The organism is Flaviramulus aquimarinus (assembly GCF_039543205.1).
Lineage (GTDB): Bacteria > Bacteroidota > Bacteroidia > Flavobacteriales > Flavobacteriaceae > Flaviramulus_B > Flaviramulus_B aquimarinus.
Window position 1 is genome coordinate 346,029 of the sequence record NZ_BAABJH010000002.1, and the last position, 57,671, is coordinate 403,699.

The 57,671-nt window shown below is 33.4% G+C and carries 42 protein-coding genes (1 of these 42 only partly in view); 27 read left to right on the forward strand and 15 right to left on the reverse strand.

Annotation, left to right across the window (positions count from 1 at the left end; all coding sequences use genetic code 11):
- Window positions 1-321: 321 nt before the first annotated feature.
- A complete protein-coding gene (gene odhB, locus ABD941_RS09885) occupies window positions 322-1,533 on the reverse strand; it encodes a 2-oxoglutarate dehydrogenase complex dihydrolipoyllysine-residue succinyltransferase (RefSeq protein ID WP_345273969.1) in 1,212 nt (403 codons plus the stop codon).
- 37 nt (window positions 1,534-1,570) lie between these two features.
- A complete protein-coding gene (locus ABD941_RS09890; protein WP_345273970.1) occupies window positions 1,571-4,309 on the reverse strand; it encodes a 2-oxoglutarate dehydrogenase E1 component in 2,739 nt (912 codons plus the stop codon).
- A 157-nt stretch (window positions 4,310-4,466) separates the two neighbouring features.
- Between ABD941_RS09890 and ABD941_RS09895 the strand changes: the two genes are divergently transcribed.
- On the forward strand, window positions 4,467-4,994 hold the full coding sequence (locus ABD941_RS09895) for an alpha-ketoglutarate decarboxylase (RefSeq protein WP_345273971.1): 528 nt from the start codon (window positions 4,467-4,469) through the stop codon (window positions 4,992-4,994).
- Between the two features lies 1 nt (window position 4,995).
- On the opposite strand, the gene ABD941_RS09900 is transcribed toward ABD941_RS09895, so the two are convergent.
- Complete coding sequence (locus tag ABD941_RS09900) at window positions 4,996-5,427, reverse strand: RrF2 family transcriptional regulator (protein WP_345273972.1); 432 nt, start codon at window positions 5,425-5,427, stop codon at window positions 4,996-4,998.
- 116 nt (window positions 5,428-5,543) lie between these two features.
- Here ABD941_RS09900 and ABD941_RS09905 point away from each other — a divergent pair, with 116 nt between their 5' ends.
- The 11 genes from ABD941_RS09905 to ABD941_RS09955 all read left to right on the forward strand — a co-directional run bounded on the left by ABD941_RS09905 (window position 5,544) and on the right by ABD941_RS09955 (window position 16,071).
- Window positions 5,544-6,044 carry a c-type cytochrome gene (locus ABD941_RS09905; protein ID WP_345273973.1) on the forward strand — a complete coding sequence of 167 codons (501 nt, stop codon included), beginning with the start codon at window positions 5,544-5,546 and terminating at the stop codon, window positions 6,042-6,044.
- 6 nt (window positions 6,045-6,050) lie between these two features.
- Window positions 6,051-6,617, forward strand: coding sequence for a fasciclin domain-containing protein (locus ABD941_RS09910; RefSeq protein ID WP_345273974.1), 567 nt, complete (start codon window positions 6,051-6,053; stop codon window positions 6,615-6,617).
- Between the two features lie 26 nt (window positions 6,618-6,643).
- The gene (gene nosZ / locus ABD941_RS09915) at window positions 6,644-8,611 is read left to right on the forward strand and encodes a Sec-dependent nitrous-oxide reductase (RefSeq protein ID WP_345274119.1); all 1,968 of its coding nucleotides are present in this window, start codon (window positions 6,644-6,646) and stop codon (window positions 8,609-8,611) included.
- A gap of 118 nt (window positions 8,612-8,729) precedes the next feature.
- A complete protein-coding gene (locus ABD941_RS09920) occupies window positions 8,730-9,320 on the forward strand; it encodes a hypothetical protein (RefSeq protein WP_345273975.1) in 591 nt (196 codons plus the stop codon).
- A 29-nt stretch (window positions 9,321-9,349) separates the two neighbouring features.
- Window positions 9,350-9,787, forward strand: a complete 438-nt coding sequence (locus tag ABD941_RS09925) for a nitrous oxide reductase accessory protein NosL (protein WP_345273976.1) — start codon at window positions 9,350-9,352, stop codon at window positions 9,785-9,787.
- Window positions 9,788-9,791: 4 nt separating this feature from the next.
- Window positions 9,792-11,027, forward strand: a complete 1,236-nt coding sequence (locus ABD941_RS09930; protein ID WP_345273977.1) for a nitrous oxide reductase family maturation protein NosD — start codon at window positions 9,792-9,794, stop codon at window positions 11,025-11,027.
- Window positions 11,021-11,728, forward strand: a complete 708-nt coding sequence (locus ABD941_RS09935) for an ABC transporter ATP-binding protein (protein WP_345273978.1) — start codon at window positions 11,021-11,023, stop codon at window positions 11,726-11,728. Before ABD941_RS09930 ends, ABD941_RS09935 begins: the two co-directional genes overlap by 7 nt.
- Entirely contained in the window at window positions 11,721-12,503 is a 783-nt protein-coding gene (locus ABD941_RS09940; RefSeq protein ID WP_345273979.1) for an ABC transporter permease, read from the forward strand. Before ABD941_RS09935 ends, ABD941_RS09940 begins: the two co-directional genes overlap by 8 nt.
- Before the next feature lie 61 nt (window positions 12,504-12,564).
- Complete coding sequence (locus ABD941_RS09945) at window positions 12,565-12,963, forward strand: hypothetical protein (RefSeq protein ID WP_345273980.1); 399 nt, start codon at window positions 12,565-12,567, stop codon at window positions 12,961-12,963.
- Between the two features lie 106 nt (window positions 12,964-13,069).
- Window positions 13,070-13,918 (forward strand): hypothetical protein, encoded by an 849-nt coding sequence (locus tag ABD941_RS09950; protein WP_345273981.1) that lies wholly within the window; start codon window positions 13,070-13,072, stop codon window positions 13,916-13,918.
- A 155-nt stretch (window positions 13,919-14,073) separates the two neighbouring features.
- Window positions 14,074-16,071 carry a TonB-dependent receptor plug domain-containing protein gene (locus ABD941_RS09955; RefSeq protein ID WP_345273982.1) on the forward strand — a complete coding sequence of 666 codons (1,998 nt, stop codon included), beginning with the start codon at window positions 14,074-14,076 and terminating at the stop codon, window positions 16,069-16,071.
- Between the two features lie 110 nt (window positions 16,072-16,181).
- Here ABD941_RS09955 and ABD941_RS09960 read toward each other — a convergent pair whose 3' ends face one another.
- The gene (locus ABD941_RS09960; protein WP_345273983.1) at window positions 16,182-16,532 is read right to left on the reverse strand and encodes a hypothetical protein; all 351 of its coding nucleotides are present in this window, start codon (window positions 16,530-16,532) and stop codon (window positions 16,182-16,184) included.
- Entirely contained in the window at window positions 16,532-17,506 is a 975-nt protein-coding gene (locus ABD941_RS09965) for a polyprenyl synthetase family protein (protein ID WP_345273984.1), read from the reverse strand. Before ABD941_RS09965 ends, ABD941_RS09960 begins: the two co-directional genes overlap by 1 nt.
- A gap of 124 nt (window positions 17,507-17,630) precedes the next feature.
- On the opposite strand from ABD941_RS09965, the gene ABD941_RS09970 reads away from it, so the two are divergent.
- The 4 genes from ABD941_RS09970 (at window position 17,631) to ABD941_RS09985 (ending at window position 24,419) form a co-directional block, all read left to right on the forward strand.
- Complete coding sequence (locus tag ABD941_RS09970; RefSeq protein WP_345273985.1) at window positions 17,631-18,236, forward strand: TetR/AcrR family transcriptional regulator; 606 nt, start codon at window positions 17,631-17,633, stop codon at window positions 18,234-18,236.
- Between the two features lie 3 nt (window positions 18,237-18,239).
- On the forward strand, window positions 18,240-19,562 hold the full coding sequence (locus tag ABD941_RS09975; protein WP_345273986.1) for a TolC family protein: 1,323 nt from the start codon (window positions 18,240-18,242) through the stop codon (window positions 19,560-19,562).
- A gap of 14 nt (window positions 19,563-19,576) precedes the next feature.
- A complete protein-coding gene (locus ABD941_RS09980) occupies window positions 19,577-20,746 on the forward strand; it encodes an efflux RND transporter periplasmic adaptor subunit (RefSeq protein WP_345273987.1) in 1,170 nt (389 codons plus the stop codon).
- A gap of 145 nt (window positions 20,747-20,891) precedes the next feature.
- The gene (locus ABD941_RS09985) at window positions 20,892-24,419 is read left to right on the forward strand and encodes an efflux RND transporter permease subunit (protein WP_345273988.1); all 3,528 of its coding nucleotides are present in this window, start codon (window positions 20,892-20,894) and stop codon (window positions 24,417-24,419) included.
- A gap of 146 nt (window positions 24,420-24,565) precedes the next feature.
- Here ABD941_RS09985 and ABD941_RS09990 read toward each other — a convergent pair whose 3' ends face one another.
- The 3 genes from ABD941_RS09990 to ABD941_RS10000 form a co-directional block, all read right to left on the reverse strand.
- A complete protein-coding gene (locus ABD941_RS09990; protein WP_345273989.1) occupies window positions 24,566-27,238 on the reverse strand; it encodes a TonB-dependent receptor in 2,673 nt (890 codons plus the stop codon).
- Between the two features lie 134 nt (window positions 27,239-27,372).
- The gene (locus ABD941_RS09995; RefSeq protein ID WP_345273990.1) at window positions 27,373-28,641 is read right to left on the reverse strand and encodes a pyridoxal phosphate-dependent aminotransferase; all 1,269 of its coding nucleotides are present in this window, start codon (window positions 28,639-28,641) and stop codon (window positions 27,373-27,375) included.
- 68 nt (window positions 28,642-28,709) lie between these two features.
- Window positions 28,710-31,643 carry a TonB-dependent receptor gene (locus ABD941_RS10000; protein ID WP_345273991.1) on the reverse strand — a complete coding sequence of 978 codons (2,934 nt, stop codon included), beginning with the start codon at window positions 31,641-31,643 and terminating at the stop codon, window positions 28,710-28,712.
- 285 nt (window positions 31,644-31,928) lie between these two features.
- Here ABD941_RS10000 and aspS point away from each other — a divergent pair, with 285 nt between their 5' ends.
- The 3 genes from aspS to ABD941_RS10015 are packed head-to-tail and all read left to right on the forward strand — an operon-like array spanning window position 31,929 to window position 35,798.
- Window positions 31,929-33,683 (forward strand): aspartate--tRNA ligase, encoded by a 1,755-nt coding sequence (aspS, locus tag ABD941_RS10005; protein WP_345273992.1) that lies wholly within the window; start codon window positions 31,929-31,931, stop codon window positions 33,681-33,683.
- Between the two features lie 44 nt (window positions 33,684-33,727).
- Window positions 33,728-35,515 (forward strand): chloride channel protein, encoded by a 1,788-nt coding sequence (locus ABD941_RS10010; protein ID WP_345273993.1) that lies wholly within the window; start codon window positions 33,728-33,730, stop codon window positions 35,513-35,515.
- Between the two features lie 46 nt (window positions 35,516-35,561).
- Window positions 35,562-35,798, forward strand: coding sequence for a hypothetical protein (locus ABD941_RS10015; RefSeq protein WP_345273994.1), 237 nt, complete (start codon window positions 35,562-35,564; stop codon window positions 35,796-35,798).
- Window positions 35,799-35,877: 79 nt separating this feature from the next.
- Here the strand turns inward: ABD941_RS10015 and ABD941_RS10020 are convergent, their stop codons facing one another.
- Entirely contained in the window at window positions 35,878-36,327 is a 450-nt protein-coding gene (locus tag ABD941_RS10020; protein ID WP_345273995.1) for a nucleoside deaminase, read from the reverse strand.
- A 65-nt stretch (window positions 36,328-36,392) separates the two neighbouring features.
- Window positions 36,393-39,092: a T9SS-dependent M36 family metallopeptidase gene (locus ABD941_RS10025; protein ID WP_345273996.1), complete on the reverse strand. Its 2,700-nt coding sequence runs from the start codon at window positions 39,090-39,092 to the stop codon at window positions 36,393-36,395.
- 214 nt (window positions 39,093-39,306) lie between these two features.
- Here ABD941_RS10025 and dxs point away from each other — a divergent pair, with 214 nt between their 5' ends.
- A complete protein-coding gene (dxs, locus tag ABD941_RS10030; protein WP_345273997.1) occupies window positions 39,307-41,076 on the forward strand; it encodes a 1-deoxy-D-xylulose-5-phosphate synthase in 1,770 nt (589 codons plus the stop codon).
- Window positions 41,077-41,207: 131 nt separating this feature from the next.
- Window positions 41,208-42,404 (forward strand): serine hydrolase domain-containing protein, encoded by a 1,197-nt coding sequence (locus tag ABD941_RS10035; protein ID WP_345273998.1) that lies wholly within the window; start codon window positions 41,208-41,210, stop codon window positions 42,402-42,404.
- A 72-nt stretch (window positions 42,405-42,476) separates the two neighbouring features.
- Here the strand turns inward: ABD941_RS10035 and dgt are convergent, their stop codons facing one another.
- The gene (gene dgt, locus ABD941_RS10040) at window positions 42,477-43,817 is read right to left on the reverse strand and encodes a dGTP triphosphohydrolase (protein WP_345273999.1); all 1,341 of its coding nucleotides are present in this window, start codon (window positions 43,815-43,817) and stop codon (window positions 42,477-42,479) included.
- 160 nt (window positions 43,818-43,977) lie between these two features.
- On the opposite strand from dgt, the gene ABD941_RS10045 reads away from it, so the two are divergent.
- The 3 genes from ABD941_RS10045 (at window position 43,978) to ABD941_RS10055 (ending at window position 48,778) form a co-directional block, all read left to right on the forward strand.
- Window positions 43,978-44,361, forward strand: coding sequence for a carboxypeptidase-like regulatory domain-containing protein (locus tag ABD941_RS10045; RefSeq protein WP_345274000.1), 384 nt, complete (start codon window positions 43,978-43,980; stop codon window positions 44,359-44,361).
- 322 nt (window positions 44,362-44,683) lie between these two features.
- Complete coding sequence (locus ABD941_RS10050) at window positions 44,684-47,527, forward strand: TonB-dependent receptor (protein WP_345274001.1); 2,844 nt, start codon at window positions 44,684-44,686, stop codon at window positions 47,525-47,527.
- 42 nt (window positions 47,528-47,569) lie between these two features.
- Window positions 47,570-48,778 carry an autotransporter outer membrane beta-barrel domain-containing protein gene (locus ABD941_RS10055; RefSeq protein ID WP_345274002.1) on the forward strand — a complete coding sequence of 403 codons (1,209 nt, stop codon included), beginning with the start codon at window positions 47,570-47,572 and terminating at the stop codon, window positions 48,776-48,778.
- Between the two features lie 80 nt (window positions 48,779-48,858).
- Here ABD941_RS10055 and ABD941_RS10060 read toward each other — a convergent pair whose 3' ends face one another.
- Window positions 48,859-49,173 (reverse strand): toxin-antitoxin system YwqK family antitoxin, encoded by a 315-nt coding sequence (locus ABD941_RS10060; protein ID WP_339894780.1) that lies wholly within the window; start codon window positions 49,171-49,173, stop codon window positions 48,859-48,861.
- 382 nt (window positions 49,174-49,555) lie between these two features.
- Here ABD941_RS10060 and ABD941_RS10065 point away from each other — a divergent pair, with 382 nt between their 5' ends.
- Together ABD941_RS10065 and ABD941_RS10070 are read left to right on the forward strand one after the other, a co-directional pair.
- Window positions 49,556-50,764 carry a porin gene (locus ABD941_RS10065; protein ID WP_345274003.1) on the forward strand — a complete coding sequence of 403 codons (1,209 nt, stop codon included), beginning with the start codon at window positions 49,556-49,558 and terminating at the stop codon, window positions 50,762-50,764.
- Between the two features lie 82 nt (window positions 50,765-50,846).
- Window positions 50,847-53,126, forward strand: coding sequence for an inorganic phosphate transporter (locus ABD941_RS10070; RefSeq protein WP_345274004.1), 2,280 nt, complete (start codon window positions 50,847-50,849; stop codon window positions 53,124-53,126).
- A gap of 64 nt (window positions 53,127-53,190) precedes the next feature.
- Here the strand turns inward: ABD941_RS10070 and chrA are convergent, their stop codons facing one another.
- Entirely contained in the window at window positions 53,191-54,315 is a 1,125-nt protein-coding gene (gene chrA, locus ABD941_RS10075; RefSeq protein ID WP_345274005.1) for a chromate efflux transporter, read from the reverse strand.
- A gap of 229 nt (window positions 54,316-54,544) precedes the next feature.
- Here chrA and ABD941_RS10080 point away from each other — a divergent pair, with 229 nt between their 5' ends.
- Complete coding sequence (locus ABD941_RS10080) at window positions 54,545-55,426, forward strand: OmpA/MotB family protein (RefSeq protein WP_345274006.1); 882 nt, start codon at window positions 54,545-54,547, stop codon at window positions 55,424-55,426.
- 345 nt (window positions 55,427-55,771) lie between these two features.
- Here the strand turns inward: ABD941_RS10080 and ABD941_RS10085 are convergent, their stop codons facing one another.
- Both ABD941_RS10085 and ABD941_RS10090 read right to left on the reverse strand, forming a co-directional pair.
- Entirely contained in the window at window positions 55,772-56,452 is a 681-nt protein-coding gene (locus ABD941_RS10085; RefSeq protein WP_345274007.1) for a hypothetical protein, read from the reverse strand.
- 470 nt (window positions 56,453-56,922) lie between these two features.
- On the reverse strand, window positions 56,923-57,671 hold the 3' end of the coding sequence (locus ABD941_RS10090; RefSeq protein WP_345274008.1) for a ribonucleoside-diphosphate reductase subunit alpha. The gene runs 1,741 nt beyond the window's last position; the window shows 749 of its 2,490 coding nt (coding positions 1,742-2,490); the start codon falls outside the window, past its right edge; it ends in the stop codon at window positions 56,923-56,925.

The window sequence follows — 57,671 nt, forward strand, 5'->3', positions numbered from 1 at the left end:
ATTTTCCCTGCTTACGACCTATCTTTATAAGGCTATTAATTAATTCTTTTTGAGAGAGGAAAGGATTTGTATTAGATACTCTGCACTGTAATGGTGTAGGGTTTTTAATTCGAAAAAAGAAAAACATATTGAACCTAAATAATGGAAGAAAAGAATAATACTCTCATTACGTATTGTTTTATAGGATTAGTCCTTTTAGTTATTATAATTATTTCTATAAATGTACTCGTATGCTTTAGTTAGTTTAATTCCAACCAAAAAGAGGTGTTACAAAATATTTTGTAACACCTCTTTATATTGAACTCATTTAATCTATAAGAATTACAATTCTAAAGCTTTTATAACATCATTATTCATTAACAGCTCAATTGGATTTTCTAAAGCTTCTTTAACTGCTACTAAAAACCCAACGCTTTCTTTTCCATCTATAATCCTATGGTCATACGATAGAGCAACGTACATTATAGGGCGAATTTCTACTTTACCATCAATAGCCACTGGTCGTTCTACAATGTTATGCATTCCTAAAATTCCGCTTTGTGGTGGGTTAATTATTGGTGTTGATAACATACTACCAAAAACACCACCGTTAGATATTGTAAAAGTTCCACCTGTCATTTCATCAACTGTAATTTGTCCATCGCGAGCACGTATGGCTAATCGCTTTACCTCAGACTCTACTCCTCTAAAACTTAAGTTTTCTACATTTCGCATAACTGGGACCATAAGTCCTTTTGGGCCAGATACAGCAATACTAATATCACAAAAATCATAAGAAATCATGTCTTTACCATCTATCATAGAATTAACAGCTGGATATATTTTTAATGCTCTTACTACTGCCAAAGTAAAGAAACTCATAAACCCTAAACCTACTCCATGTTTCGTTTTAAAAGTTTCTTTATATTCCTTACGTAGGGTAAAAATGGGCGACATATCGACTTCATTAAAAGTCGTTAGCATTGCTGTTGTATTTTTTGCTTCTACTAAACGTTCGGCAACTTTACGGCGCAACATTGACATTTTACTCCTAGACGTTCCTCTGCTTCCTCCTGTTGGTGTTCCCATAGAAGGCACAGCTTTAACAGCATCTTCTTTAGTCACTCTTCCATCTTTTCCTGTTCCTGAAATAGCGCTTGCATCCATACCTTTTTCGGCTAAAATCTTTTTTGCAGCTGGACTTGCGCTACCTGTTGCATAGGTTGTAGTTTCTGCAACCTGTGTTTTTGGTACTTCAACTTTTGGCGCTTCTTCTTGCTTTTCAGCTTTCGGCGCATCGCCTCCTTCAGGTTTTGCAGCACTGGTATCGATTAAACAGACTACAGCGCCAACTTCTACGGCATCACCTTCTTCTGCTTTAAGCGTAATTGTTCCGCTTGCTTCTGCTGGAAGTTCTAAAGTCGCTTTATCACTATCTACCTCAGCTATAGCTTGGTCTTTTTCAACATAATCACCATCTTCAACTAACCATGTTGCTATCTCAACTTCTGTAATAGATTCGCCTGGAGAAGGCACTTTCATTTCTAAAATCATTCTTTATAATTTTAATTGTATATGAATTTTATTCTTTTTAATTCCCAAAAACCGCATCAATGACACGACGTTGTCTACGTTTATCTCTAGTACTCGAACCTGGAGCAGGCACTGAACTGTAAGACCTTGAACAAACTTCAAGCTTTACTAAATCCATGCGTTGTGCCATGTGGCTCCATGCACCCATATTTTTAGGCTCTTCTTGTGCCCATATATATTTTTCAACATTTGGATAGCGATTAATAACGGCTTGAATTTTATCTAAATGCAATGGGAATAGTTGCTCAATTCTTACCAGTGCAACATCTTCTCTTTCTAAAGATTCTCTTTCTGATAATAACTCGTAATAGAATTTACCTGTACAGAACACTAATTTTTTTGCGCTTTTTGAAGGTATGGTATCATCTATAACTTCCTGAAATTGACCAGTAGCTAATTCATTTATTGAGGATACTGCTTTTGGATGACGCAATAAGCTTTTTGGTGTGAAAACAATTAAAGGTTTTCTAAAATCACGTTTCATTTGACGACGCAATAAATGGAAAAAATTTGCAGGTGTTGTACAATCTGCAACAATCATATTGTCTTTTCCGCACAATTGTAAATAGCGTTCTATTCTTGCCGATGAATGTTCAGAACCTTGACCTTCATAACCATGAGGCAATAGAACTACAATGCCATTTTGAGCTTTCCACTTATCTTCGGCTGCCGATAAATACTGATCAAATATAATTTGTGCACCATTACTAAAATCTCCAAATTGAGCTTCCCAAATGGTCAGTGTATCTGGGTTTGCCATGGCATAACCATAGTCGAAACCTAGTACGCCGTATTCAGATAAAAAAGAATTATAAATTTCCATTTTACCTTTGTTTTCTGGGTTTGTATTTAATAAATTAATACGTTCCTCTGAAATTTCATCTCTTAAAATAGCATGACGGTGACTAAATGTTCCTCGTTCTACATCTTGTCCTGAGATGCGCACGTTAAAACCTTCTTCCATTAAACTTCCATAAGCCAATGTTTCGGCCATTCCCCAATCTAAGGTATCAGTTTCGAAAGCCATTTTTGCACGTCCAGCCAAAATGCGTTCTGCTTTACGTAAAAACTTAACGCCATCTGGAACTGTCGATACGACCTTAGAAATCCTTTCTAACTTATCTTTTGGATAATTTGTTTTTTCAGTTTCAAGCATTGAACTTATGCCTTGGCGTTCAAAATCCGACCAACGTTCTTGCATAAATTCTCTAACCTTAGAAGATTCTGCTTGTTTTGATTTTGTATACTCGCTTTCAAGGGTTTCTTTAAAATCGGATATGATTTTTTCTAAATATGCTTTATCGATGGTATTTTCAGCAATTAATTTATCGGCGTAAATTTTAAATGGATTAGGGTGCTTTGCTATATTTTTATAAAGCTTAGGCTGGGTAAATCGAGGTTCATCACCTTCATTATGCCCATATTTTCTATATCCTAATAAATCTATATATACATCTTTTTTATAACGCATTCTGTACTCCAATGCCATCTCTACAGCGTGTACCACAGCTTCGGCATCATCAGCATTTACATGTAACACTGGCGACAGTGTAACTTTTGCCACATCTGTACAATACGTACTGGAACGAGCATCTAAATAATTGGTTGTAAACCCAATTTGATTATTAACGACAATATGAACAGTCCCACCTGTTTTATAACCGTTTAATTGGCTCATCTGCGCGACTTCATACACGATACCTTGTCCTGCAATTGCAGCATCACCATGTATAATTATGGGTAATATTTTTGAATCATCACCACCGTAATCCGAATCAATTTTAGCACGTGTTATCCCTTCAGCTACTGGCGCAACAGTTTCTAAATGCGATGGATTAGGCACTAAGTTCATTTTGATATTCTTCCCGTTTTGGTAGGTTTTATCGAGTGTTAGTCCTAAGTGATACTTCACATCGCCATCTATATTTTCATCTTCAAAATCTTTACCATCAAACTCACTAAATAATTCATTTAAAGGCTTTCTAAATATATTAACAAGTGTACTTAAGCGCCCACGGTGTGCCATACCTAAAACACATTCTTTAATACCATGTTTTTCTACAGCATAAAAAAGCACATTACTTACTGCTGGAATTAAAGACTCACCGCCTTCTAACGAAAAACGTTTTTGCCCAACATACTTGGTCTGCAAAAAGTTTTCGAATGTTACGGCTTGGTTTAATTTTGAAAGAATATATTTTTTCTTTTCATCCGAATAATTAGGTTGATTATTATTCTGATTCAATTGGTCTTGCCACCATTTTATAACCTTTGGGTTACGCAAATACATATACTCTACACCAATAGAGCTACAGTAAATCTTCTCTAAGTGTATAATGATTTCGCGAAGGGTTTTAGCTCCAATGCCTAAAATATCGCCGGCATTAAAAACCGTATCTAAATCGTTTGCGTAGAGTCCGAAATTTTCGATTTCTAAAGTGGGTTGGTACGTACGTCGGTCACGAACTGGATTTGTTTTAGTAAACAAATGTCCGCGCATTCGGTAACCATCAATAAGTTTTACAACCTGAAACTCTTTTTGAACATGTTCTGGTATTTGTGCAGAAACACCTTCTATAATTTCTCCATCTAATCCGTAATTTTCGCTACCAAAATCATAGCCTTGGAAAAAGGCTCTCCAACTTGGCTCTACGGCATCAGGGTTTTGTGTATATTGCTCGTATAAATCAGCAAAATAGGCTGTGTGTGCTGCGTTTAAAAATGAAAATTTATCCATTGCTATTTTTAATCCCGTATAGGTTAGTCAAAATATTTTTCAAAAATACAACTTTTACTAAAATTAGATGTTTCTTTAACTATATTTATAGCTAAGAATATGCATTTAATGAATATGCTATAATTCCCTGTTAATTTTTTAAAGATTTCCTATTTTGATGAATCTATTTTTTATAATAAAGAAAAAATTTATTGTTTTAGTTGTATTGCTTTTTAGCTTTCAATATATAAATGCGCAAGACATAAAAAATGATTTTTGGAGCCATGTACGATATGGTGGCAATTTAGGCATTAGTCTTGGAGATGGTTTTTTTAGTGGAACCATTGCCCCTAGTGCCATTTATGAATTTGATAAAAACTTTGCGCTTGGCATAAGCTTTAATGCTACTTTTAATAACCAGAAAAATGTTTATAAATCAACTATTCTAGGAGGAAGCTTAATTGGTTTTTATAATGTTATTAAGGAATTTCAACTTTCGGCAGAATTTGAAGAACTTCATGTTAACAGGAGATATAATGTTAACTTAATGATATCTGATGACACCTATTGGTCGCCAGCTTTATTTTTTGGTGCTGGTTATAGAAATGGTAATGTTACTTTTGGTATGCGATATGATGTATTATATGATAGGGATAAAAGCATTTACTTTGACCCTTGGATGCCCTTTGTTCGGTTTTATTTCTAACTTATAGTGGCAAATACGAATGGCCTTGTTTTACATCTAAAGCCAACTCTTTAACTGTTTTCGTTTTTAAAATTTCTAAGATTTTCTTTCTTGATGGGCTTAATATGTTATGCAACGGACAAGGCTTATCGTTATCACATTTTTCTAAACTTAGCATACATGTGGTAAGTCTTTTTTCACCATCAATACTATTTAAAATACTAAAAACCGTTACGTTTTTATTACGCTCACTTAAATAGAAACCTCCTTTTGGCCCTCTTGTAGAGGATATAATACCTTCCTTAACTAATTCCTGTAATAATTTTGCAATATAAGCTTGCGGAACATTTATAGGTTTGGCAATATCCTTTACCATGATTTTACGGTCTTCACTAGAATTTAAGGCTAAAAACAATACGCCCTTTATAGCATATTTAGATGAATTTGAAAGCATAATCAGAATTAAAAATATCAAACAAATATATAAAAGACATCCTTATCTTAAATATGATTTTTATCATATTATTTAACAAGTGAACCTTATAATTTTGCCACATAAAATCGACATGTATGAAGACAACACTAAAAGTAATGACCATTTTATTTGCTGCCATATTAATAAGCTGTGGTGATAAAGAAGAAAAAAACAAAGCGGGTTTTTCTTATGAAAAGAAAACAGAAACAAAGCAAACCATTAAAAAAACAGAAACTGTTCCTGCTTCAAAAAAAACAGACCTCAATAATAAAGGTGTTGGACCAATAACGTCCATGACCTTAGATACTGAAATAAATCAAACCATGGCAACCCATGGTGCCGATGTTTTTAAAAAATTATGTACGGCTTGCCATAGAGCGGACAAAAAATTTATAGGTCCTTCTCCTATTGGTATACTTGACCGTCGTAGCCCGGAATGGATTATGAATATGATTCTAAATCCAGATGAAATGGTACAAAAAGACCCCTTAGCAAAAGCCTTGCTAATTGAATTTAATGGCTCGCCTATGGCTAATCAGAATTTATCTGAAGAAGATGCTAGAGCTGTGTTAGAATATTTTAGAACTTTAAAATAATAACCAATGAAAACAATTAAACAACTATTTTTTCTTTTTTCACTTGTAGCACTGGTTTGCTCTTGTAAAAATGAAAACAAGAATACCTCAACAACGAGTCTTCCTGAAACTAAAACAGTCGAAAAAACCGGACAAGCCTTTATAACTGATGACGAAGGGACTCCCAATTGTTTACAAATAGCTATTGGCTCTCCTGACCACAAAACACTTGTAGCTGCCGTACAAGCAGCAGGGGTTGAAAATGCCTTGGTTAACGTTGGACCACTCACAGTTTTTGCTCCTACCGATGCTGCTTTTGCAGCTTTACCAGAAGGTACTGTAGAAAATTTAGTGAAACCAGAAAACAAAGCAACATTGGCAAACATATTAAAGTACCATGTTACTCCAGGAAACTTAAGTACTTCTATTTTAACTAAGCTTCCAAAATTAGGACAAGCAAACAACCAATATGTTCAAGTTGAGGTTGTTGATGGCAAACCTGTTATTGGAGGAGCTAACATTATAGCAACTGTTAAAGCTGGTAATGGTATTGTTCATGTTATTGACAAAGTATTATTACCTCCAACCGAATAGAAAACACAAACTAAAATTTAAAAATGATGAAAAAAATATTGAAATCAACCGTTGCACTATTAAGTGTTCTAGTAGCATTTACAAGTTGTAACAATTCGGGTAAATCTGATAAATCTGGTGCACTTGCTGGCAATGTTGCCGAAAAAGTATATGTAGCCCCTGGTGAGCATGATGAATTTTACGCCTTTATTTCTGGTGGGTTTAGCGGACAGTTATCTGTTTATGGATTACCTTCTGGACGTTTATTTAAAGTAATTCCTGTATTCTCTCAAGATGCTGAGAAAGCATACGGTTATAACGAAGAAACAAAACCCATGTTAAACACCTCTCATGGTTTTGTGCCTTGGGACGATGCACACCATCCCGATATTTCACAAACCAATGGTGTTATTGATGGACGTTGGGTATTCATAAACGGTAACAACACCCCGCGTATTGCAAAAATTGATTTATCGACTTTTGAAACTACTGAGATTATTGAAGTTCCTAATAGTGCAGGGAATCACAGTTCTTCATTTGTAACTGAAAACTCAGAGTATGTTGTAGCAGGAACACGTTTTTCTATTCCAATTCCTCAAAAGGATATGCCTATAAAAGACTATAAAGGGAACTTTAAAGGGTCTTTAACTTTTATTTCTGTTAAGCCAGAACATGGTCATATGGATATCAAGTTTCAATTAATCATGCCTGGTTTTGACTATGATTTGGCGCATCCAGGTCGTGGTGCTTCTCATGGTTGGTTCTTCTTTTCAACTTATAATTCAGAAGAAGCTAGCACGCTTATGGAAGTCAACGCATCACAAAATGATAAAGATTTTATTGCAGCTGTAAACTGGAAAAAAATTGAAGAGTACGTAAATAATGGAGGCGGCACTATAATGCCTGCAAACTACGCACATAATGTGTATGACGAAAGCACGCATATGGCAACTTCAACTATGAAAAAAGAAGTGCTAACTGTAAATCCTTTAGATGTTCCTGGAGCTGTATACTTCTTACCAACACCTAAATCGCCTCACGGCTGCGATGTAGACCCTTCTGGTGAATACATTGTTGGTAACGGAAAACTATCTGCTAACTTAACGGTGCACTCATTTACAAAAATGCTAGACGCCATTGAAAACAAAAAATTTGCTGGTGATGCTTATGGAATCCCTATTTTAAATTTTGAAGATGTATTAGCTGGGGTTGTTGAACAACCTGGATTAGGCCCTTTACATACTGAGTTTGATGGAAAAGGGAATGCTTATACAACCTTCTTTATTTCTTCTGAAGTAGTAAAATGGAAATTAGGCACCTGGGAAGTGGTAGACAGACAACCTTGCTATTACTCAGTAGGTCACTTAATGATTCCTGGCGGAAACTCACAAAAACCTTGGGGTAAATATGTTGTGGCTATGAATAAAATTACCAAAGACCGTTATTTACCAACAGGTCCAGAGGTTACACAATCTGCTCAACTCTATGATATTTCAGGCGACAAAATGGAATTACTTTTAGACTTCCCTACGATTGGCGAACCTCACTATGCAGCTGGTTGTCCAGCAGATTTAATTAAACCGCGTTCTAAAAAACTGTTTAAGTTAGAAGACAATAAGCATCCGTATGCCGCTTTAAGTGAAGCAGATACTAAAGTGATCAGAGATGGAAAAACAGTTCATGTATATATGACAACCATTAGAAGTCACTTTGCCCCCGATAATATTGAAGGCATTAAAGTAGGCGATAAAGTGTATTTCCATGTTACAAACTTAGAACAAGATTATGATGTGCCACATGGTGTAAGTATGATTGGAGCAAACACTTCTGAATTATTAATCATGCCAGGGCAAACAGAAACATTTTTATGGGAACCTAAACAAGTTGGTGTATGGCCATTTTATTGTACAGATTTCTGTTCCGCACTACATCAAGAAATGCAAGGCTATGTTCGCGTATCGCATGCAAAATCTAATACACCCCTAAAATGGTCACTTGGAGAAGATATTGAATAATTTTAATGCTTAGGAGAATTTTGTTTTAGTGTTCATTTTCCTAAAAAAGGCGAGGGTTAATCATTTCGCTCTCGCCTTTCCTTTCTAAAACACTATACTAATTGATAAATTTTTGTAGATGAAAAGGTCGAATATCATCATGTTTTTTGCGGCTATACTGCCTTTAGGGTTGTTTTTATTTCCGCTTTGGAAAATCACATTAGAAGCACCTCAATACCCTATACCATTAGGCATGTACATCCATATAAATGATTTTTCTGATGTGCACCCGCATGATATTAAAAACATTAATTTAATGAATCATTATGTGGGCATGAAGTATATTCCTGAAGCCATTCCAGAATTTAGAATTTTTCCTTTAGGAATTATCATTACAACCCTTATTGGTTTAATTATAGCTTTTAAAGGAAACTACAAATGGTTCCTGTTTTGGTTTATTTTAATGGCTGTTTTAAGTGCTGCCGGACTCTATGATTTTTATCTTTGGGAACATAATTATGGCCATGATTTAGACCCTAAAGCCATTATGAAATTTACAAACCCAGATGGGTCAGTAATGGGTTTTCAGCCACCTTTATTTGGAAGTAAGGATATTTTAAATTTCAGAGCGCACTCTTATCCTAGATTTGGAGCACTCTTTTTAGGCTTAGGTATAGCTTGCTCATTAATTGCCTTTTTAATTGGAAGGAAAAACAAAAGCACGTCTTGATTATGTAGTTCATTTAAAACACTAAAAACATGCAAACACTAAAACACTATGCAATAATCGTATTAACGCTAATACTCCTTAGTTGTAATGCATCACCCAAGCCTATAGACTACGGAAATGATGGCTGTTATTTTTGTAAGATGACCATTGTAGACAAAGTCCACGCCGCCGAAATTGTAACTAAAAAAGGAAAAGTCTATAAGTTTGACGCAACGGAATGTATGATTAATTTCTTAAAAGAATTTGAATCCTCAGAAATAAAACTCTATTTATCAAACAATTATACAGAACCCGAAGCTTTAATCGATGCCACCACCGCCACATTTTTAATTAGCGAAAATATTCCAAGCCCAATGGGTGCTTTTTTATCCGCTTTTAAAAACGATGTTGATGCCAAAAAAACACAAGCAGATAAAGGCGGGCATGTATATACTTGGACAGAATTACTAGCACATTTTAAGGACTAGTGTCATGAAAACTTTAATCGCTTTTTTATCAGCCATTTTAATGGTCAATATAACTATGGCCCAAACCATTGAGGTTTGTAGCACTTGTACAATTTCTACATTGAAAGATGCTATTGCCAAAGCCAAATATTTTGATACCATAGTTGTAAAAAAAGGCACTTATAAAGCACATAACATTATAATTGATAAACCCCTATCTATTATTGGTGTAAACTACCCCGTTATTGATGGCGAATTAAAAGGCGAAATCATAACCATTATTTCAGATAATGTAACTGTTGATGGTTTATTTATTATTAATGTAGGTACAAGTTACACCGAAGATTATGCGGCCATTCGGGTTAGAAAAAGCAAAAATTTTGTCATTCAAAATCTAGTACTAGAAAAACTCTTTTTTGGTATTTATATTGAAAAATCAAGCCACGGAAAAATATACCATAATAAAGTTATTGGTGATGCTACAGAAGAATACAACTCAGGAAATGGTATTCAATTATGGTACAGTAACCATATAGAAATAGAACACAATTACGTTGAACATGTTAGAGATGGTATTTATTTAGAATTTTCTGATGACTGTTTAATCAAAAACAATGTCAGTGCAGAAAACTTACGTTATGGCTTACATTTTATGTTTTCTAATGATGATATTTATGAAGATAACACCTTTGAAAATAATGGTGCTGGTGTGGCTGTTATGTTTTCTAAAAAAATAAAAATGCACAATAATATTTTTAGAGAAAATTGGGGTACAGCTTCCTACGGCATGCTTTTAAAAGAAATAAACGATGCCGAAATTATTGGTAATACTTTTGATGAAAATACCATAGGCATTAGTATAGAAGGCTCTAACCGGATTGTTTATAAAAACAACAATTTTACCAATAATGGTTGGGCGGTTAAGGTTCGTGGTGCTTGTTATGCCAATAGTTTTTTAGAAAATAATTTCTTGTACAATTCCTTTGACATTTCATATAACAGCAAAGTGAACGATAATGTTTTTAACAGAAATTATTGGAGCAATTATACAGGTTACGATTTGAATAAAGATGGTGTTGGCGATGTTCCGTACAGACCTGTAAAACTATTTTCATACATCGTAAATCGTACACCAGAAACCATCATTTTATTACGTAGTTTATTTATAGACCTTATTGATTTTTCAGAAAAAGTATCACCTGTTTTTACTCCCGATAATTTATTAGATAATAATCCATTAATAAAAAGGATAATATGGTAAGCATTCAAAATCTACATAAAAAATTTAATAAAAATATGGTTTTAAGGGGTGTTGACCTTGAAATAAATAGAGGTGGCATATTTGCTGTACTTGGTCCTAATGGCTCAGGAAAAACAACATTAATTAAGTCAATTTTAGGAATGGTCATCCCTAATACAGGCAACATTACTGTTCATGGAAAGCCTATTAAAAGTCATTCTGATTACCGACATAAAATTGATTATTTACCTCAAATAGCCAACTTTCCCAGTAATCTTAAAGTCAAAGAACTTATTAAAATGATTAAGGATTTACGAGGCAACACTAATAACGATAAACACTTAATTCATTTATTTAAACTAGAACCTTTTTTAGACAAAAAGCTAGGAAACCTTTCAGGCGGAACAAAACAAAAAGTAAACATTGTTTTAACCTTTATGTTTGATAGCCCACTCATTATTTTAGACGAACCTACAACGGGATTAGACCCCATTTCATTGATTCGCTTAAAAGATTTAATTCAACAAGAAAAAGCAAAAGAAAAAACCATATTGATAACATCTCATATTATGAGTTTTGTTGAAGAAGTATCAGACGAAATTGTGTTTTTGCTAGAAGGCCAAATTTATTTTAAAGGCACAATTTCAGAATTAAAAACCAAGACCAATCAGCCAGATTTCGAACATGCCATTGCGTCTATATTAACCAATAATCATGCTTAAGATCTTAAAATATAGTTTTTATGATTTAATGCGTAGCCGATGGAGTTATGTATACTTCGGCTTCTATTTATTACTTGGTATTGTATTGTTGTTTTTAAACAACGACCTTTCAAAAGCTGTCATAACTTTAATGAATGTTATTATTGTATTAGTCCCTTTAATTGGCACCATTTTTGGCGTTATGTACTACTATAATTCTAAAGAATTTACAGAGTTATTGTTGGCTCAACCATTAAAACGCTCATCTATTTTTTTAGGACAATATTTAGGTGTTGCATTATCCCTATCTATGAGTTTAATTTTAGGATTAGGCATCCCGTTTATATTTTATGGTATATTTAAATCTACAGCCATTTGGGATTTTTCCCTACTCCTAATTACGGGTACTTTCCTGACCTTAATATTTACCGCATTAGCGTTTAACATTGCGCTATCAAACGAAAATAAAATCAAAGGTTTTGGGTATGCTATTTTACTATGGCTATTCCTTGCTATTATTTACGATGGTATTTTTTTAATGATCCTAATCTTATTTGAAGATTACCCATTAGATAAACTATCATTATTAGGAACCATGCTAAACCCCATAGATTTATCACGAACCCTTATTCTTTTGAAGTTAGATATTTCAGCCCTTTTAGGCTATACTGGAGCTGTATTCAAACAATTTTTTGGTACTAATTTTGGACTTATTACATCTTTCTTAGCATTAATCGTTTGGGTGATTTTACCCGTACTAAGAATAATTTTTAAATCAAAAAAGAAAGATTTTTAAATCGAACAAAATAGTGATAATAGTCATATTTTGTTCCACGGACTCTTTATAAATTTGTGCCATGCTTAAAGCAACAACTCGTATAATAACAGCTTTTGTTTTAGTGTTTATATTATTTGCACATAATATAAATACACTTGTTATTATTGGAGATTTTATTGTTAATCAAGACATTATCGCCAAAACCTTGTGTATTCAAAAAGAAGCGCAAAAAGGTTGTAATGGTAAATGCCAGTTACGTAAAGAGCTCACTAAAAACACTCAAGACACCAACAACAAAGACAACCCTTTACAAGAAGGTAAGCGCTTGGCTTTAGACCTGTTTTGTTTATCAACGATATGCAAAATTGAAAATACATTTGTTTCTTCAAGTTTATTGAAATTAAACACAAGTTTTAAAACTCCAAAAATCAATAAAATGTATCTAGATATAGATACGCCTCCACCGAATTTCAGTTAGTTTTTCGATTTATAAAATCACCTAGATTTTAATTCCTTGTCTTGCTTATTCTATTAAGTGAACAGGACGTTTTCACACGTATTTCAAACATTAAAAACTAACAAAAATGAAGTTTAAATATTTATTCGCCACTCTATGCTTTGCATTATTTACAGTATCATGTTCAACAGATGACAATAATGATACCCCAATAACAAATGACGTTGAAGGCCTTTTAAAAGTACAAGACATTGTTAATTCAACACATACTATAGAGTTATTCAACACCATTGGAAATTTTAAAACAGGTTATAATAATGTAATTATTAGAATAAAAGATAACACAACCAATAATTATATAAAAAATGCAACATTATCTTGGATACCAATGATGCAAATGCCATCAATGCAACACTCATGCCCTAAATCTGAAATAACAAAAACGGAAGGTAAAGAAACTATTTATGAGGGCTTTGTTATATATCAAATGACAAATTTAGATGGTTATGGTTGGTCATTAACGGTTAACTATGCTATTGATGGATCAGATTATACAGCATCTGACGATGTCGTTGTTTTACAGTCTGAAAAACATAATACAATTAGTTTTAAAGGAAGTGATGACAACCAGTATATTATTGCTTTGATTGCCCCTAACGACCCAAAAATTGCAATAAACAATTTAAAGTTAGGCCTTTTTAAAATGGAAAATATGATGACTTTTCCTGTTGTTGAAGATTATACAATTGCACTAGATCCAAGAATGCCAAGCATGGGCAATCATAGTTCGCCAAACAACACCGATTTAAGTTATAATAATGAAGACCAGATGTATTATGGTGATTTATCATTAACCATGACAGGCTATTGGGTGCTTAATTTAAAATTAATAAACACTTTAAATGAGGTTATAAAAGGTGAAGATGTTACCGAAACTTACGAAAAAAGCTCATTGTATTTAGAACTTGAATTCTAAATAACTTCTTAAAAAAGCAGACGTATTACAAAGTCTAATACATCTGTTAAAAATCAAGAAAATGAAATACCCGTAACTAATTTTTTAAACCTATAGCGAAATAATTACTAATAGGTGTTACAGATGACCTTTGAAAAACAATCAAATATAAACAGATGAAAACGTTCATAATATATAGTATTAGTTTCCTTTTTAGCGGATTTATATTGGCTCAAGAAAACCTTGTTATTAAAAGAGATACCACTGAATTAGAAGAAGTTATTATTATAAGAAAACGAAAACTAAGTAACTACCGGCAAGAAAAAACATTATCTAGTATAGATGATTATTTAGAAAAATCCAATAAGGTTACGATGATAAAACGTGGCAATTATGCTTGGGAACCTTCTATAAACAATATGAATAGCGACCGATTAAATGTTACTATTGATGGTATGCAAATTTTTGGCGCATGCACAGATAAAATGGACCCGATTACATCGTATGTAGATGTCTCTAATTTAGATAAAGTAAGTATTGGCTCTGGGCAAACAGGTACAGAAAACGGGCATTGTGTTGGCGGCGGTATAGATTTAAAGCTGCCTACGAGCAAATACAATGAATCTGGTTTAAAAACAAGTTTGGATTTAGGCTACGAAACCAATGGTAATTACAGGACAGGAGGTTTAGATATAGAATATTCTAGCAATAGATTTTATATAAATACCGATGGTATTTTTAGAAAATCGAATAATTATAATGCGGGTAACAATCAAGAAATTATATATTCTCAGTTTCAAAAATATAATATTTCATTGCAAACAGGATTTAAACTAAATAAAAATCAATCTATTCATGCAAATATTATTTACGATAAAGCCACAAATGTTGGCTATCCTGCATTACCAATGGATGTTTCGTTAGCCGAAGCTTTAATTACATCAGTTAGCCATAATTACAATAACGATTCAACATTTATAAAAACCTTAAAAACTAAACTTTATTTTAATACCATTACGCATATCATGGATGATTCAAAACGTCCAGATGTACCCATTCGTATGGACATGCCTGGATGGAGTGATACTTATGGGTTTTACAGTAAAGCCACAACACGTATTAACAAACATAAGTTCGCTTTAAACCTTAATGGGTTTTATAACCGCTCGTTAGCAGAAATGACCATGTACCCAAACGATTCTAACCAGCCTGACATGTTCATGTACACATGGCCAGATATTAGAACGCTTTACACTGGGGTTTTTGCCAAAGCTGTTTTTTCTTTAAGTGATACAGAAACGCTTTCAACATCAGTTCGTTTTGGGTATCATAACAATACTATTGCAAAGCTAGTGGGTTTAGAAAGTCTTCAAATTTTCTATCCTGAAATTACTGATTCTAAAAGTAGATTTTTAACCAGCATAGCTTCAGACTATACCTTTAAAAAGAAAACTTACGATGTTAGTTTTGGCTTGGGATATGGAGAAAGAGCACCATCGGTTAGCGAAGGTTATGGGTTTTTCCTTTTCAATAGTTTTGATAATTATGATTACATAGGAAACCCAACATTAAAAAACGAAAAAGTTATTGAAGCCAATATAAAAACCAATTTTCATACGGATACCTTTCATATAGGAATGGAAGCTTCATATTTCCATATTATGGATTATATTATTGGAGATATTGATGCCTCCCTAAGTCCAATGACTATTGGTGCTAATGGTGTTAGAATTTATAAAGCCATATCCAATGCTACTATTTTTGATGTTTATTTGAATTCATCCTATAAATTTTCAAAATCACTTTCCATTAACGGCACCCTTGGATATAATTATGGAAAAGGCAGTAATGATGAAAATTTACCTTTAATAAAACCGATATCTTATTTAGCAGAAGTTAATTATAATGCCAAAAACTTTAATGCTGCTATTCAATTTGAAGGCAACGGAAATCAAAGTCATTACAGTAGTTTTTATGGAGAAGACGAAACACCAGCCTATGGTATTTTAAACTTTAATTTAGGACATATCCTTTATTTAAAAAGTAATCGATTAATCTTTAAATATGGTATTGATAATATTTTAGACGCTAATTATTCAACCTATGCAGACTGGAATAACATCTCACGTCAAGGGCGTAATTTTTATGCAAACGCCTCTTTTGTAATCTTCTAAATGGATACATTTCATGCTCTAACCAAAGCCTAACAAATGTCATTTTTACACCCAAAAGCGATTCAATTAGAAAACGCTTTTAACTAATAAAGCCTTTAGAGGTGTGGTTATTAAGAATATTTATTTCTAAACCACACTTTTTGCCATTCGCGCTTTAAAATTAAAAACGAAACCTCTTCTGATAGTTTCAAGGTATCATTGCCATCTAAAGCTCTAACCTGATTTTCTGAAACATCAATAATATAAAGTAAGTTAAGATAGTCGGTAAACTTTTCTTGAATCAATTTATAAACCGTTTCATGGAGTATCAATTTCAAACTTGATGGTAAAATGTCTTCATGAAAATCTAAATCGATATTAGCCAATAAAAAATCTTTATTAAGCTGAAGGATGAGCTTTCTGTATAAATTTAATTGATTGGCTTGCTCAATTAATGCATCAAAAGTAGTAGGTAACTGCATTAAACCGTTCTGTTCATTAAGTTATTTCCAAAGGTTTTTAATATGTCTTTTTTATCTTCTGAAATATGTAAAGATTCTAAGACCCTAAATGCCTTATTGGTATAATTTTCTATGGCTTCTTTTGTCGCTTGGGCAGAACCAGACGAAACAAAAAACTGTTTGGCCACTTCAATTTTCGTAACAACATCTTCTGGGTTTGAGGCAAATAATTCGCTCAATTCCACCTTATCCGTTTCATTTGAAAACTCCAAAGCTTTTAAATACAGATAGGTTTTTTTATTTTCAATAATATCGCCTCCTACTTGTTTTCCAAACGTTTTTGGGTCTCCAAAAGCATCTAAATAATCATCTTGTAATTGAAATGCGATCCCTAAATTTTTACCAAATTCATAAATACTATGTTGGTCTTTATCAGAAGCATTAGCTACAATAGCACCCATTTTCATGGCAGCCCCAACCAAAACCGCTGTTTTGTATTCAATCATTTTTAAATACTCTGGAATCGTAACATCATTTCTGGTTTCAAAATCCACATCGTACTGTTGCCCTTCACAAACTTCTAAAGCTGTTTTGCTAAACAATTTGGCTAAAGCTTGAAATGTGGCTGCATCATAATACTCAAAGAGTTGATAGGCCATAATTAACATCGCATCACCAGAAAGAATCCCCGTATTAATATCCCATTTTTCATGAACTGTGGTTTGCCCTCGTCGTAAAGGTGCATCATCCATAATATCGTCATGTACCAATGAAAAGTTATGAAACACCTCAATACTTAATGCTGCATTTAATGCGCTTTGGTAATGGCCATTAAAAATATCGGCTGCCATTAATGTTAAAACTGGCCGCAATCTCTTTCCACCTAAACTCAATATATAATCAATGGGTTCGTAAAGGCCTCTTGGCTCATTAAGTATAGCATATTCTTCTAAATATGTTATAAACGCGTCTTGGTATTTTTCTATAGAAAGCATCAAACAAAAATAAAGTAATTCATCATATTAAAAAGAATCAAAGTAAATTAAGTGTTAAAAAAATGTAAAACTTTGGAAACTTTTTTTGTTTTTATAGTTTCCAAAAGTATATTTGCCCCCGAATATGAGAGAAAACATTATACATAAAGCAGCAGAATTATTCTTAACACTTGGTTTTAAAAGTGTTACTATGGATGATATTGCTCAGGAAATGGGAATTTCCAAAAAAACGATTTATGTGCATTTTTCAAATAAAACGAAACTTGTAGAAGCGGTTACGTTTGAACTTTTCGAAACCATTTGCGACGGCATTGATGGGATATGCAATGCATCAAACAATCCTATTGAGGAATTATATGATATTAAAATGTTTGTTATGCAGCATCTTAAAAGTGAAAAATCATCGCCTCAATTTCAGCTTAAAAAATATTACCCTAAGATATATGATATTTTAAAACTTAAACAGTTTGATAAAATGCATGTATCCGTAAAAGAAAGTCTTCAAAAAGGTGTGGATACTGGATTGTTTAGGACTAATATTAATGTGGATTTTATTTCGAGAATGTATTTTAATGGTATGACCGGTATAAAGGACGACTCTATTTTTCCAAAAAAAATATACACTATGGATTACCTTATGGAAAGCTATCTAGAATATCACTTAAGAGCCATTGTTACTGATAAAGGCTTACAAATATTAAATAAATTTATAATATCAAATCAATCATAAAAAATGAAAAACAAACTAATTTTAGTTTTTAGTTTACTGTGCTTTGTAACTATGTTTTCTCAAGAAAGCAAACAAAATTTCACATTACAAGAAGCTATAGATTATGCTTTAGAACATAACAGAACTTCAAAAAATGCATCTCGCGATATTGAAGCTGCCAAAAAACAAAAATGGGAAACCATTGCTACAGGGTTACCACAAATTGATGGTACTATAAGCTATGTGAATAATGTAGAACGTCAATTTCCAGCCATAGATTTTGATGGTGATGGCGCAATTGATATTAGTGCAAAACAAAACATTACACCTACCGTAACATTAAACCAACTTCTTTTTGACGGATCTTATTTGGTAGGATTGCAATCTGCCAAGGTTTTTCTGGAAATCTCGAAAAACGCTAAAGAAAAAACCGATTTAGAAACTCGAAAAGCAACTATTAATGCTTATGGCAATGTATTGTTAGCAGAAGAAAGTATTAAGATTTTACAACGAAACATTACTGTACTTGAAAAAAACCTTAACGAAATTACCAAGATTTACGAAAATGGTTTAGAAGAAGAAGAAAGTGTAGAACAACTTCAAATTACATTGTCTGGCTTAAAAAGTAATCTGAGCAATACAACACGTTTAAAGGACTTATCCTATCAAATGTTAAATATTATCTTGGGTTTAGACATTAACAATCCTACTATTTTAACCGATACGCTTAAAACATTAGCTGTTGAAAACATGAAATTAAACTTGTTAGATACGGATAACAATGTAGAAAATACCATAGATTATAAAATTGCAAACAATAATAAAGTATCTAAAGAATTATTGGTAAAGCTCGAACAAAGTAGAGCCTTACCTACTTTAAATGGTTTTTTAACGGCTTCTTATATAGGAAACAACAGTAAATTTAGGTTTTTAGACAATAGTCAATTTTGGGCAGGAACGGCTGCTTTTGGTCTAAATTTAGATATTCCCATATTTGGTTCTGGTTTAAAAAGTGCCCGGACGCAACGTGCAAAGATTGATCTACAAAAGGCGGAAGATGATTTGACCGAAACCGAACAAAAACTAAAATTGCAAATAGCCTCAGCTAAAAGTGATTTTAAATTTGCTATTGAAGACTATGAGAACAAACAGCAAAACTTAAATCTTGCTGAACGTATCGAGCAAAAAAACCAAACCAAATTTTTTGAAGGTATTGCTTCCAGCTTTGAATTAAGACAAGCACAAACACAATTATATAGCTCACAACAAGAATTTCTTCAAGCCATGCTAGATGTTATCAATAAAAAAGCAGATTTAGAAACCGTATTAAACACTATTAACAACTAAAATCAATCAAAAAAATGAAATATATATATTCCCTTGTATTAGTAAGCTTTCTTTTAACCTCTTGTGGAGGCAATAAGAAAAAATCTGTTGAAGATATTATAGCAACAAACGATTTAGAACTCATCAGGAAAAAGAAAACTGAATTAGATGCTTCAGCACGAGACATATCAATGCAGTTAAAGCAACTTGAATCAACAATTAAGACCCTAGACCCTCAAGAAAAAATTCCTTTAATTACAACTTTTACAGCCAAAGAAACAGCTTTCAATCACTTTGTAGAATTACAAGGTAATGTTAGCACAAAACAAAACTTAGTTGTTTTTCCTGAATATTCCGGAGTCCTAACAAAAGTATATGTAAAAGAAGGTCAAAAAGTTGGCAAAGGCCAAATTTTAGCAAAAATTGACGATGGTGGGCTTAGTCAACAATTATCGCAATTAAAAATTCAAGCCGATTTGGCAAAAACGACTTTTGAGCGTCAAGAGCGTTTATGGAATCAAAAAATAGGTAGCGAAATTCAATACTTACAAGCTAAAGCCACTTACGAATCACAACTTGAGGCTACAAAACAATTACAACAACAAGTTGGCAAAACAGTTGTACGTGCCCCATTTAATGGAACCATAGATGACGTTATAACCGAACAAGGTAGCGTTGTTGGTCCAGGTCAATCACAATTATTTAGAATCGTAAATCTTGATGATATGTATATTGAAACGGATGTGCCTGAGCGTTATGTTTCAGATATCGTAAAAGGTAAAAAAGTGAAAGTGGATTTTCCAGTTCTAGGCAAAGAAATAGAAGCTAAAGTCCGTCAAGCTGGAAACTTTATAAACCCGGCAAATAGAACTTTTAAAGTTGAAGTTGGAATTTCAAATAAAGATGCCTCAATAAAACCAAATCTTACGGCAAAGTTAAAGATTAATGATTACAGCAATGAAAAAGCCATTCTAATTCCGCAAAGTATTATTTCGGAAAATGCGGAAGGTCAACAATATGTTTACACTATAACAGATAAAGTTAAAGATAAAGCTAAAGTAAAACGTGTGATTATTGAAACTGGCAAAACACAAGGCGACTATATTGAAGTGCTAACTGGAATAGAAAATGGCGAAGAAATTATTGAAGAAGGTGCCCGTAGTGTCAAACAAGGCCAAGATGTAAAGATATTAGTGATAGAATAGGCTTAGTAGTTTATAAATCAACTAAGTTATCACAATTACAATAAAAAACATTAAAGTTTATATCATTTGGGCAATGAATTTAGCTATAGCTTTTAAACTTCTAAACCCATAAACTCTAAACTTTTAAACCCATAAACTTCCAATCATGGCAAAAAAGAAAAATATTAAAAAAGTAGATAAAGAATTCGCACTTTCATCATGGGCCATCAACAACAAAACAACCATGTATGTGTTGATTGCGTTGATCTTATTCCTTGGTGCAGGGGCTTATTTTAGTATGCCTAGAGAAAACTTCCCAGAAATTAAAGAAACTAAAATTTATATAAGTTCTGTTTACCCTGGAAATACTGCCGAGGATATTGAAAAACTGATTACCGACCCTATTGAAGATAAATTAAAAACGGTCAGTAATGTCGTTGAAATCACCTCAACCTCTCAAGAAGATTACTCTATTGTTATTGTAGAGTTTGACGAAAACATCTCCGTTGAAGGTGCAAAACAAAAAGTGAAAGATGAAGTCGATTCTGAAACTTCAGGCGAAGATTGGCCAACATTTAATGGTGCCAAAGTAGAGCCTAATGTATTCGACTTGAGTATGTCTGAAGAAATCCCCATTCTAAATATTAATATTTCTGGTGATTATCCTGTAGATAAGCTTAAAGAATATGGCGAATATCTTGAAGATGAAATAGAAAGTCTGCAAGAAATTAAACAAGTAGATATTCGTGGTGCACAAGATAAAGAAGTTGAAGTTGCTGTAGATATTTACAAAATGATGGCTGCTCAAGTAAGTTTTGATGATGTTATCAATACCATAAGCAGGGAAAATATGACTATGTCTGCTGGTAATTTAATTACAAGTGGACAACGACGTACCATTCGTATTTTAGGTGAAATTGAAAACCCCAAAGAACTTGAAAACTTTGTAGTAAAGTCTGAAATGAACAACCCTATTTATCTAAAAGACGTTGCTAAAGTCACGTTTAAAGATGAAGACAAAACGACGTATGCTAGAGAGTTTGGTGAGCCCGTAGTTATGCTAGACGTTAAAAAGCGTGCAGGTAAAAATATGGTGGCAGCAGCAGAACAAATTGATATTATTGTTAAAGATGCTATTGAAAACGTATTCCCTCCAGATTTAAAAGTAACCGTGGCTAACGACCAATCATCAAAAACCATTGGACAAGTTGATGATTTAGTAAATAATATCATTTTCGGTATCATTCTGGTTGTAACCGTATTAATGTTCTTTTTAGGTTTTAAAAACGCCTTATTTGTTGGGTTTGCCATACCGATGTCTATGTTTATGTCGCTGATGATATTAAACATGTTAGGCTATACCATGAACACCATGATTTTATTTGGATTAATTATGGGGCTTGGTATGTTGGTTGATAATGGTATTGTTGTGGTAGAGAACGTATACCGATTAATGTCCGATGAGGGCATGAGTCGGATTGAAGCTGCTAAAAAAGGGATTGGTGAAATTGCATTTCCTATAATCATATCAACCGCAACAACTGTAGCCGCATTTATTCCGTTAGGATTATGGCCTGGGGTTATGGGACAGTTTATGATTTATTTCCCCATTACCTTATCTGTAGTTTTAGGGTCATCATTATTTGTTGCTATTTTCTTTAACTCAGTTATGGTATCCCAATTTATGACTACTGAAGACAAGGACATGCCCTTAAAACAAATCATTAAAATTTCTGTAATTGTAGGAGTTATTGGGTTATTTATTTTAATGACTGGTGGCGCATACAGAGGGCTTGGTACCTTAATGATCGTAACCGTATTTTTACTTTGGATGTATCGATTATTCCTTAGAAAATGGGCTAACGGTTTTCAAAATAACAGTTTACCACGCTGGGAACGTTTTTATGAAAAAACACTTCGTAAAGCTTTAAGTGGCAAAAAACCTGTACTCATTTCTATTGGAACCGTTGTTTTACTCTTTATTGCTTTTATGGGGTTTGGCGCTTCAGTTGGAAGTCAACGAACTAAAGTCGAATTCTTTCCTGACAATAAGCCCAACCAGATTATTGTTTATATAGAATATCCTGAAGGTACCGATATTAAGAAAACAAATGCCATTACAAAAGACATTGAGCAACGTGTTTATAAAATTATAAATGAGTCCGTTTATATGCACGGGGATTTTAATTTCTTAACTGAAAGTGCTGTTTCGCAAGTTGGTGAAGGTGCTGGAAACCCTCAAACCGATGGAGGTTCTGCGGCAGAAATGCCACATCGTGGAAAAATTACAGCCACCATGCGCGAATATAAATTTAGAGATGGTGCTGATAGTCAAGAGCTTCTTAAAAAAGTACAAGAAGATTTAAAGGATATTTATCCAGGTGTTGCTATTTCTGTTGAAAAAGATGCTGTAGGCCCTCCTGCTGGATATCCTATAAATGTAGAATTAGAAGGCAATGATTATTCAGAACTTATTGCTACCGCTGAAAAAATGCGCGATTTTATTAATTCTAAAAACATTCAAGGTATTGATGAATTAAAAATTGATGTTAATAAATCTAAACCTTCAATGCAAGTGATGGTTGACCGAAAAAAGGCTGGGGAATTAGGTGTCACTTCAGGTCAGGTTGGTCAACAATTACGTAACTCCATTTTTGGAGCTAAAGCTGGAATCTATAAAAAAGAGGGTGAAGATTACGATATTTATGTCCGCTTTAATGAAGAAAACAGGTATAATACCAGTGCTATCTTCAATCAAAAAATCACGTTTAGAGATATGGCATCTGGGCAAATAAAAGAAGTTCCTGTTTCTACCATTGCCAAACAAAACAATAACTCTGGTTTTAGTGCTATAAAGCATAAAGATGTAAAACGTGTAGTAACCTTATATTCAGCATTAGCCTCTGGATTTACGGATGCTGGCGCCATTGTATCTCAAATCCAAAATGAAATGCAAGGTTTTACTGAAAAACCAGATGGTGTTAAAATTGATTACACAGGTCAAATTGAAGAGCAAAATAAACAAATGGCATTCTTAATGGGCGCATTTTTTACCGGTTTAGGCTTAATTTTCTTTATTTTGATATTCCAATTCAATTCGGTTTCAAAACCAGGAATTATCATGTTGGCTATATTCTTAAGCTTAATTGGTGTATTTGGTGGTATTGTTGCCACAGGTAGTGCTTTTGTTATAATGATGACTATGATGGGTATTATATCCCTTGCAGGAATTGTGGTAAATAACGGTGTGGTACTCCTAGATTACACCCAACTTTTAATTGACAGAAAAAAGGTAAAACGCGATTTAGAAGATGACCAGTATTTACAACAAGACGATCTTATTGAAGCTATTGTTAAAGGAGGAAAAGCACGTTTACGCCCTGTTTTATTAACGGCTATTACAACTATTTTAGGGTTAATTCCGTTAGCAACAGGTTTAAACATTAACTTCTTTACATTATTTAGTGAATTTAATCCACACATTTATATGGGTGGAGATAATGTTATTTTCTGGGGACCTTTGGCTTGGACTGTTATTTATGGTCTTTTTATTGCAACTTTCTTAACATTAATTGTCGTTCCTATTTTATTCTTTTTAGTCACTAAATTTAAAATGTGGTTATACAAAGACCGAGTAGCCGATATTAATGAAGCCTTAATACCTAAAGAGGTTTTTAATATGGATAAAAATTAAATTAGTTTTCTAATCTAAAATATAAACAACCTGATAATAGGGGTGTTTAAAAAAATTCTTTTTTCTCATGTTAAGAAAGATTAATTAATAACGAAAAAAGCCTCAACGTTTGTTGAGGCTTTTTTAATGCTATTAGTGGTTATACATTAAAATTTAAATGTAATACTTCCGTTAATAGTTGTTCCATTAAAACCAAACTGATTAACTTCCCATGGGTATTTAAAACGACCACCCAAATCTGTAACAACATCGCCGTTTGTTTCTATCTCATCTGGATAGACATCTAATAAATTACTTGCTGATAAATTAGCAGAGAATTTTTCAGAAAACTCATAATTAATTACTAAATCGGTTATTACTTTTCCAGAAAATGTTTGATCATTAGCAGGAGTTGTGGCATGTTGCCATGTAACTTCACCGAAATAGGTGTTATTCAATATAAAATTCCACTGATTAATATCGTAATCTAAACCTAATAAAATTTTAGATTGTGGTCTAGCTGAAATAATTCTAGATTGCTCTTTTCTATTAAAAATATCATAATTATTATCACCTATAAGTCCAGGGGCTTCTAATTGCAAGCCATCGGTAGTTGGATCAGAATCTGCATTTGTTATTTTTGTATCATTGAAGTTAGCTGCTAAAGTAGCTCCTAGTTTACCATTTCCTAACTCTATATTTCTATAATTTATAACAATATCCAACCCAGATGTTTCTGTATCTACAGCATTTGTAAAAAACTTAAGGCTGGTAATTGAGTTATCAATTAATACTTGTTCTACTGGATTAGTTGTAGTATCATCTCCATCAAATCCAATTTCACCGGTAAATAATACTCGGTCATCAACTTTAACATTGTAATAATCTACAGATACAGATAAATTATTGATAGGTTTATACGTAATCCCTGCTGAAATATTTTTAGATGTTTCTGCAGTTAACTGAGGTACTCCTAATCCATTTCTAATTACTGAATCCACATTGTTAAATGTTCCTTGGTTAGAAATAGTACCTCCAGAAACTAATGTTTGTACATTACTCAAATAAATTTGATGTAAAGACGGCGCTCTAAAACCTGTACTATACGATGCTCTTATAGCACCTTTATCAAGAGAATATCGACTACTTACTTTCCAAGAGGTATTATCTCCAAAATCGCTAAAATCCTCATAACGGATAGCTCCACCAATTAAAAGTTTATCTGTAGGTTCCCATTCTAAATCGCCATAGATACCTATGTTGTCTCGGTCCGCTTCTACAGCATTACTTGGCTGCAATCCTGGAAAGGATTGTGCGCCCCCACTACCTGTTGGATTAAAATAAGAGGCTGGATCACCTTCTTTTGCAGTAAATTGTTCTTTTCTAACTTCAGTTCCAAAAGCAACATTTAAATTACCAAAACTTCTAGTTAGGTCTAAATTAGCTAAAGTATTACTAAACGTATACGCTCCAACATCAAAAGACGTTGGGCTATTAGCTCCTAAATCTCTATTAAGTGAATTATTAACTTCATAATCAACAGCATTTCTACCATAAGTTCCACTTAAATCTACATTAAAATTAAACAGCTTCCACTTTGTCCCTAATGTTATATTATTATCTCTAATATCCGTTTCAAAAGTAGGTTGAAACCCTTGGTATGTCGTCCCAGCTTCATGTAATAAATTAAAAGGATCTGGAACCCAATATGGTGTTCTGTATAAAGCAAAACTTTTTCCCTTTCTATAGGTTAATCCACCAAAAGTGTAAAACTCACCATTACCACCTTTAAAAGGTACCCCTGCATTAAAAAAGATATCTGTTTTTTTTAATTCTGGTTGACCTACAGTCATTCCTAAATCAGGATTGGCCGCTAACCAAGGCCCAAATGTAGGGTCGTTTGCAGGCACTCCAAAAAGAGCATCTGCACCTGGAGTACCAGCTCTATTAGTTTCTTCTTGTTCATAATAACCAAAAGTAAAATTAAAATACCCACCGTTGTCATCTAAACTAATAGCGCTATTGAAATCTGCAGCAAAATTAAAACCATCGCCTTCAGTCGTAATTCCAGACCTAACATTTACAGTAGAATACTCTACATCTTTTTTCAAAACCATATTAATTACACCTGCAATAGCATCAGATCCATATTGTGCAGATGCACCATCTCTTAAAACTTCTATTCTTTCAATGGCTGCTGCTGGAATACTTTTAAGGTCAACACCTACCTCTCCTTTACCAGGAGTATCGTTTATATAAACCAAAGCACTTTGGTTTTTACGTTTTCCATTAACCAATACTAAGGTTCTACTTGGCCCTAATCCTCTTAAATCTGCAGGATCAAAATGCGCGGTAGCATCAGAAATTGTTTGATTTGTTGAGTTAAAAGATGGCACCTTATAGGTTAACATTTTATCTACTGTTGGTTGCCCCGTATTCGTTAATTCTGTAGCACTTATATTGTCTACAGGAACTGGTGAATCCAATATAGTTCTAGGTTTTGCTCTGTTACCAACAAGAATAACCTCATCCAAGGACACACCATCTTGAAGCGCTATTTTAATACTAGCTGTTGAGGTTACATTTACTTCTTCAAGGGTATACCCTACTGATGAAATAACTAGTGTAACAGGCAAGCTATCTACATTTAAACGGAACTTTCCATCAAAGTCAGATGTTGTCCCTGTTGTCGTCCCTTTAACAATTATGTTTGCTCCAGGCAAAGGGCTACCTGTGCTTGCTTCATTCACTACCCCTGAAATCGATTCTTGTGCCCATATCACACAAGGAGAAATTAGGAAAATGAATAAAAATGCTTTTAAATCATTTAGTTTAATCATAATATTTAAATTTTGAGTTAGTTGAGTTAAATATGCCAATAATTTATCAATATATCTAAAAAAAATTGTTTAAATTTAATTATACTCAATAAATAACGTTTTTTGTTATTAAATTACTAGCATATAAAAAATAGTTATAATGATTTAACAAAAAGTTTTAGCTTCTCTATACCATTATATACATTTGGACAGTAATTCTGAACGAAAGTGTCTTCAATATTGCCTTTCTTTTCAATTCCGTTTAAGGCTTTTTTTCCATTAAAATCAACAAAAGCCAACCTAAAAAACAAATCTTCTTCTTTAAAGTAAAAATCACTTCCAGGAAGTAAAGCAACACAATACTTATTAAGTAAATGCTTGGCTAAACTTATACTAGTAAAAATCCCTAAAGCATTAATTTGTTTTTTAAAACCATTAAACCCTATCATCATATAAAACGCCCCTTGAGGTGTTGTACATTGTATATTAACAGCGGCTAGTTCTGAATAAACATAGGATGATATTGCCTTTAATACACTATTGCTTTTTTTTATATGTTTCTTAAGCTTAGGTTTCATTTTATAAGCTTTTATAGCAGCATACTGTATTGGTGTGGCCACAGCACTAAAAGTCTCACTAAACAATGATCTATAAACATTATCTAGTTGCTGTAGATCTTTTGGCAAATACATAAACCCTAAACGATATCCACCTGCCGAAAACACCTTACTCAAACCACCAAAAACAATAGTTTTTTCTGGATAGTATTTAGAAATACTGGGAGAAAAATCTTTTTTAAAGTTTACTTGCGAATAAATCTCATCAGACATCACAATAATATTATAGGCTTTACAAACCTTAGCTATGGCTTGCAGTTCTTGATTAGAATAAACAGCCCCAGTTGGGTTGTTTGGCGAATTTAATATCAGTATATTCTGCTCATTAGAATGCTGTTTGCAATAGGTTTCTAAAACCTCTGGAATAAGCTTAAAATTGTGTTTTAAATCTGTTTCGAGAATGGCATGCTTTCCATCTTTAGAATGTATTTGTGGCAAATAGCTTACCCAACTGCCTTTTGGAATTAAAAATGTGCCTTCAAAAATTAAAATGGTTTGGTAAAGCAATTCTTTGCTTCCTGGGCCAATAAACACATGTTCCCAGTTTGCATCTACATCTTGATGCTTTTTTAAAAAACCTGCTATTTGAACCCTAAGGTCATAAAGCCCCGTAGTCGATAAATAATGACTTTGTTTTACGTTTTCTTTTAAAGCACCTACAATACTTTTATGTATTGGAAATGGGGATTGCCCAAAACCAAAATGAAAAACAGTTTCTCCATCTTCTCTTAACTTTTTTACATTTTGATTTATGGCTAAAGTTGCAGATGGTTTTAGCTGACTTATGTGCTTGTTTATCTTTATCATAAAAAAAATTTCAAAAAAAAGCTCCATAATTAATTATGGAGCTTTTAAATAGTTAATATTAAATATTATTACAGCTCAAAATTAAGTCGAGCAAATAGTTGTCTTCCTGTAGTTCCAAATTGAGAAACTCTACGAGAGTAAATAAATTGATCTCCTCCTGTACTACCTGCAGGTACTTCATCAGGATAAACATCAAGTAAATTATTAGCACCTAAAGTTAATCTTAAATCATCACTAAATTTATATCCTATTGTAAGGTCAGTAATAACTTTGCTTGCATAGTTTTGATTTGTATCTGCATCAAATACTTCTCCGAACAATGCATTTCTTAAGAAAAAATTCCAGTTTTTACACTTTAAATTATGGCTTAGATTTGCTTTTGTTCTTGGAAACGCATTTTCTATAAAAGCTCTACTTCCAGCACTTACAATTCTTGTATCAACACCTTCTCCTTGTAAGTCTGTTGGAATATGAACATCTGTAACTTCATTATCTGAAAAAGTAGCAGAAAAATCATTATTCAAAGTCATGTTTTCTCCAATATTTGCTCTGTGTGAAATAACGATATCCAACCCTTGGGTTTTTGTATCTACAAAATTACCAAAGAACTGAACTCTTTCCGCTTCAGCCTGAGTAAACAAATCTTGAATACCTGGGTTACCGTCAAAATCTGTTCTTCTAATTTGATCGGTAAGTGTAATACGGTCATTTACATTTGTAATATACCCATCGACTGTTAGCTTTAAATTTAAAGAAGGTATTTTTGCCGTAAAGCCTAAGCTAACACTCACAGAAGTTTCTTCTTCTAATTGAGAAATCCCAATGTCTCTAGCTATCTTACTATCATTTTTAGCTGTAAGAACTTGAAAACCTTCACCTCCAACAAACAATGTACTTACACTGTTAAAATAAATTTGATGTAATGATGGGGCTCTAAATCCAGTACTAACTGCTCCACGAATATTAAAATTCTCGCTTGCTTTAATTCTAGTTGCAAGCTTACCATTTAAAGTTCCTCCAAAGTCACTATAGTTTTCATAACGTACAGCTCCACTCACTAAAACATTTTCTGAAAAATCGGCTTCTACATCAATATAACCCGCTATACTGTTTCTCCACTTATCCACTTCATTTTGAGGCCTGTATCCTGGAAAAACTTGAACTCCTGCTGGTCTTCTTCTATATAAGTTATCATAAACTCTTTCGTCTGCAGGACCTACTGGGGCAGAATCGTCAGTTATTAAATCCCCATTATCATTATACAATCCATAAGACCCTTCAGACCCAGCTTCTATCATATAGTTTTCAGCACGATATTCAGCACCCCATGCAATATTTAACCCAGATAAAACATCATCAAAAAAGCGAGTAGCATCAAGATTTAAAGTATTTTGTTGAAATGAAAACCCTCCTGCTTCGTAACTCAAATCTGATGCTCCTTGTAAAGTAGCATTAGCAGAATTTCGAATATCAAAATTAAATGAATTTCTTCCCCATGAGTTTGAAAAATCAACATCCCAATCTCCTAGTTTTCCTTTAATTCCAGTTAATACAGATTTGTCTACTATATTAGAATGTATTTGTGGTAAAAAGCCATTAGGGTATAAACCTGTAAAAGCACGTTCTTGGGCTGGTCTTCTGTAAAACCCTGTAGATAAACCAGCTCTAAAACTGGCTCCAGCAGCAGCATAAAGCTCTGTAGAGTTATCGTCTAAAGGGATTGACATATTGGCAAAGAATTTTCCACTACGTAATCTGGATTGTCCAACACGCATAGAAAAATCTAAACGATCTTGTCCTCTTTCTCCAACTTCATAATCCGAAACATCTCTTCTTAATCTAACTGCAGCTTCAGCATCTGCTGCACTAAGTGAAAAATCAGTAATTAAATCAGAAATTGTACTTGTTTCTCCATCTGTTAAAGCTGCATTATATATATCAGCAATACCACCATTTGAACCTAATACGCTAGAAGCATAACTAGCAAGTCCATTTGTATTTATTTCATCTGTAGCGCCATCAAAACCTCCAAATTGTCTTTCTCCTACATTATATACATTATAAATTGTACCTGTATATGCTCTAGATCTTGATGCATAATTACGTGAATAGAAAGATCCTGTAAAATTTATAAAACCTCCATTATCACCAATTTTCAATCCATAATTAGTATCCAATTGAAAATTTTCTCCATCTGTTCCTCCTGTTTGTCTATTAGCTTTTTCTGTGAAATTTGCACCACTAGAAAGTCCTATTTCCAAACCATCCGTTTGATCTTTAAGCACAATATTTATAACCCCTGCTACAGCATCAGATCCATATTGAGCTGCTGCACCATCTCTTAAAACTTCAATTCTTTTAATAGCAGCTGCAGGTATAGCATTTAAATCTGTTCCAACAGATCCTCTACCTACAGACCCATTAACATTTACCAAAGAAGACTGATGCCTTCTTTTTCCATTTACAAGCACTAAAACTTGATCTGGCCCTAACCCTCTAAGTTGCGCTGGATCTAAGTGATCTGTACCATCTGCAATGGTTTGCGAATTAGAAGAAAATGAAGGTGCTGCATAGTTTAAAATCTGATTAACAGTTACCTGTGGTGCTGTTGTTGTTAACTCAGTAACATCAATAACATCAACTGGAACTGGTGTGTCTATGGCTGTTCTATTCTTATTTCTAGAACCAATTAACACAACCTCATCTAATGCTACTCCAGATTTTAGTATAACATTTATTTGACTTCCAGACACTACTACTTCTTGTGTGTCATAACCAACATATGAAAATACAAGGGTATCCCCATTGTTCGCACTAACTAAATAGTTTCCATCAAAATCTGTTGTAGTACCTGATGTCGTTCCTTTCACAACTACAGATACACCTGGCAATGGTCCTGAGTCATCAGTAACAGTACCAGAAACTTCTTGCCCCATTAAGGCTCCTGAAATCCCTAAAAACATTAGGAATGACAATGATTTTAAATTTAAAAATTTAATCATAATATAAATTATTTTTGAGTTAGTAATGCTAATATATACATATTATCGGATGAAACAGTACATAATCGACAAAACATTATGCGCGCATATGATATTTTAACAAAAAAAAGTGTTGAAATTTATTAGATTCACAAAAATAGAAACCCCTAACTATCATATCTTCAAAAGCGACTCAACGTTACAAAACGAAGCATCAAACGTAAAATCTTCATTATAACTAAAAAAACAATTTTTAAAATTAATACTCTATTGTATTTCCTTAAATTTGCACATCAAAATTTTACTATGTTCAGAAGTCATAATTGTGGCGAATTAACAGCCGTTAACATTAATACAGAAGTAACCCTTTCAGGTTGGGTTCAAAAATCTAGAGATAAAGGGTTTATTGTTTGGGTAGATTTACGAGACCGCTATGGCATTACACAACTCGTTTTTGATGAAGAACGCAGCTCTAAAACATTAATAGAACAAGCTCAAAACTTAGGTCGTGAGTTTGTAATTCAAGTCAAGGGAACCGTTATTGAACGGGCTTCAAAAAACCCGAATATACCAACTGGAGATATTGAAATATTAGTTTCTAAACTAACTGTTTTAAACGCATCATTACTTCCTCCTTTTACTATTGAAGATAAAACTGATGGTGGCGAAGATATTAGAATGAAATATCGTTATTTAGATATTCGTCGTAATCCCGTTAAAGACAGTTTGATTTTCAGGTCTAAAGTGTCTCAAGAGGTTAGAAATTATCTTTCCAATGAAGGTTTTATAGAGGTTGAAACGCCTTATTTAATTAAATCGACACCAGAAGGTGCTCGTGATTTTGTAGTGCCTTCGCGTATGAATGAAGGTCAATTTTACGCCCTGCCTCAATCGCCTCAAACCTTTAAGCAATTGCTTATGGTTGGTGGCATGGATAAATATTTTCAGATTGTAAAATGCTTTAGAGATGAAGATTTAAGAGCTGATAGACAACCGGAATTCACACAAATAGATTGTGAAATGGCCTTTGTTGAGCAAGAAGATATTTTAAATGTTTTTGAAGGCTTAACACGTCATTTATTAAAAGAAGTAAATGGTGTTGACATTAAAAAATTCCCTAGACTATTATTTGACGATGCCATGCGTTTATACGGAAACGATAAACCAGACATTCGTTTTGGAATGGAATTTGGCGAATTAAATGCTGTTGCACAGCATAAAGATTTTGGAGTTTTTAATAATGCTGAATTGGTTGTTGGAATAGCAGTTCCTGGAGGAAATAGTTATACCAGAAAAGAAATAGACAAGCTCGTTAGCTGGGTTAAACGCCCACAAGTTGGCGCCTTAGGTATGGTGTATTCGCGCTGTAATGACGATGGAAGCTACAAATCATCAGTCGATAAATTTTATGACCAAGACGATTTAGCCAAATGGGCTGAAGTTACAGGAGCCAAACCGGGTGATTTAATCTGTGTGCTTTCTGGCGATAAAAACAAAGTGCGTGCGCAATTAAGTGCCTTACGTATGGAATTAGCAGAACGTTTAGGTTTAAGAGACCCTAAAGTATTTGCGCCACTTTGGGTTATTGATTTCCCACTTTTAGAGTTAGATGAAGAAACAGGGCATTACCACGCGATGCACCATCCATTCACATCTCCAAAACCAGGGCAATTAGAGTTGTTAGATACAAACCCAGGCGAAGTCAAAGCCAATGCCTACGATTTAGTATTAAATGGAAACGAAATTGGTGGTGGTTCTATTCGTATTCACGATAAAGAAACCCAAGCCATTATGTTTAAGCATTTAGGATTTACTGAAGAAGAAGCCAAAGCACAATTCGGTTTCTTGATGGATGCTTTTCAATATGGCGCACCTCCACACGGTGGTTTAGCTTTTGGATTGGACAGATTGGTTGCTATACTTGGCGGTCAAGAAACCATTCGGGATTTTATTGCTTTCCCTAAAAACAATTCTGGACGCGATGTCATGATTGACGCTCCTGCTCCAATTGATGATGAACAATTAACAGAACTAAGTTTAAAACTTAATTTGAAATCATAATTTTAAAATCCTGCAAAACGCAGGATTTTTTAGTAAATTTATAAATGTCTTTCACAACCAAAAAACTATTACGCAAATTTCTAATCTGGAAATACAAACATATTTCAGAACGGCAATTTGTTTATGTTCTTAGTATTTTAGTGGGCTTTTTAGCAGGTATGGGAACGGTTGTACTCAAAAACTTAACACACTACATTCGGTTACTTTTCGAATTGGATTTTTTCAATAACTACCAGAATTCCCTTTATTTTATTTTCCCAATAATTGGGTTACTGTTGGTTTATATCATTAAGCAAACCTGGTTAAAAAAACATATAGGACATGGTATTTCATCAACCTTGTATGCCATCTCAAAATTAAATGGCATTATTCCAAGGTATAACATTTTTGCGGCTTTAATTACAGCCCCTTTAACAGCTGGTTTTGGTGGTTCTGTAGGATTACAAGGCCCTGCGGTTAGTGTGGGCTCTGCCTTAGGTTCCAATGCCGCTAGACTGTTCCATATGAATACAAAAACGCGCATGCTTTTAATAGGCTGTGCCGTTGCAGGAGCTATGGCATCTATGTTTAAAGCGCCAATAGCAGCTATTATTTTTGCTATTGAAATATTTAGTTTAGACATTGCCTTTACCTCTTTAGTGCCGCTTTTATTAGCCTCTGTTTCGGCTGTTGTAACCTCATACCTGTTTTTGGGAACGGACGTTTTACTTCGATTTGAATTAACCGATAAATTTGAAGTTAACGATATTGCCTTTTATGTGCTTTTAGCTTTAGTAACAGGATTAGCGTCAGTCTACTTTTCAAAAGTGTTTTTTGGTATTACCAACTTTTTCAAACAATTTAAAAGTAGAGCATTAAGATTATTGGTTGGTGGATTAGCCATTGGCACCATGTTATATTTTATCCCGCCACTTTACGGAGAAGGTTACGGTATTATGAACAATTTACTTAAAGGCGATCATCTAGCTGCTATTGGCAATACCCCTTTTAATTTAGATTTATCCAATATCTGGATTGTTATTGGTCTTTTAATGGGTATTGGTATATTTAAAGCCATTGCCATGACCACGACTTTTGGAGCAGGCGGCGTTGGCGGTGTTTTTATTCCAACATTGGTTATGGGGAATGTTTTGGGGAATGTGTTTGCCAAGATTATTAATAATATTGGTCTGGATTTTCATGTTTCCGAATCCAATTTCACCTTAATTGGGATGACAGGATTAATGGCAGGAGTGCTTCACGCGCCATTGACCGCTATATTTCTTATTGCTGAAATTACAGGTGGTTATGAACTTTTTGTACCATTAATGATTGTATCTGCAATTTCGTTTGCCATTACAAAATATTATGTGTCGCATTCTATTTACACCCTTAAACTTGCACAGCGTGGCGAATTAATGACCCACGATAAAGACCAAAATGTCCTCATGGTTTTAGATATTGATAAGGTTATTGAAACTAACTTTATTGTACTTAAACCTGAAATGAAACTTGGCGATATTCTAAAAAAAGCCGTTGCAAAATCCTCTAGAAACCATTTTCCTGTTGTTAATGATGCTCATGAATTTTTAGGAGTTATTCGTTTAGACGATATCAGGCATATGATGTTTGATGCTGATCTTTATGATAAAGTTGAAGCCTCAAGTTTAATGCATGCCGATGCTGGTATTATTGATTATGATGAAGATTCGATGCAAGACATTATGGATAATTTTAAAGCTAGTGGTGCTTGGAATTTACCAGTAATTAAAGATGGGAAATATTATGGTTATATTTCAAAATCTAAATTATTAACGGCCTATAGACGGCAATTGATTAAATTCACCAAATAGAAACCTATAATTGTATTTAATTATTTCAATAGCATCTTTATAAGTCATGAAATATCTTATCTTAATATTAACTATTGCTGTATTTACAAGTATTATCTTAGGTTTTACATTAGATGTAGCATACTCCCAAAAACTCATTGGGTTTGGTGTTGCCGGTCTTTTTTTGGTTGTTTTTCCATTATTTTCTTATTACAGATGGAAAGACAAAGACCCAAAAGACTATGTGCTCACTAAAGAAAACTTAGATAAAATGCGTGACAATCAACGTAATAAAAAGTACTAATATTTGGACATCTGTAAGTCAATAGACAGAGCTAACAAAATATGTGAATTATTCTGAAACAAGTTCAGGGTAATGAAAGTCAATTCAAATTTCGTTTTTCTATAAAAAACCGTTTTAAGAGTGCTGAAGCTTCGTCCTCTAAAACGCCACCTTTTATATGTGTTTTAGGATGTAACTTCGTTTTCAGGTTAATACAACCGCGCTCTTCATCTCTAGCCCCATAAACAATATTAGAAATCTGACTCCAATATAAAGCCCCAGCACACATTTGGCAGGGTTCTAACGTGACATACAGGGTGCAATTTTTAAGATACTTACCACCCAAAAAATTGGCTGCTGCGGTAATGGTTTGCATTTCGGCGTGTGCCGTAACATCGGTTAAGGTTTCTGTTAAATTATGTCCGCGAGCAATAATCTTGTTATCAATAACAATTATGGCACCCACAGGAATTTCGCCTTTTTCAAAAGCAGCCTCAGCCTCTTGAAGGGCTTTTTTCATAAAATGAACATCATCAAAAGGTTCTATCATAGCTGTAAAAATAAAAAAAGGCAAATATATTATTTGCCTTTTTTTGAAATGAAATACTAAAAATCTTAATTTATAATGATTTTCTCATTAACATTTATAAAATCACTTTCTATATTTAAAATATAAAGTCCTGATTGTAAAGTACTCGTATTTAATTCAACCTCATCAATTAAAGAAGCTTCTTTAGAGAGTACTTTTCTACCATTAATATCAACTAAAGTAATGGTTACATCACCTAAACTCTGACTTACTCTAACGGTTAATCTATTAATAGCAGGGTTTGGATATATTCTATAAACCTTAGAATTTAATGCCGCTGTACTTAATGTTGTACAATTAGCTAAAGAGGCGTCTGCAGGATCTGGCATAGTAAAATCTTCTACTTGATCTGTTCTTAACAAAGAATCGCCTTGATCGGCATTTAACCCTAAACCACGGGCAGCAAATACTTCCCAAATCATACATTGGTCTTCACCGCCTGTTAATGCCATATCGGCTGCTAAAATAGCATCTCTTCCATCAACAAATCCTGGATTACAAGGCTGTAACTTAAGACCATCCATAACGATTTGCATAATTTTATTATTTCCTCCTGTTCCATAATAAAAGTCTGAATCAAAACCATATTTTTCAATATACTTCCACGTTAAATCCCACAGCATGGTACACCAAACAGAGCCTACGCCATGTGGCGCACTAATACTAGCCGTATTATTTGTATCATCATAAGTTAAAGGGTTTACACTCGTATCAGGACTATAACGGAATGGTCTAATACCTGGACCATCTGTAGGTTCACTAGAAACAAAAGTTCCAATACCCCTAGCATCTGAAGGCAAATCGCTTGATTTCATGGTTATCATCAACCCAAAAAAGTCAGACCACCCTTCACCCATCTGTTCTGTGTTTGTTGCTGGTACGCAAAACCCATCGGCATCTCGCTCAGTACAAACTGGTAAACAATCCGTATTAAAACCACCTCCAGTTAACCTGTTTGAAATACCATGCCCATACTCATGTCCAATAACTAAATTATCAAAGTCTCCATCTAATCTATCTGGAAGCACCAAAGATGCATTTATAGACTCACTAGATAATGCAGCTATTATAGCTTCTCCATCCGATTGACTTACCATTAAAGACGGAATAGTAACATTATCACCTTCAGCACCAGCTCCCATAGCAATAGGGTCAGTAGCTACATTATTAACCATTATAACAGCAACTGCTCCAGCATTCTCTGCCGCTAACACCTTAACTCCAAACTCACATTCTCCCCTTCTTATTACTACTATTTTTCCAGACAGTGCCCCTGCACCTAAAAGCGGATCACATGCATCATTAGCATCTGTTGAACTACCACTGTTATCATCTACAATTAAAACTAAATCTCCTGTTAAAGGCGTATTTTTGTCTGGTAAAGGGTTTCCAAAAGCTGCAGGGACTCCTCCATATATACCAGCAACTGAACTTGTATTAATAGTTAAAGGTAGACCATCTGGTTTCGACCATAGAAACATTTGCATTCTTGGGGAATTCCCATCTGGACCTGTACCAAAGTTTGCATTATTCACACCACTACCATCTTGTGCATCAGCATTAACCGGATCACCAGCTCCTGCAGAATTAACCCTTTGATAATGTTTTGTTTGAAAAGCACCACTCTCAACGTCAAACCCATATTGATACCAAATATCGTGCATGATATTACTCATGTAAAATAAATTTGTAATGGCTGCTTCTGGACTTGCTGCAGCATCCTCATTCAAATCCAACGCAAAGTTAAAATCTAAACTTGCCGTTCCTTCTGCTAAAAGTCCATCACCATTATTTCCATCATCATCTAATTGCGCTATAACATTATTTCCTTGTGTAGTCGTATATTCAGGACCATCTACACCATCATCATCATGCCACCCAAAAGGCGAAGCTATATCATCAGCAGGCTCAGAAACGACTTGTCTACTGCCATGATTTGGGCTCTCAACAGGTATAGGAAAAACAGTATATTCAGAGCCATCAGATACTGAAAAGTTATTTGCTTTAAAAAGGTCAAACGAAACACCTTTTGACTTTTTGGTATGATGAACACCATGTTCGGTATGGTCTCCACCAAAATTACAACTAACCACCCAATCATTAGCATTTAAAACCTCGCCAGTTACAGCATCTACTCTTATGCTCCACCAGTGTTTACTATCTAACGTATAAATACTTAAATCCCAAGACAATCTTAAAGACCCATCTTTCAGTTGAAAATAAACCAGTTCTACTGGAATACTTTCTTGAGATACACTGCCTTTAGAAAACACAAGCTTTTCTTCTTGTTGCTCAATAGCTTGAATACTGCCTATGGAACCTAATTTAAAATGAGATGCGGCTTTTTGAATAGCTTGTTCTTCATTTAAAGCAGGTGTGGTTGCATTAATTTTGTTTTTAATATCAGATTTGAATTTATCAGTAAAATGAAAAACCTTATCATTTTTTATTCCAACACTAGAAACGGCATTAAAAATCTTGATGCCTTGATACCTTTGATTTAAGTACACATTTGCAATACCTGTCTTTTTAGAAAGCATTTCTTTAGTAACATAAATATCCTCTAAATCTGTACTCGATAGTTTTGAAGTTTTATTACTATCTTGAAGGTAACTTGAAATAATAGCTCCATATTTGGACTTACTTAAAGCACTTTGCCCAGCAACGGAGAAAGTAAATGCCAACAAAAAAGTAAGCACAACAAATTTCTTGTAATCTTTTTTCATAATTATTTTTTTTGAATTAGTCGTTCAAATATAGCTATATCTTTGTAAAAAAAATAATCTTAATGCAAAATTACTACGTATTCAATAATTTTGACGTTTATAAAAAAAGCGTCTTAAGCATTACCAAGCCTGCTTCTTATAATAAATACGCATGAAAAACTCAAATATTATATCTATTTTCAAAATTATTATTGAATAGAAAAATAATAAATTCATGTACTTTTGTCTCGTGCAAAACAACCTTTTAAATACATTACAATCCACTAAAGAACTCCGCCTTTTAAATCAAAAAGACTTAGCTCAACTTGCACAAGAGTTACGTGATTTTATTATTAATATTGTGGCTACAAAAGAAGGGCATTTAGGAGCCAGTTTAGGCGTTGTAGAGTTAACCATAGCCTTACATTATGTTTTCAATACTCCAGAAGACCAATTGGTTTGGGATGTTGGACATCAAGCCTACGGACATAAAATTTTAACGGGGCGACAAACTAATTTCCATACCAATAGGCAACTTGATGGTATAAGCGGTTTTCCGAAGCGTAATGAAAGTGACTATGATACGTTTGGCGTTGGGCATTCCTCCACGTCTATATCTGCAGCTTTAGGCATGGCCATTGCCTCACAATTAAAAGGCGAAGACAAACACCATATTGCTGTAATTGGTGATGCTTCCATTGCCAGTGGTATGGCCTTTGAGGGTTTAAACCATGCCGGTGTAACGGATGCTAATTTGTTGGTTATTTTAAACGATAATGCTATTGGCATAGACCCAAGCGTAGGTGCTTTAAAAATGTATTTAACCAACGTTAAAAAAGGCACCCAAAAACAAGATAATATTTTTGAAGCTTTAAATTTTGATTATTCAGGCCCTATTGACGGGCATGATATGGATACAATTATTTCGGAACTAATTAGGTTAAAAACAGTAAAAGGCCCTAAGTTTTTACATGTTATAACTACTAAAGGAAAAGGTTTAAGACAAGCCGAAGCTGACCAAGTGAAGTACCACGCACCAGGAAAATTTGATGCTAAAACTGGAGATTTACCAGCTAAATCCAATGCGGTATTAGCACCTAAATATCAAGATGTTTTTGGACATACTATTGTTGAGCTTGCTAAACAAAATAAAAATATTGTGGGTATTACCCCCGCAATGCCCACCGGAAGTTCGTTAAAATACATGATGGACGCCATCCCAGAACGTGCTTTTGATGTTGGGATTGCCGAGCAACATGCCGTAACATTAGCAGCAGGAATGGCAACACAAGGACTCATGCCGTTTTGCAACATCTACTCAACTTTTTTACAGCGTGCTTACGACCAGATTATTCATGATGTGGCGTTGCAAAAACTGCCTGTTATTTTTTGTTTAGACCGTGCTGGTTTGGTTGGCGAGGATGGTGCTACGCATCATGGGGTTTTCGATTTATCGTATTTAAGGTGTATTCCAAACCTTATTGTTTTTGCGCCTAGAAATGAGGTTGAATTACGCAACATAATGTATACCGCTCAGTTAGGGTTAGAATTACCTATTGCTATTCGTTATCCAAGAGGACGAGGCGTGACTATAGATTGGAAACAACCATTTTCTAAAATTGAAATTGGTAAAGGCACGCCACTTAAAAGAGGGAAGCATATAGCAATTTTAAGTATTGGTAGTATGGCTAAAAATGTTTCTAAAGCTATTGAAAGTCTAGATATTTCGCATTACGATATGCGCTTTGTAAAACCTTTGGATGAAACGCTACTACACAGCATTTTAAAAACGTATAACACGGTTGTTACTGTTGAAAATAACGCCATAAAAGGGGGCTTTGGAAGTGCTGTTTTAGAATTTGTATCAACCCATAATTACAGTGTCAGCATTAAAACCTTGGGCATTCCAGATATGTTTATTGAACATGGTAGCATAACCGAGCTACAAAAATCTGTTGGCTTAGATATTGAAAGTTTAAAACAGTATTTCAAAGCATTAGTATAAAAATACGGGGTTGAGTTAATACTTAAACGGTATTGGTTCTAAATCTGTTTCAGTATTAAAACAGAACTTTATTTTCCCATAAACTGTAACAATAAAAAAAATGCGCATCTTTAAAAGAAACCCATAGAAAAATGAAAAACACAATTTTTATCTTATCCTTGATTTTATGTTGTTCTTGCCAAAACAGGACAAATAAAAAAACGACTGATTTAGCATCTAACGCTTTCCATAAAGAAATGGATAGTTTATACAATACCGGCGTTTTTAATGGATTTGCTGCTACTATTGTGGATACAACAGGTATAATTTACAATCAAGGATTTGGTTATGCTAATGTCAATAAAAAGAAAAAATATACCGAAAATACGATTATAAACATCGCCTCTATTTCTAAAGTGTTTATTGGCGCAGCGCTTTTAAAAGCTAAAGAAATGAATGTTATTGATTTAGATGACCCTATCAATACCCATTTGCCATTTCAGGTTATAAACCCAAATCATCCAAATGAACTCATTACCATTAGACAATTAGCCACGCATACCAGTTCCATTGTTGATACTGATATTTATATGGAAACCTGTTATGTGAATAAAGATGATATCCCTTTAGCTGAGAACCTCAAAGAAAAATATGGATTGTATTATCAAAATCCATCAAAAAACTGGATACCTCTAAAGGAATACTTAGGTAAAATTTTACAGAAAGATGGTTTGTTTTATAACGCTTCCACATTTTCAAAAAGAAAACCTGGCGCCGTCTATGAATATAGCAATATAGGCGCTGCTTTATGTGCGTTAGTTATTGAATCTGCTACGAAAAAACCCTTTAATGAATTCACAAGAGATCATATATTTAAGCCTTTACAGATGTCTTCAACAAGTTGGTTTTTTGAAGATGTTGATCATACGAACTATTCAAAATTATATTTTGATAATGAAGAGTTGCCCTATTATAAAATTCTCTCGTATCCTGATGGTGGACTCATTACTTCAAGTACAGATTTGGGTAAATTCTTAACAGAATTGATAAAAGGCTATTCTGGACATGGTACTATTTTGAATTCAAATAGTTACAACGCCTTTTTTAAATCGCAATTAGATGAACAGGCTTTTGAGAGCAAAAAGAATTATAACGTTGGTCTTTTTATAGAAAAAGAATTGCCATACCATGTTATTGGACATACTGGTGGCGACCCTGGAACTAATACCATGATGTTTTTTGATTCAGAAACTAAAACAGGGCGCATATTTATTACTAACACCGATTCTAAAAAAGAAAATAGTGGCGCTGTTTTCTGGGGCATCTGGAATGCGCTTGGAAAATATTAAAATAAGCTGGTGCGCTATATCTTTTTTCTTTTTTGCATACAGGCATTGCAGGCATATACTTTAATAAAAATCCTAAAATTCTATGCCTTTTATCTTTTTGTATTCCATAATGGCTTTGCTATCTGATAAAAGGGATACGTAATAACAAACACTAGATAAACGATTATACAAACTAGAATCATCTGCCTTAATTGTTTTTGGCAAGCCTTTTAAAATAAGTTTATCATAATTGGAACCTGTATTATTAAAACAGTTGTTTACCGCATCGGTATAGGTATTTAATAGGGTATTTATAACACCATAGCCCGCTATTTCCTTATCTACAACCTCTGTAGACTGATAGATATTTTCTACACTTATTTTAATAATATCATTTATTTGTGCGTCATATTTACTTTTATCTAACAAAGCGCAATCAAAATCGCCACTTAAAATAGCGTCTTCGTATTTCATAAAAATATCAACAGCTTCGTTTATAAGCGAACCTATAGCCAAAGCACGCAAGTAACCTACGCGATCTTCTTTGGTTGAAAGGGCATAATAATTTTCTGGTCTAATATTGTCTCTAATTATTTTAGATAGATATTCCAAAGCAAATTCTTCTTGAATAAGTCCTAAATTAATACCATCTTCAAAATCGATAATGGTATAACAAATATCGTCAGCAGCTTCTACTAAAAATGCCAAAGGATGTCTGGAAAAGCTCAAATCTTTAGCGCTTCGTTTCACTAAACCCAGCTCATTGGCCACATCCACAAAAGCCTCTTTTTCAGACTGAAAAAAGCCATATTTTTTATCGGCTATATGTTTGGTTGGTTTTTTAGGAAGGGATTCTTTTGGGTATTTCATAAACGCACCTAGTGTAGCGTAACTTAATCGTAATCCGCCGTCGCGTCCTGCCCTGCTTTCGGTTAAAATTTTAAATCCATTGGCATTGCCTTCAAAATCGCATAAATCTTGATATTCCTTTTCTGTTAATTGCGATTTAAATGGTTTACCATTACCCGTTTTAAAAAATTCGCCAATGGCTTTTTCACCAGAATGTCCAAACGGTGGGTTTCCAATATCATGTGCTAATGATGCAGCGGCAACAATAGCTCCAAAATCATTGATTTGATAACCATGTATATTTTGTAAATGTGGATGTTTTTCTAATAACCTTTTCCCAACACGACGCCCTAAAGTCCTACCAACGACACTAACTTCTAAACTATGTGTTAAACGCGTATGCACAAAATCGGTTTGAGACAATGGTATAACTTGGGTTTTATCTTGAAGGCTCCTGAATTCCGAAGAAAAAATAACACGATCATAATCAACCTCAAAACCCAATCGGGTTTCGTCTTGTTCTTTTCGTATGCGTTTATTAGTGTCGCCAAAGCGTTTTAAGGATAGTAGTTGTTCCCAGTTCATGGTAAAAATTTATGTGTAGGCAAGATAACATTTCCTATTAAAATTTAAATAAAAAATCGCTTAACATTAAGGTAACCTTTTAATCATAGTTGTTTAATAATTTGGTAACACATGATTGTGAGTTCTGAGCGTATTTTTGCATCGTAATTAAGATTAACACATGAAACATATTATATACATAGCCTTCTTTTTTATCTCTGCATTAGCTTATGCACAGGATACGGGCTCTATAAACGGTAACTTATTGGATTTTGAATCTAATAACGACCCTTTAATGTTTGCTAAAGTTTCCATTAAAGAAACTGGCGCAGAAGTTTTATCTGATGAAAATGGATCGTTTAAGTTTGAAAATTTAAATGATGCCACGTATACCTTAGTATTTAGTTTTGTAGGCTATGACACCAAAGAAATGCAAACTAAAGTTATTTCTGGAAAATCATCGCCTATTAAATTAGCTTTACAAGCAAGCACCATATCTTTAGAAGATTTAGTTTCAACTATGGCCAGTACTGACCATAGTACGTCTTCTACTTCAAACAATTAGTTTAGTTAAATTTTATTTGTTGTTTAGTTAGCAATAAAGACCTTTTATAAAGCAGCTTTCAGTTAAAAGAAAGCTGCTTTTTATGCTCCTATAATGGCCTGTATCAACTATCAAAGAAATCTTAAAAACTTACTTTGCGTACCATTCCTTTCTCCAAACCAATCCATTAGATTTTCAATGTTAACTAAATGTAATCAAGAATGAAAACATATGCGTTTTAGTTAACATTACCCTAACGCTTTTATTACGGTTCTTTAATCCTTAGATAACACGTTATTTACAATACGATGGTTTCTTTGCAACGAGAAATTTAAATATACTAATGAAAAAATTTATACTATTATTTATACTGTTTACCTCGCTATTTTCATTTGCTCAGAACACAGGTTCTGTTGTTGGAAAATTAACAGATAAAGAATACAATAATGAGCCTTTAGCCTTTGCTAATGTTTTAATAAAAGGCACGACAAAAGGAACGACATCAGATTTTGATGGGCTATACGCTTTTAATGATTTAGAAGTAGGATCTTATACTTTAATATTAAGTTTTGTTGGTTATGAAACTCAAGAAGTTTCTGTGGAAATTACTGCGGGGAACACTATTGAAGTTAATGCTATAATGGCTGCAAGTGCCGCTTCTTTAGATGAAGTTGTTATTACCACAACAACTAAAAGAGAAAGTGAAACCGCTTTATTACTAGACCAAAAAAAAGCGGTTGAAATTAAGCAAAGTATTGGAGCAGTAGAATTAGAAAGAAAAGGGGTTAGTGATGCTGCTGGTGCAGTTGCAAAAATTTCTGGAGTTTCTAAACAAGAAGGTTCAAGTAATGTTTATGTACGTGGTTTAGGTGATCGATACTTAAACACAACTATGAATGGTTTATCATTACCATCTAACGATGTAAGCAAGAAAAACATTGATCTAGATTTATTTTCATCTGATGTTATTGAAAATGTATCCATTAGTAAAGCATATTCATCAAAATTTTACTCTGATTTTGCTGCTGGCAATGTAGATATCTCTTCAAAAGACTACAAAGGGAAAGGCTTTTTTAACTTCGGAATGGGATCTTCTATAAACACCAATGCGGTTAATAAAGATTTTGTTAGAAGTGAAGGGACTGGTCATTTTGGGTTTTATAACAGATATGCGCATGACCCTTTTGCTGTTATTTTATCACATGGATTTGACCCTGTTGATGCTGGAACTCCAATTAATACCAATTTTGGAGGGTCTTTTGGAAAATCATTCACTTTTGAAAACGGGTCAAAACTTAGTTTTTATGGTACAGGCTCTTTTGAAAATGACTTTCAATACAGAAAAGGGGCTAACGTAGATTACACAAACGTTGAGAAAAAAGCTTTTGAGGAAGCCGAAGAGTTTGAGTACGGCACAACCACAACAGCTATGGCCTCTATTATTTATAAAATAGATAGCAGCAATACTTTAAAGTTTAACTCCTTATTTGTAAATAGTTCATCAGATAAAGTTGGTTATTTTGGTATTGATGGAAAAGGACGTAATAGGGATGCTATTGCAAATACTGACGAAGGTTTCTTCCAGCAAAATATTCAATTTAACGAAAATCTAATCTATGTAAACCAACTTATTGGAACACATAAATTTGACAAAATAGATATTGATTGGGGCTTTGGACACAACTTTGTAAATGCTCATGAACCGGACAGAAAACGTTTAAGTTTTGAAAACTATCAATTCGCTCTGGATAATGACCCAAATACAAACCCAATATTTTATAGTAATGTCGATTTTGATAATCAGCGTTATTTCCAAGACATACAGGATGAAGAACTTAACGGACGCTTAAACTTAGCTTATAAAGCTACAGAAAAAATCAAACTAAACTTTGGTTATAATGCCAGAACAAAAGAACGTCGTTTTAATAATGTAAGATATGGTTACGATATTATTGATAATAGTGGCATAGCCGATGTTAACGATTTAAATAGCTTCTTTTCTTTAGAGAATTTAAATTTAACAAACAATGAAGGTACTTATGAAATTAAAGTCATTAAACCTTATCCAAACCTTGGTAATACAAACAGACCAGGTTTAGATGAAAACACCTATAAAGGGAAGCTGGATATTTATGCAGGTTATTTTAATGCTGAAATTAATTTTGGTGAAAAATGGCTTGTTGTACCTGGTGTTAGAATAGAATCATTTGACCAATTTATTGAATACGATGTTATTAACCTTGGTGTTAATGGAAATGATAATATTAGCGCATCGGAAGTGTTGTACTTACCTAGCATCAGTTTAAAATATGCTTTAAACGAGGATCAAAACCTGCGTTTTTCTGCCAGTCAAACCATATCCTTACCAGAATTTAAAGAGGTTGCTCCTTTTGTTTACGAAAGTGTATCTCAACGTATAGGTGGTAACCCCGATTTATTAGGTCAAAAAGAAGGGGTTAACTATACCAATGTAAAAGACGTTTCGTATTCTACAATCTTAAACATTGATTTAAAGTACGAATGGTTTGTAACGAAATCTGAATTAATCTCTATTGGAGCATTTTACAAACAAATAGAAGATCCTATTAACCAAGTTGTTGCTTTTGATGCCACGGGTACGCAACGTTTTTTTAGAACTGGAGAGAAAGCCCAAATTTATGGTATAGAAGCAGAAATTAGAAAAAATATTATTGTTAATGAAGATGACAACCCAGAACTTTCATTTGGCTTAAATGCAACCTATATGCATACAGAGCAAGATTTATATAGCGATATTATTGGAAGCAATTTTAATGTAAGCTTTGTTAAAGACAAAGAAGAACTACAAGGTGCGTCTCCTCTAATTCTAAATACAGATATTAGTTATTCGCCTTCATCATTTGAAAACTACAAACCTATGGCAACCTTAGCCTTTTCATATTTTTCTGATAGAATTGATGCTTTAGGCTCAGGACAATTAGGAAATGTTATTGAAAAAGGGGTGCCTACTTTAGATTTTATTCTAAAAAATAAAATAGGTGAAAACTTCGAAATTAACTTCGCTGCAAAAAACTTATTAGATCCAAAGATTACTTATATAAGAGAAACAACTCAAGGTAATATAGTGGTGACATCTCCTAACGGAAAAGATGTGTCCGATTATAAAAAAGGAATGAACATAGGCTTACAATTAAAATACAAATTTTAAACGCAATAATTAACAATAACAAAAAAATAAAACTTAGAAACGATGAAAAATAATTTATTATTAGGATTAGCAATTACGGCATTGCTTTTTAACTCTTGCTCAACAGATGATACTGCCGATATCAATATTACCGACAACAGTGTAATTAACAACAATAATGGTGGAACCGATAGCGGTAGTGGCGAAGAAATAGCTATTAGTGCTGCTGAATATTCTTCAGATTTAGTGTTAGATGCAGATCAAACATATACCATTAGTGGTCCAGTAATTATGGCTGACGGTGCTAATTTAATAATTGGTGAAGGTGTAACGATTAAAGCTGTAGCAACTGGTGCCGATGTTTACATTGCTATTTCGCAAGGTGCAAAAATAATTGCTAATGGTACTGCTGCTAAACCAATTGTTATGACTTCTGGTTCTGCAAACCCAGCTGCAGGACAATGGGGTGGTTTAATTATCTTAGGAAAAGCACCTATTAATTCTGTAACAGGTACAGCAACTTCTACATCTGAAATAGGAAGCTTACCATACGGTGGAACGGAAACTTCTGATAGTTCAGGAATACTTCGTTATGTCCGAGTAGAATATTCTGGAGGTGCTGCTGATGGGTCTTCTGAAAACAACGGATTCTCTTTTTATGGTGTAGGTGCTGGTACAACAGTAGATTACATTCAAGCCTATGAAGGTGCAGATGATGGTATCGAGTTTTTTGGAGGTAATGTAGAAGTAAACTATGCCGTTGTTATTAATGCTCAAGATGATTCTATTGACTGGACTGAAGGTTTTACAGGTAAAGTAACCAACGCTTATGTTAAGCATGGAGCAGATCACGATAAAGGTTTTGAGTGTGATGGTTATAATACCGATATAGGAAACTTATCTAGCCCTAAATTCTGGTCTAAACCAATAGTAACAGATGTTACCATTGTAGGTTTAGGTTCTAGTACAGGAAATGAAGCTATAAGACTTAGAGCTGGTACTCAAGGTATATTTAACAATATATTAATTGAAGGCTTTGCAGAAGGATTTGATTTAGATGGCGATACTGGAGCAAACAGCAATAACCCAACAGGTACTGGAGTTATTAATGGAGATTTAGATGTAACAAATGTAACTTTTACCGATGTAACCGTACAACTTAAAAACGATACTGGTGATACTTTTGCTGACGCAGATTTCATGACAGGTATAGGAAATGCAACTGGTACAGATTATGCTACTTGGGGAGCAAACTGGACCGTAGGAAACTAGTTAAATAACAAACCATAAGCATAAAAAAAGCATCCTGATTTTCAGGATGCTTTTTTTATGCGTTCACTTTACTATATCAATTATAGCGAAGCGACATTATTTTCATAATTGACGACTTTTTTAGTCCCGTCAATCCAATAAATCCATTTGCCGACTTTTTTTCCATTATCATAATTTGCAGAAACTGTTTTCTTGCCTTCTGTGTTAAAGCTTAACCAAACACCTTGTAATTTACCATCTGCTGTGTAAGAGCCTGTTTGGCTTACAACACCATTGTCATGATAATAAACAACATCAATTAAATTTGTGTCTTTATTAAGTTTTAATTCTCTTTCTTTTTGTCCAAAAGAGACCACAGTAATTAAAAAGGCAAAAACAAATAATAATTTCTTCATAATTATGGGGGTTTTAACATTATAATACAAAGATAAATAATAGGTAACGTTTACACAACTTTCACGTAACATTAAATTAACACTAAAACCGTAACATTCTTATTTTAAGCAATTTATAATTAAATATTTAACATTGAAATATTAATAATTACTTAATATAGGGTTTACGTTTAGATTACCTTAAACCTCGACATTTGTAATGTCTTAAGACTAATTAATTAGTATTTCATATAATCTATTAGTTTTTGTCGACTACATTATCATGATTTCTAATGAGACTGCCTTGGGCCAAGGCAGTCTTTTTTGTTATAAAATTAATCATTTGGAAACATTAAGTTAACATTGGATATAGTTATTTGCAGCGACAAAAACTAATAATACAATGAAACTAAAACTTAGTATAATAGCTATTCTAGCTATTTCCGTACTTACTCAAATTAAAGCTCAAGAAATTAGCGACACCTCTTTTGGTAAAGGCCTAATTAACTTTGTTGCAAAGGACAGTTCTTTTAGTATTAAATTTGCACCTCGATTTCAAGTTCGCTCCATATCTTCATGGGATCATGATGGCAACCAATATGGAAGTCCAGAACATAATTTTATCGTGCGTCGATCACGTTTAAAATTTGATGGTTTTGCTTATAGCCCAAAATTAAAATACAAATTAGAGTTAGGGCTATCTAACAGAGATATTTCTGGTGCTAATGATTTTAACAGAAATACCCCTCGATACATCTTAGATGCTGTTATTATGTGGAATTTTTCTGGAAATTGGGAATTATGGGCAGGACAGACAAAACTTCCTGGTAACGTAGAGCGTGTAGTATCTTCGGCTAACCTTCAATTGGTTGACCGTTCTTTATTAAATAGCCGTTTTAATATAGACCGTGATTTAGGAATTCAATTGCGCCACAAAACAAACTTAGGTGGTCATTTTTTGATGCGTGAAAAATTTTCAATTTCGCAAGGTGAAGGAAGAAATGTTACTGAAGGCAATGAAGGCGGATTACAATATACAGCAAGACTCGAGTTTTTACCTTTTGGTAAATTTAAATCAAAAGGCGACTATAGTCAATCTGATTTAAAACGTGAAGCAAAACCAAAATTAATGGCAGGGTTTACTTATAATTATAATCAAGATGCTGTTAGAGAAAGAGGGTTTGCTGGCGATTATATGATTAGAACAGATGGTTCTATTTATGAAACAGACCAAACGACCATTTTTGCAGATGCCATGTTTAAATATAATGGATTTTCATTTATGGGCGAGTATGCTAAACGTACTGCCGATGATGAAATTGCAACAGAATTAGATGGAACTACGCCTACAGGAGATATTGTATTAACTGGTAATGCCCTAAACTTGCAAGCAGGTTATTTATTTAAAAACAACTGCGAAATAGCTGCTCGTTTTACAACTGTAGAATATGAAGCTATTACAACTGCATTACCAACAAAACAATATACACTTGGTTTTAACAAATTCGTTGTTGGTCATAAATTAAAAGTACAATCTGATATTAGCTATACATCTTTGGATGGTAATGATGATAACATTACTTTTAGACTTGGATTTGACATCCATTTTTAAGTCATTAAAAAAACATAACAATTAGATAACGTTATACTCAAAATATCTAAAGACATTTGCAAACTTATTTCAATTAAAAATTATGGATAATATTTATTTATTTATGTTAATTGCCATTACTGTATTAGCAGTTGCTGATATTGTAGTTGGTGTTAGTAATGATGCTATTAACTTCTTAAACTCTGCAATTGGTTCTAAAGCTATTTCTTTAAGAACAATAATGATAGTAGCTAGTTTAGGTATTTTTATAGGAGCAGTATTTTCTAGCGGTATGATGGAAGTTGCTCGTAAAGGTATTTTTGTTCCTGCGCAATTTGAGTTTAGCGAAATCATGCTCATTTTTATGGCAGTAATGATAACCGATATATTATTACTTGATTTCTTTAACACACTTGGTTTACCAACCTCTACAACCGTTTCTATTGTATTTAACTTATTAGGTGCAGCAGTCGTTATGGCGTTAATTAAAATTAGTGCCACAGACTCTCAAACTTTTGCTGATTTAGGAACTTATATTAATAAAGAAAAAGCACTAACTATTATTAGTGGAATTTTATTATCTGTTTTTATAGCCTTTACTGTTGGCGCCATTGTACAGTGGATTTCACGTGCCATTTTCACATTTAACTATGAGAAAAAAATCAAGAATTTTGGAATTCTTTTTGGTGGTGTAGCATTAACAGCCATAACCTATTTTATTTTCTTAAAAGGATTAAAAGGCACACCTTATTATAAAGAATTAAAAGGTTTACTTGAAGGCAATGAGATTTTTATCATACTTGGAAGTTTTGTTTTCTGGACATTATTTTCATTAATCTTCGAGAAATTAACTAAGAAAACCGTTTTACTAGTTGTTATAGCCGTAGGAACATTTGGATTAGCATTAGCATTTTCTGGAAACGATTTAGTAAATTTTATTGGGGTACCCATGGCAGCTTATCATTCTTATGAAGCATGGATAGATAGTGGCATGGACACGACAATGTCTATGGCTGTATTAGATAAAAAAGTGCCAGCCGAACCATTATTACTTTTTATAGCTGGAGCAATTATGGTATTAACGCTTTGGTTATCTAAAAAAGCTAAAACTGTTGCAGAAACAGAAATTAGCTTATCTAGACAAGGAGATACACACGAGAAATTTCAACCTAATGCCCTTTCTAGATCTGTAGTTAAAGGATCATCAACATTATCCAACTATTTTGGAGCTATTGTTCCAAAATCAATTCAAGAAAAAATAAGTAAAAGTTTTGAAAAACCAGATACTATAGCTTTAACTAAAGACCAGAGTATTGATGCTCCTGCATTTGACATGATTAGAGCTTCAGTAAACTTAATGGTTGCCGGGGTATTAATTGCCATTGCAACATCTATGAAATTACCATTATCTACCACTTATGTCACTTTTATGGTTGCTATGGGTACATCACTTGCAGATCGTGCTTGGGGTCGAGAAAGTGCGGTTTACAGAGTTGCCGGCGTGCTTAATGTTATTGGTGGTTGGTTTGGAACTGCTATTGGGGCATTTATTGCCGCGGGTACAGTAGTCTTCTTAATTAACTGGAATCCTAAAGTAATGACTCCAATATTATTATTAATTACTGCTTTCTTATTATACAGAAACTATAAATCACATAAAAACAAAGCATCAAAAACAATAGATGAAGATAGCTTAACAGAAACCGGCAGCAGATCTGTACAGGGCGTTATTCTTGAAAGCGCTAAAAATATTTCCAATGTTGTAAAACGCGGAAATAAAATTTATTCTAATGCAGTAAACGGTTTAGCAAAACAAGATTTAAGCTTACTTAAAAAGAATAAAAAGCAAGTAGATAAATTATCTGAAGAAGTAGACAATTTACGTGATAATATCTTCTATTTTATTAAAAACTTAGATGAAACTAGCTTAAGAGCAAGTAGCTTTTACATTAACATTTTAGGATATTTACAAGATATGACCCAATCTTTAGAATACATTTCTAAAGTAAGTCATAAACATATTAACAACAATCACAAGAAACTTAAATTTAGTCAAATTAAAGAATTAAAAGAAGTAGAAGATGCTTTAGAAGCTTTATTTAATGACACTAAATCTGCTTTTGATTCTCATTCGTTTGAACAAATTGGAAATGTTTTAAATAATAAGAACAGTATTTTTAATATGCTATCTGAAAAAATTCAAAAACAGGTAGAACGAACCCGTACTGAAGAATCCAGTCCGAAAAACACAACATTATATTTTGGGTTGTTATTAGAAACTAAAGATTTATTAACAGCAACCATGAATCTTTTGGAAGAGTACCATAATGCTCATGACGCTTCAATAGAACCCGCAACTATTACTATTTCTGAAGAGGAATAATAGGGACAGCTTATATATAAAGCCTCAACTCTTAATAAGATTGAGGCTTTTTTATTTTTATCTTCTAAAAGATTGTTATTAAGAAAAAGCCTGAAAAAGCACCTATAACTATTGTCCAAATAGTACTGATTTTTGTTTTAAAAGTTAAAATAATAGCCAATAAAGCAATAACTATACTTTGCCATTCAATAAGAGTCTCTTTAGCCATGATAAAAAGAACGGCAAGCATAATGGCAACAGCTGCAACATTAACTGAATCTAAAAAATACCGCAATATTTTAGACTGTTGCATTTTAGGTATAAAAGGATTAAGTAGTAACACAAATAAAAACGAAGGTAAAAATATACCAGAAGTTGCAACCAAGGCACCTGTAAACCCTGAGAGCTGATAGCCAATAAACGTTGATGTAGACAGCACAGGTCCTGGAGTAAACTGACCTATTGCAATAGCATCAATAAGCTCAGCTCTTGTCAGTAAACCACGAGTCACTAATTCTGCATCTAAATATGCAAAAAGCACATAACCACTTCCATATAAAATAGCACCTACTTTTAAAAAAATTAAAAAGAGTTTTAAAGTTGACACTTTAGCTATTGTTGTATTAATTCCAAGAAACAAAAGAAAAGGCGACATGCTATAGAAATTGGATTTTGTTTTAGATTTCAAATAGAAATATAACATTCCTAAAACGCCAGCACTTAACAAAGCAATAACTTCGTTAACACCTAAAAGACTTGCTGCTAATACGAGTATACCAATAATAATAAGTTCAGTACTCTTTACTGCCTTTTTCCCTAATTTTAGTATGGCCGATGCTATAATGGCTAAAACAGCTGGTTTTATTCCATAAATAAACGGTTCAACCTGAGGTAATTCTCCATATTTTACATATAGGTATGCAAGCAATGCTGTAATTAATGTTGCAGGAAAAATAAAAGCAATACCAGCCACAAAAAGACCAGCTTTACCTGCACGTTCATAACCACAATGCATGGTCATTTCTGTAGAGTTTGGACCTGGAATTAAATTAGTTGTACCTATTAAATCCAAGAAATAATCTCTAGTCAGCCACTTACGCTTTTCAATAATTTCATCTTCCATCATTGCAATATGAGCAGCCGGACCGCCAAAAGCAAAACAACCTAGTTTAAAAAATACTTGAGCAACTTCTTTTAATTTTGAATCCATTTTGAGAATTTAAATGTTCAGCACCCAAAAGGAATCCCTAATTGTATGTTGAGCTTAAAAATAATTTATTCAAAAATAAAAAAAATGATTTCTACAAACGAATACTTTGAAAGTCATGTAAAATCTTTAGGTTATAAAACCCAAAACACTTACAAAAGCAAAAAAATTACATCTTAACGTCTATAGTTTTCTTTTTATCGTAAATGATGTAAACCAAAAGCTTTTTATTATGAAGAAAATTTCAATTTTATTATTAGTTGCCCTCACTTTTTCTTGTGTTTCGAAAAAGAAATACATGGCTTTAGAACATGAAAATGGCCAGATTAGAAGTGAATTAACCAAAACAAGAGTTGCTAAAGAAGATTTAGAAACTAAATTTGCAAAAATCCAAACTAGAGTTGACAATTACAACACTAAAATAGTGTCTTTAAAGGAAGATGTTGGAGTGCTTACCGAAGAAAACAATTCTAAATTTGAAGCCTTAGAAAACGGTGCGGTTATCTCTAACAATGCCAAGGCTAAAATGCGTAAAACCTTAAAGCAGGTTGATGCTAATAAACTTAGTCAAGCTAAAACCCTTAAGGATTCTATGAATTTAGCAGTGGCTTACAATCTTGAAAAAGCAATTAACGAAAGCAACTTAGATGAAAATGATGATTTTGCTGTCAATATTAATGAAACGGTTGTTATGATTTCTATTGCAGATAATATGCTATTTAATACGGGTAGTTATAGGTTAAGTTCTAAAGCCAATACAGTTTTACAAAAATTGGCTGATGTTATTAACTCTGAACCTAGTTTAGATGTAATGGTTGAAGGCCATACAGATTCTAGAACAATAAACACAGCACATATTGCCGACAACTGGGATTTAAGTGTGTTAAGAGCCACATCTGTTGTTCGTAAACTACAAGAAAAGTATAATGTAGCTCCAGAAAAATTAATTGCATCTGGTAGAAGTAGTTACCAGCCTGTTGCAGCTAATGATTCTAGAGAAAACAGATCAAAAAACAGACGCACAAGAATTATTATTCTTCCAAACATTGACAAATTTTTTGCTTTAATGTCTGAAAATGATAATACCGTTGCTGAACAAAATATATTGGATTAAACTATATTTCAATTTATAGTTATAAAAAAGCACCCCAATTGGGATGCTTTTGAATTAAAAAAAACTATTTCTTTCTAGTTTCCTTTACAGTTGTACTTGGATGCTTTTCCGCAAACTTCTTGGTAACATATTCACCAGTCTTAGCACTTCTGTGTCTAGTTGTTTTTCCTTTTTTAGGCATAAAACTAAATTTAAATTAAACAAAATGATACTTCATTTAAGCCTAATGATTTTATATATTTGAATCGTAAAAATTTTTTAATAAATATTAGGTTCTGGAGTGAAGTTTCCATTTTCCAGATTTAACTTTAATATTAGGACCTCTTTACGAGGTCCTTTTTTTATTTACGCTGCATTCCAAACAGACTTAACATTTGCACATATAACTTCTATTTCAGCTAATGATTTAGACAAGTTTTTAGGAACAGAAATTACTTTCTCTCCAAATACATCTATTGACAAACAAAGCTCCTCTAAAACTTCTTCATCCTCTTTTGCTACAACTTCCTTAAGATATTTATTTATTAAACTTGATATATATCTTGATTGAATGTTATCAAAAACATTGTTTTTAGAAATATGAACTTTAACAGCCCCTAAATAAATCTTTCCATTTGCTTTTATTCTAAAAATCACATCAGGTGATATAATAATCTCTACTCCGTTTAAAAAAATAGATTTACATTCTACCTTTTTTATTATTTCATAAGGCACACTTTTCAATAAGTCAGGAAGTTTTATACTAGCATATCTATTTAATGCTTCCAAAGAAACAGTTCTATCAAGAACTTGCCTTGGCTTTTTAGGGATTCGTTGCTTTAATTCTTCAATACCTTTTACAATAGGTTCTAAATCACAATTATTTTCAATAGATTTTTTAATTCTAGCTTTTGGTAATTGATACCATGCAACCATAAATTTATTAGGATCCTTTTGTTGTTTAATAATTCTTCTTTTACTAGCCTCTGAAGCATTCGAAAAGTCTGCAAATTGATTTACAGATATAATATATCTTCTTTCATTCATAATATTAAATATTTTCCAAGGCATTGTCTTTTACGCTTGGGTTATTAACAAATTCTAAAAAAACAGTTGATAAATTAATAAGATTCATAAAGTCTTATTTAATAAGCCTTTTCAACCATTTAAGAGTTATTAGAAATATTTAACTTGGCTAGAAGATTCTAATTTTGTACGTTTGAAGAACAAAATAGGAGATGAGTTAATCTCACTTCAATTTAAATTACAATATTAGGGGTCGGATCCAAATTTGTAAATTAAAATACCAAGAAGGGATATTTCATTATGTCCCTTTTTTTTATGTCTTTTTTTAACTCTTTCTTTTATTAGTTACTTATAAAATTTACCTTTATTTATAAGACTTGGTTTTAAATAAAACTTTATCTGTTTTTTAAAAAAACACCTCAAAAATTCGAGGTGCTTTTATAAATTTGGGGTTCCCCCTTTCGAGGGAACAAACCCAATAACAATACTATTTATGAGCCACACATTAGGCAATCATCGCCTTCACCAGCTTTTGCTTGGGCTATAAGCGCTTTCATTTCTTCGGCACTCATGGGCTCTACATCTACTTCTGGTGTGTTTTGCTTTGCAAATTTAGCTGCATTTTGAGCGGCCAATTTCTTTTTCTTAGCTTCTTCTTGTTCTTTAACAACTTCATTAACTTCTACGACTTCAGCAACCGGTTCTTCCTTTTTAGTCGTTTGAAGTGTGAATTTAATGGCATCAACAGCACTCTTAGTTCGTAAGTAGTACATGCCTGTTTTTAAGCCACTTTTCCATGCGTAGAAGTGCATTGACGTTAATTTAGCCATAGTGGCACCTTCTAAGAATAAGTTAAGTGATTGTGACTGATCTATAAAATAGCCTCGTTGACGCGACATATCTATAATATCCTTCATGCTTAATTCCCAAACGGTTTTGTAAAGGTCTTTAATATCCTGAGGAATATTGTCGATACCTTGTACCGAACCATTAGCTCTCATAATATCTTGTTTTAAGCTTTCATTCCAAAGGCCTAAATCCACTAAATCTTCTAATAAGTGCTTATTAACTACAATAAACTCTCCGGATAATACACGACGTGTATAAATATTTGAGGTATACGGCTCAAAACATTCATTGTTTCCTAAAATTTGAGAGGTCGATGCTGTTGGCATTGGTGCAACTAATAACGAGTTACGCACACCGTTTTTAAGGACTTGTTTACGCAGTTTTTCCCAAT

Coding starts and splice junctions, on each gene's coding strand:
- odhB (WP_345273969.1), bottom strand. CDS start 1,533: ATGATTTTAGAAATGAAAGTGCCTTCTCCAGGCGAATCTATTACAGAA.
- ABD941_RS09890 (WP_345273970.1), bottom strand. CDS start 4,309: ATGGATAAATTTTCATTTTTAAACGCAGCACACACAGCCTATTTTGCT.
- ABD941_RS09895 (WP_345273971.1), top strand. CDS start 4,467: ATGAATCTATTTTTTATAATAAAGAAAAAATTTATTGTTTTAGTTGTA.
- ABD941_RS09900 (WP_345273972.1), bottom strand. CDS start 5,427: ATGCTTTCAAATTCATCTAAATATGCTATAAAGGGCGTATTGTTTTTA.
- ABD941_RS09905 (WP_345273973.1), top strand. CDS start 5,544: ATGAAGACAACACTAAAAGTAATGACCATTTTATTTGCTGCCATATTA.
- ABD941_RS09910 (WP_345273974.1), top strand. CDS start 6,051: ATGAAAACAATTAAACAACTATTTTTTCTTTTTTCACTTGTAGCACTG.
- nosZ (WP_345274119.1), top strand. CDS start 6,644: ATGAAAAAAATATTGAAATCAACCGTTGCACTATTAAGTGTTCTAGTA.
- ABD941_RS09920 (WP_345273975.1), top strand. CDS start 8,730: ATGAAAAGGTCGAATATCATCATGTTTTTTGCGGCTATACTGCCTTTA.
- ABD941_RS09925 (WP_345273976.1), top strand. CDS start 9,350: ATGCAAACACTAAAACACTATGCAATAATCGTATTAACGCTAATACTC.
- ABD941_RS09930 (WP_345273977.1), top strand. CDS start 9,792: ATGAAAACTTTAATCGCTTTTTTATCAGCCATTTTAATGGTCAATATA.
- ABD941_RS09935 (WP_345273978.1), top strand. CDS start 11,021: ATGGTAAGCATTCAAAATCTACATAAAAAATTTAATAAAAATATGGTT.
- ABD941_RS09940 (WP_345273979.1), top strand. CDS start 11,721: ATGCTTAAGATCTTAAAATATAGTTTTTATGATTTAATGCGTAGCCGA.
- ABD941_RS09945 (WP_345273980.1), top strand. CDS start 12,565: ATGCTTAAAGCAACAACTCGTATAATAACAGCTTTTGTTTTAGTGTTT.
- ABD941_RS09950 (WP_345273981.1), top strand. CDS start 13,070: ATGAAGTTTAAATATTTATTCGCCACTCTATGCTTTGCATTATTTACA.
- ABD941_RS09955 (WP_345273982.1), top strand. CDS start 14,074: ATGAAAACGTTCATAATATATAGTATTAGTTTCCTTTTTAGCGGATTT.
- ABD941_RS09960 (WP_345273983.1), bottom strand. CDS start 16,532: ATGCAGTTACCTACTACTTTTGATGCATTAATTGAGCAAGCCAATCAA.
- ABD941_RS09965 (WP_345273984.1), bottom strand. CDS start 17,506: ATGCTTTCTATAGAAAAATACCAAGACGCGTTTATAACATATTTAGAA.
- ABD941_RS09970 (WP_345273985.1), top strand. CDS start 17,631: ATGAGAGAAAACATTATACATAAAGCAGCAGAATTATTCTTAACACTT.
- ABD941_RS09975 (WP_345273986.1), top strand. CDS start 18,240: ATGAAAAACAAACTAATTTTAGTTTTTAGTTTACTGTGCTTTGTAACT.
- ABD941_RS09980 (WP_345273987.1), top strand. CDS start 19,577: ATGAAATATATATATTCCCTTGTATTAGTAAGCTTTCTTTTAACCTCT.
- ABD941_RS09985 (WP_345273988.1), top strand. CDS start 20,892: ATGGCAAAAAAGAAAAATATTAAAAAAGTAGATAAAGAATTCGCACTT.
- ABD941_RS09990 (WP_345273989.1), bottom strand. CDS start 27,238: ATGATTAAACTAAATGATTTAAAAGCATTTTTATTCATTTTCCTAATT.
- ABD941_RS09995 (WP_345273990.1), bottom strand. CDS start 28,641: ATGATAAAGATAAACAAGCACATAAGTCAGCTAAAACCATCTGCAACT.
- ABD941_RS10000 (WP_345273991.1), bottom strand. CDS start 31,643: ATGATTAAATTTTTAAATTTAAAATCATTGTCATTCCTAATGTTTTTA.
- aspS (WP_345273992.1), top strand. CDS start 31,929: ATGTTCAGAAGTCATAATTGTGGCGAATTAACAGCCGTTAACATTAAT.
- ABD941_RS10010 (WP_345273993.1), top strand. CDS start 33,728: ATGTCTTTCACAACCAAAAAACTATTACGCAAATTTCTAATCTGGAAA.
- ABD941_RS10015 (WP_345273994.1), top strand. CDS start 35,562: ATGAAATATCTTATCTTAATATTAACTATTGCTGTATTTACAAGTATT.
- ABD941_RS10020 (WP_345273995.1), bottom strand. CDS start 36,327: ATGATAGAACCTTTTGATGATGTTCATTTTATGAAAAAAGCCCTTCAA.
- ABD941_RS10025 (WP_345273996.1), bottom strand. CDS start 39,092: ATGAAAAAAGATTACAAGAAATTTGTTGTGCTTACTTTTTTGTTGGCA.
- dxs (WP_345273997.1), top strand. CDS start 39,307: ATGTACTTTTGTCTCGTGCAAAACAACCTTTTAAATACATTACAATCC.
- ABD941_RS10035 (WP_345273998.1), top strand. CDS start 41,208: ATGAAAAACACAATTTTTATCTTATCCTTGATTTTATGTTGTTCTTGC.
- dgt (WP_345273999.1), bottom strand. CDS start 43,817: ATGAACTGGGAACAACTACTATCCTTAAAACGCTTTGGCGACACTAAT.
- ABD941_RS10045 (WP_345274000.1), top strand. CDS start 43,978: ATGAAACATATTATATACATAGCCTTCTTTTTTATCTCTGCATTAGCT.
- ABD941_RS10050 (WP_345274001.1), top strand. CDS start 44,684: ATGAAAAAATTTATACTATTATTTATACTGTTTACCTCGCTATTTTCA.
- ABD941_RS10055 (WP_345274002.1), top strand. CDS start 47,570: ATGAAAAATAATTTATTATTAGGATTAGCAATTACGGCATTGCTTTTT.
- ABD941_RS10060 (WP_339894780.1), bottom strand. CDS start 49,173: ATGAAGAAATTATTATTTGTTTTTGCCTTTTTAATTACTGTGGTCTCT.
- ABD941_RS10065 (WP_345274003.1), top strand. CDS start 49,556: ATGAAACTAAAACTTAGTATAATAGCTATTCTAGCTATTTCCGTACTT.
- ABD941_RS10070 (WP_345274004.1), top strand. CDS start 50,847: ATGGATAATATTTATTTATTTATGTTAATTGCCATTACTGTATTAGCA.
- chrA (WP_345274005.1), bottom strand. CDS start 54,315: ATGGATTCAAAATTAAAAGAAGTTGCTCAAGTATTTTTTAAACTAGGT.
- ABD941_RS10080 (WP_345274006.1), top strand. CDS start 54,545: ATGAAGAAAATTTCAATTTTATTATTAGTTGCCCTCACTTTTTCTTGT.
- ABD941_RS10085 (WP_345274007.1), bottom strand. CDS start 56,452: ATGAATGAAAGAAGATATATTATATCTGTAAATCAATTTGCAGACTTT.